Annotated in this window: 48 protein-coding genes, 16 tRNA genes, 1 rRNA gene and 1 pseudogene; 60 read left to right on the top strand and 6 right to left on the bottom strand. The window is 50.0% G+C overall.

The annotated features are described in order from the left end of the window. The 33 genes from AB4Z33_RS19445 to AB4Z33_RS19285 form a co-directional block, all read left to right on the top strand. Positions 1 to 83: ribosomal RNA gene (locus AB4Z33_RS19445) — 23S ribosomal RNA — on the top strand; the annotation flags it as partial. 152 nt (positions 84 to 235) lie between these two features. Next, positions 236 to 311, top strand: a tRNA-Asn gene (locus tag AB4Z33_RS19440). Positions 312 to 315: 4 nt separating this feature from the next. After that, positions 316 to 406 (top strand) — tRNA-Ser (locus AB4Z33_RS19435). A gap of 5 nt (positions 407 to 411) precedes the next feature. Next, positions 412 to 486, top strand: a tRNA-Glu gene (locus tag AB4Z33_RS19430). Positions 487 to 569: 83 nt separating this feature from the next. Then, positions 570 to 645, top strand: a tRNA-Val gene (locus AB4Z33_RS19425). Positions 646 to 662: 17 nt separating this feature from the next. Continuing rightward, positions 663 to 739 (top strand) — tRNA-Met (locus AB4Z33_RS19420). 35 nt (positions 740 to 774) lie between these two features. After that, positions 775 to 851, top strand: a tRNA-Asp gene (locus tag AB4Z33_RS19415). 12 nt (positions 852 to 863) lie between these two features. Further along, positions 864 to 939: transfer RNA gene (locus AB4Z33_RS19410), tRNA-Phe, on the top strand. Positions 940 to 973: 34 nt separating this feature from the next. Next, positions 974 to 1,049 (top strand) — tRNA-Thr (locus AB4Z33_RS19405). A gap of 3 nt (positions 1,050 to 1,052) precedes the next feature. Further along, positions 1,053 to 1,136: transfer RNA gene (locus AB4Z33_RS19400), tRNA-Tyr, on the top strand. 10 nt (positions 1,137 to 1,146) lie between these two features. Continuing rightward, a tRNA-Trp gene (locus AB4Z33_RS19395) sits at positions 1,147 to 1,220 on the top strand. 18 nt (positions 1,221 to 1,238) lie between these two features. Further along, positions 1,239 to 1,314, top strand: a tRNA-His gene (locus tag AB4Z33_RS19390). A 30-nt stretch (positions 1,315 to 1,344) separates the two neighbouring features. Continuing rightward, positions 1,345 to 1,419: transfer RNA gene (locus AB4Z33_RS19385), tRNA-Gln, on the top strand. Between the two features lie 7 nt (positions 1,420 to 1,426). Further along, positions 1,427 to 1,501: transfer RNA gene (locus AB4Z33_RS19380), tRNA-Gly, on the top strand. Between the two features lie 10 nt (positions 1,502 to 1,511). Beyond that, positions 1,512 to 1,585 (top strand) — tRNA-Cys (locus tag AB4Z33_RS19375). Between the two features lie 18 nt (positions 1,586 to 1,603). Then, positions 1,604 to 1,680 (top strand) — tRNA-Arg (locus AB4Z33_RS19370). A 17-nt stretch (positions 1,681 to 1,697) separates the two neighbouring features. Beyond that, positions 1,698 to 1,779: transfer RNA gene (locus AB4Z33_RS19365), tRNA-Leu, on the top strand. A gap of 145 nt (positions 1,780 to 1,924) precedes the next feature. After that, a complete protein-coding gene (locus tag AB4Z33_RS19360; protein ID WP_442051490.1) occupies positions 1,925 to 2,866 on the top strand; it encodes an ABC transporter ATP-binding protein in 942 nt (313 codons plus the stop codon). Beyond that, entirely contained in the window at positions 2,859 to 3,620 is a 762-nt protein-coding gene (locus tag AB4Z33_RS19355) for an ABC transporter permease (protein ID WP_442051489.1), read from the top strand. Before AB4Z33_RS19360 ends, AB4Z33_RS19355 begins: the two co-directional genes overlap by 8 nt. 53 nt (positions 3,621 to 3,673) lie before the next feature. Further along, positions 3,674 to 4,048, top strand: a complete 375-nt coding sequence (locus tag AB4Z33_RS19350) for a GntR family transcriptional regulator (protein WP_442051488.1) — start codon at positions 3,674 to 3,676, stop codon at positions 4,046 to 4,048. A gap of 12 nt (positions 4,049 to 4,060) precedes the next feature. Beyond that, positions 4,061 to 4,762, top strand: coding sequence for an ABC transporter ATP-binding protein (locus AB4Z33_RS19345; RefSeq protein WP_442051487.1), 702 nt, complete (start codon positions 4,061 to 4,063; stop codon positions 4,760 to 4,762). Further along, complete coding sequence (locus AB4Z33_RS19340; RefSeq protein ID WP_442051486.1) at positions 4,755 to 5,519, top strand: hypothetical protein; 765 nt, start codon at positions 4,755 to 4,757, stop codon at positions 5,517 to 5,519. Before AB4Z33_RS19345 ends, AB4Z33_RS19340 begins: the two co-directional genes overlap by 8 nt. 137 nt (positions 5,520 to 5,656) lie before the next feature. Next, positions 5,657 to 7,423 carry a sensor histidine kinase gene (locus AB4Z33_RS19335; RefSeq protein ID WP_442051485.1) on the top strand — a complete coding sequence of 589 codons (1,767 nt, stop codon included), beginning with the start codon at positions 5,657 to 5,659 and terminating at the stop codon, positions 7,421 to 7,423. After that, positions 7,416 to 9,020 (top strand): response regulator, encoded by a 1,605-nt coding sequence (locus tag AB4Z33_RS19330; RefSeq protein WP_442051484.1) that lies wholly within the window; start codon positions 7,416 to 7,418, stop codon positions 9,018 to 9,020. The genes AB4Z33_RS19335 and AB4Z33_RS19330 overlap by 8 nt, the downstream gene beginning before the upstream one ends. Before the next feature lie 102 nt (positions 9,021 to 9,122). Continuing rightward, entirely contained in the window at positions 9,123 to 10,037 is a 915-nt protein-coding gene (locus AB4Z33_RS19325) for an ABC transporter permease (protein ID WP_442051483.1), read from the top strand. Between the two features lie 51 nt (positions 10,038 to 10,088). Continuing rightward, positions 10,089 to 11,030 (top strand): carbohydrate ABC transporter permease, encoded by a 942-nt coding sequence (locus AB4Z33_RS19320; RefSeq protein WP_442051482.1) that lies wholly within the window; start codon positions 10,089 to 10,091, stop codon positions 11,028 to 11,030. A gap of 77 nt (positions 11,031 to 11,107) precedes the next feature. Next, a complete protein-coding gene (locus AB4Z33_RS19315; RefSeq protein ID WP_442051481.1) occupies positions 11,108 to 12,670 on the top strand; it encodes an ABC transporter substrate-binding protein in 1,563 nt (520 codons plus the stop codon). A gap of 240 nt (positions 12,671 to 12,910) precedes the next feature. Next, positions 12,911 to 13,204, top strand: coding sequence for a LiaF transmembrane domain-containing protein (locus AB4Z33_RS19310; RefSeq protein WP_442051480.1), 294 nt, complete (start codon positions 12,911 to 12,913; stop codon positions 13,202 to 13,204). 36 nt (positions 13,205 to 13,240) lie between these two features. Then, complete coding sequence (locus AB4Z33_RS19305) at positions 13,241 to 13,927, top strand: PspA/IM30 family protein (RefSeq protein ID WP_337102726.1); 687 nt, start codon at positions 13,241 to 13,243, stop codon at positions 13,925 to 13,927. Further along, positions 13,924 to 14,427 carry a PspC domain-containing protein gene (locus AB4Z33_RS19300; RefSeq protein ID WP_442051479.1) on the top strand — a complete coding sequence of 168 codons (504 nt, stop codon included), beginning with the start codon at positions 13,924 to 13,926 and terminating at the stop codon, positions 14,425 to 14,427. Before AB4Z33_RS19305 ends, AB4Z33_RS19300 begins: the two co-directional genes overlap by 4 nt. A gap of 4 nt (positions 14,428 to 14,431) precedes the next feature. After that, entirely contained in the window at positions 14,432 to 15,145 is a 714-nt protein-coding gene (locus tag AB4Z33_RS19295) for a PspA/IM30 family protein (RefSeq protein WP_442051478.1), read from the top strand. A 102-nt stretch (positions 15,146 to 15,247) separates the two neighbouring features. Then, on the top strand, positions 15,248 to 16,231 hold the full coding sequence (locus AB4Z33_RS19290) for a sensor histidine kinase (protein ID WP_442051477.1): 984 nt from the start codon (positions 15,248 to 15,250) through the stop codon (positions 16,229 to 16,231). Between the two features lie 93 nt (positions 16,232 to 16,324). Next, complete coding sequence (locus AB4Z33_RS19285) at positions 16,325 to 16,993, top strand: response regulator transcription factor (RefSeq protein WP_442051476.1); 669 nt, start codon at positions 16,325 to 16,327, stop codon at positions 16,991 to 16,993. A gap of 15 nt (positions 16,994 to 17,008) precedes the next feature. Here AB4Z33_RS19285 and mobB read toward each other — a convergent pair whose 3' ends face one another. The 3 genes from mobB to AB4Z33_RS19270 form a co-directional block, all read right to left on the bottom strand. Continuing rightward, complete coding sequence (mobB, locus tag AB4Z33_RS19280) at positions 17,009 to 17,521, bottom strand: molybdopterin-guanine dinucleotide biosynthesis protein B (protein ID WP_442051475.1); 513 nt, start codon at positions 17,519 to 17,521, stop codon at positions 17,009 to 17,011. 104 nt (positions 17,522 to 17,625) lie between these two features. Beyond that, positions 17,626 to 18,234, bottom strand: coding sequence for a hypothetical protein (locus tag AB4Z33_RS19275; RefSeq protein WP_442051474.1), 609 nt, complete (start codon positions 18,232 to 18,234; stop codon positions 17,626 to 17,628). A 217-nt stretch (positions 18,235 to 18,451) separates the two neighbouring features. Further along, positions 18,452 to 18,820, bottom strand: coding sequence for a hypothetical protein (locus AB4Z33_RS19270; RefSeq protein WP_442051473.1), 369 nt, complete (start codon positions 18,818 to 18,820; stop codon positions 18,452 to 18,454). A gap of 164 nt (positions 18,821 to 18,984) precedes the next feature. Here AB4Z33_RS19270 and AB4Z33_RS19265 point away from each other — a divergent pair, with 164 nt between their 5' ends. The 13 genes from AB4Z33_RS19265 (at position 18,985) to AB4Z33_RS19205 (ending at position 35,074) form a co-directional block, all read left to right on the top strand. Further along, entirely contained in the window at positions 18,985 to 19,839 is an 855-nt protein-coding gene (locus tag AB4Z33_RS19265; RefSeq protein WP_442051472.1) for a YwmB family TATA-box binding protein, read from the top strand. 142 nt (positions 19,840 to 19,981) lie between these two features. Beyond that, positions 19,982 to 21,538, top strand: a complete 1,557-nt coding sequence (gene zwf, locus AB4Z33_RS19260) for a glucose-6-phosphate dehydrogenase (RefSeq protein ID WP_442051471.1) — start codon at positions 19,982 to 19,984, stop codon at positions 21,536 to 21,538. A 47-nt stretch (positions 21,539 to 21,585) separates the two neighbouring features. After that, a complete protein-coding gene (locus tag AB4Z33_RS19255; protein ID WP_442051470.1) occupies positions 21,586 to 23,172 on the top strand; it encodes a peptide chain release factor 3 in 1,587 nt (528 codons plus the stop codon). Positions 23,173 to 23,393: 221 nt separating this feature from the next. Continuing rightward, positions 23,394 to 24,302 (top strand): ABC transporter permease, encoded by a 909-nt coding sequence (locus AB4Z33_RS19250; RefSeq protein WP_337102737.1) that lies wholly within the window; start codon positions 23,394 to 23,396, stop codon positions 24,300 to 24,302. A gap of 21 nt (positions 24,303 to 24,323) precedes the next feature. After that, positions 24,324 to 25,217: a carbohydrate ABC transporter permease gene (locus tag AB4Z33_RS19245; RefSeq protein ID WP_442051469.1), complete on the top strand. Its 894-nt coding sequence runs from the start codon at positions 24,324 to 24,326 to the stop codon at positions 25,215 to 25,217. Between the two features lie 35 nt (positions 25,218 to 25,252). Beyond that, positions 25,253 to 26,770 (top strand): extracellular solute-binding protein, encoded by a 1,518-nt coding sequence (locus AB4Z33_RS19240; RefSeq protein ID WP_442051468.1) that lies wholly within the window; start codon positions 25,253 to 25,255, stop codon positions 26,768 to 26,770. 34 nt (positions 26,771 to 26,804) lie between these two features. Continuing rightward, positions 26,805 to 29,081: a helix-turn-helix domain-containing protein gene (locus AB4Z33_RS19235; protein WP_442051467.1), complete on the top strand. Its 2,277-nt coding sequence runs from the start codon at positions 26,805 to 26,807 to the stop codon at positions 29,079 to 29,081. After that, positions 29,074 to 29,913, top strand: coding sequence for a PIG-L deacetylase family protein (locus tag AB4Z33_RS19230; RefSeq protein WP_442051466.1), 840 nt, complete (start codon positions 29,074 to 29,076; stop codon positions 29,911 to 29,913). The genes AB4Z33_RS19235 and AB4Z33_RS19230 overlap by 8 nt, the downstream gene beginning before the upstream one ends. Beyond that, entirely contained in the window at positions 29,910 to 30,737 is an 828-nt protein-coding gene (locus tag AB4Z33_RS19225; protein ID WP_442051465.1) for a PIG-L deacetylase family protein, read from the top strand. Before AB4Z33_RS19230 ends, AB4Z33_RS19225 begins: the two co-directional genes overlap by 4 nt. A gap of 174 nt (positions 30,738 to 30,911) precedes the next feature. Further along, the gene (locus AB4Z33_RS19220; protein ID WP_442051491.1) at positions 30,912 to 31,931 is read left to right on the top strand and encodes a LacI family DNA-binding transcriptional regulator; all 1,020 of its coding nucleotides are present in this window, start codon (positions 30,912 to 30,914) and stop codon (positions 31,929 to 31,931) included. 21 nt (positions 31,932 to 31,952) lie between these two features. Next, positions 31,953 to 33,119 (top strand): Gfo/Idh/MocA family protein, encoded by a 1,167-nt coding sequence (locus AB4Z33_RS19215; protein ID WP_442051464.1) that lies wholly within the window; start codon positions 31,953 to 31,955, stop codon positions 33,117 to 33,119. Between the two features lie 70 nt (positions 33,120 to 33,189). Continuing rightward, positions 33,190 to 33,912 (top strand): ThuA domain-containing protein, encoded by a 723-nt coding sequence (locus tag AB4Z33_RS19210; RefSeq protein ID WP_442051463.1) that lies wholly within the window; start codon positions 33,190 to 33,192, stop codon positions 33,910 to 33,912. Between the two features lie 61 nt (positions 33,913 to 33,973). Then, entirely contained in the window at positions 33,974 to 35,074 is a 1,101-nt protein-coding gene (locus AB4Z33_RS19205) for a Gfo/Idh/MocA family protein (RefSeq protein WP_442051462.1), read from the top strand. A gap of 61 nt (positions 35,075 to 35,135) precedes the next feature. Here the strand turns inward: AB4Z33_RS19205 and AB4Z33_RS19200 are convergent. Both AB4Z33_RS19200 and AB4Z33_RS19195 read right to left on the bottom strand, forming a co-directional pair. After that, a pseudogene (locus AB4Z33_RS19200) lies at positions 35,136 to 36,881 on the bottom strand (ABC transporter permease/substrate binding protein). Between the two features lie 2 nt (positions 36,882 to 36,883). Beyond that, positions 36,884 to 38,083, bottom strand: coding sequence for a quaternary amine ABC transporter ATP-binding protein (locus AB4Z33_RS19195; RefSeq protein ID WP_442051461.1), 1,200 nt, complete (start codon positions 38,081 to 38,083; stop codon positions 36,884 to 36,886). A 240-nt stretch (positions 38,084 to 38,323) separates the two neighbouring features. Between AB4Z33_RS19195 and AB4Z33_RS19190 the strand changes: the two genes are divergently transcribed. The 9 genes from AB4Z33_RS19190 (at position 38,324) to AB4Z33_RS19150 (ending at position 47,449) form a co-directional block, all read left to right on the top strand. Next, positions 38,324 to 38,890, top strand: a complete 567-nt coding sequence (locus tag AB4Z33_RS19190) for a GbsR/MarR family transcriptional regulator (protein WP_442051460.1) — start codon at positions 38,324 to 38,326, stop codon at positions 38,888 to 38,890. 269 nt (positions 38,891 to 39,159) lie between these two features. Beyond that, positions 39,160 to 39,822 (top strand): GntR family transcriptional regulator, encoded by a 663-nt coding sequence (locus AB4Z33_RS19185; protein WP_442051459.1) that lies wholly within the window; start codon positions 39,160 to 39,162, stop codon positions 39,820 to 39,822. Positions 39,823 to 39,911: 89 nt separating this feature from the next. Continuing rightward, the gene (locus AB4Z33_RS19180) at positions 39,912 to 41,258 is read left to right on the top strand and encodes an extracellular solute-binding protein (protein WP_442051458.1); all 1,347 of its coding nucleotides are present in this window, start codon (positions 39,912 to 39,914) and stop codon (positions 41,256 to 41,258) included. Between the two features lie 70 nt (positions 41,259 to 41,328). Further along, positions 41,329 to 42,228 (top strand): carbohydrate ABC transporter permease, encoded by a 900-nt coding sequence (locus AB4Z33_RS19175; protein ID WP_442051457.1) that lies wholly within the window; start codon positions 41,329 to 41,331, stop codon positions 42,226 to 42,228. After that, the gene (locus AB4Z33_RS19170) at positions 42,229 to 43,086 is read left to right on the top strand and encodes a carbohydrate ABC transporter permease (RefSeq protein ID WP_442051456.1); all 858 of its coding nucleotides are present in this window, start codon (positions 42,229 to 42,231) and stop codon (positions 43,084 to 43,086) included. Positions 43,087 to 43,131: 45 nt separating this feature from the next. Next, positions 43,132 to 44,175, top strand: a complete 1,044-nt coding sequence (locus AB4Z33_RS19165; protein WP_442051455.1) for a DUF6282 family protein — start codon at positions 43,132 to 43,134, stop codon at positions 44,173 to 44,175. Positions 44,176 to 44,247: 72 nt separating this feature from the next. Further along, entirely contained in the window at positions 44,248 to 45,660 is a 1,413-nt protein-coding gene (gene allB, locus AB4Z33_RS19160) for an allantoinase AllB (RefSeq protein WP_442051454.1), read from the top strand. A gap of 24 nt (positions 45,661 to 45,684) precedes the next feature. Then, positions 45,685 to 46,086, top strand: coding sequence for a PucR family transcriptional regulator (locus tag AB4Z33_RS19155; RefSeq protein WP_442051453.1), 402 nt, complete (start codon positions 45,685 to 45,687; stop codon positions 46,084 to 46,086). 145 nt (positions 46,087 to 46,231) lie between these two features. Then, positions 46,232 to 47,449, top strand: a complete 1,218-nt coding sequence (locus AB4Z33_RS19150) for an alpha-D-ribose 1-methylphosphonate 5-triphosphate diphosphatase (protein ID WP_442051452.1) — start codon at positions 46,232 to 46,234, stop codon at positions 47,447 to 47,449. A gap of 17 nt (positions 47,450 to 47,466) precedes the next feature. Here the strand turns inward: AB4Z33_RS19150 and sspI are convergent, their stop codons facing one another. Continuing rightward, on the bottom strand, positions 47,467 to 47,703 hold the full coding sequence (gene sspI, locus AB4Z33_RS19145) for a small acid-soluble spore protein SspI (RefSeq protein ID WP_442051451.1): 237 nt from the start codon (positions 47,701 to 47,703) through the stop codon (positions 47,467 to 47,469). 149 nt (positions 47,704 to 47,852) lie between these two features. Here sspI and AB4Z33_RS19140 point away from each other — a divergent pair, with 149 nt between their 5' ends. The 5 genes from AB4Z33_RS19140 (at position 47,853) to AB4Z33_RS19120 (ending at position 51,377) form a co-directional block, all read left to right on the top strand. After that, positions 47,853 to 48,518: a potassium channel family protein gene (locus tag AB4Z33_RS19140; protein ID WP_442051450.1), complete on the top strand. Its 666-nt coding sequence runs from the start codon at positions 47,853 to 47,855 to the stop codon at positions 48,516 to 48,518. A 13-nt stretch (positions 48,519 to 48,531) separates the two neighbouring features. Continuing rightward, positions 48,532 to 49,359, top strand: coding sequence for a TrmH family RNA methyltransferase (locus AB4Z33_RS19135; protein ID WP_442051449.1), 828 nt, complete (start codon positions 48,532 to 48,534; stop codon positions 49,357 to 49,359). 139 nt (positions 49,360 to 49,498) lie between these two features. Continuing rightward, positions 49,499 to 50,188 carry a helix-turn-helix transcriptional regulator gene (locus tag AB4Z33_RS19130; RefSeq protein ID WP_442051448.1) on the top strand — a complete coding sequence of 230 codons (690 nt, stop codon included), beginning with the start codon at positions 49,499 to 49,501 and terminating at the stop codon, positions 50,186 to 50,188. An 18-nt stretch (positions 50,189 to 50,206) separates the two neighbouring features. After that, positions 50,207 to 50,461 carry a hypothetical protein gene (locus AB4Z33_RS19125; RefSeq protein WP_442051447.1) on the top strand — a complete coding sequence of 85 codons (255 nt, stop codon included), beginning with the start codon at positions 50,207 to 50,209 and terminating at the stop codon, positions 50,459 to 50,461. Between the two features lie 82 nt (positions 50,462 to 50,543). Then, complete coding sequence (locus tag AB4Z33_RS19120; RefSeq protein WP_442051446.1) at positions 50,544 to 51,377, top strand: hypothetical protein; 834 nt, start codon at positions 50,544 to 50,546, stop codon at positions 51,375 to 51,377. Positions 51,378 to 51,415 lie beyond the last annotated feature (38 nt).

Here is a 51,415-nt window from a genome sequence, read left to right as displayed (position 1 = left end):
AGACGACGAGGTTGATAGGTTCGGGGTGGAAGCACAGCAATGTGTGTAGCTGACGAATACTAATCGGTCGAGGGCTTATCCTAAAGAGCTTATATGGTCCATACAACCTGTAGGCAACAGCTAAAGTTCAGCAACAACATCTTTCGTATCCAGTTTTCAAGGCGCAATGCTTTGATTTCGAGTGATTGTGTCTTTCTGAAGCAATTCAGATGCGTAATCAGCGAAAACAGTATATTCCCTGATAGCTCAGTTGGTAGAGCACTCGACTGTTAATCGAGTTGTCACAGGTTCGAGTCCTGTTCGGGGAGCCATTGTAGAGAGGTGTCCGAGTGGTCGAAGGAGCACGATTGGAAATCGTGTAGGCTCTAACCGGGTCTCGAGGGTTCGAATCCCTTCCTCTCTGCCATATACGGCCCGTTGGTCAAGGGGTTAAGACACCTCCCTTTCACGGAGGTAACAGGGGTTCGAATCCCCTACGGGTCACCAACTTCTTTACAAAAAGATTGAAAAAAGTGCTTGACTTAAGACTTGAGCCTATGGTAAGATATAAAAGTCGCTCAAGACGATATGGAGGATTAGCTCAGCTGGGAGAGCATCTGCCTTACAAGCAGAGGGTCGGCGGTTCGATCCCGTCATCCTCCACCATTATAACTTTTTAACGACGCGGGGTGGAGCAGCCCGGTAGCTCGTCGGGCTCATAACCCGAAGGCCGCAGGTTCAAATCCTGCCCCCGCAACCAATGTTTACCTTCGGAATGATCCGAGAATATGATGTGGAGCTGTGGTGTAGAGGCCTAACATGCCTGCCTGTCACGCAGGAGACCGCGGGTTCGAATCCCGTCAGCTCCGCCATTACAAACATCAGGCTCGGTAGCTCAGTCGGTAGAGCAGAGGACTGAAAATCCTCGTGTCGGCGGTTCGATTCCGTCCCGAGCCACCATGATGTACTAGCAATACCTGAAGCAATTGGATATGCCGTTGTAGCTCAATTGGTAGAGCAACTGACTTGTAATCAGTAGGTTGGGGGTTCAAGTCCTCTCGACGGCACCACATGGAGGATTAGCGAAGTGGCCAAACGCGGGAGACTGTAAATCTCTTCCTCACGGTTCGGTGGTTCGAATCCATCATCCTCCACCAAGTTTACCTTAGGGGCATAGTTTAAAGGTAGAACAAAGGTCTCCAAAACCTTTGGTGTGGGTTCAATTCCTGCTGCCCCTGCCAATTGAATATCTTAACATGGCGGTCGTGGCGAAGTGGTTAACGCATCGGTTTGTGGATCCGACACTCGGGGGTTCAATTCCCCTCGATCGCCCCATTAATTTTAAAATTAGGTTTTATACTTTGTTGGGGATTAGCCAAGCGGTAAGGCAACGGACTTTGACTCCGTCATTCTCAGGTTCGATCCCTGAATCCCCAGCCATTGTTTCGCGGAAGTGGCTCAGCGGTAGAGCATCGCCTTGCCAAGGCGAGGGTCGCGGGTTCGATTCCCGTCTTCCGCTCCAATCTTTATTTGGCGCCATAGCCAAGTGGTAAGGCAGAGCTCTGCAAAAGCTCTACCCCCAGTTCGAGTCTGGGTGGCGCCTCCACAATATCTCGACAAATGTGCGGCCTTAGCTCAGCTGGATAGAGCGTTTGACTACGAATCAAAAGGTCAGGAGTTCGAATCTCTTAGGCCGCGCCATCTTTACAAATGAATATGCCGGCGTGGCGGAATGGCAGACGCGCGCGACTCAAAATCGTGAGGGAAACCGTGGAGGTTCGAGTCCTCTCGCCGGCACCATCACACACAATCATGAAGCTCTTAAGATCTAACGATCTTAAGAGCTTTTTTTGTGTTTTCTAATCTAATAAAACTATAGCTTTACATTTCAACCCTACACGGTGTACTATTTAACTAATACACAAATACGCAGGAGGTTGGGAGAATGTCTAGTCAAGGTAATGAGCCTGTTCTTCGACTCACGAACGTATCGAAGCGGATAGGCGGCAAAGCGCTCGTAGATAATCTGAGCTTCGATGTTCATAAGGGAGAGATTGTTGGCCTGCTTGGACCGAACGGAGCAGGTAAGACGACAACGATTCGAATGATCGTTGGACTGATCGAGATGAGTGAAGGTGATGTGGCTATCCAAGGGCATAGCGTTCGCAACCACTTTTTGAAGGCGGTGCAAGAGGTTGGGGCAATCATTGAGAATCCGGAGTTCTATCCGTACATGACCGGCCTCGATAATCTTAAGCAGTATCAACGGATGAATGAAAATATTACGGTTGCTCGTATTAAAGCGGTGACGGAGCTAGTGGGTCTTGAGAATGCGCTGAACAAGAAAGTTAAAGCCTATTCCTTAGGGATGCGCCAGCGATTGGGCATCGCTCAGGCGCTGTTGCATGAGCCATCGCTGCTTATACTGGATGAGCCGACGAACGGACTTGACCCGGCAGGCATTCGCGAAATGAGAGAGTATTTGAAGCGAATTGCGAAGGAGGAGAATATATCGATTCTCGTCTCCAGTCATTTGCTTTCCGAGATGGAACTTATGTGCAGCCGCGTTGTCGTTATTCAGGAAGGCAAGCTGGTGACGCATCGTACGATTGGTGTCGATTCAAGCGAGTCGAGTCAGGTGACAGTAGCTTTCCGAGTAGATAATGTATACAAAGCCAAGAAAGAAGTATTAGAACTGCAAGGCGTTACGATAACAGAAGAGCGGCCTGCGCAAGAAGAGTTAGTTGTTACGCTCGATAACGAACGCATTCCGGACGTACTGAGCTCTTTTGCCAATAAGCAGATCAAGGTGTATCGTATTACGGAAACGAAGCTATCGCTGGAAGACGAGTTCATCAAATGGACGGGAGGCAATCGAATTGCGTAGATTCAGCAAGCTTGTCGTAAATGAATGGTTGAAAATGTCCAAGAAGCGAAGCTTCTACATTGCCTATGCAGTATTGCTGCTTGCGACGATAGGCTTCACTTACATCATCATGGAAGTGTCGAACGGTCAGGAGCTTCCATCCGCACTGGACTTTACGGCGTCGGTAATCGGCAGAAGCGGCCTAGGACAGATCACTTCCTTCCTCGCTATTATTTATTCTGCTGGGGTGCTGGCGAAGGAATATCAGCTCGGGACGATTAAGCTGCTCCTCATTAGAGGGCATAGCCGAACAGCTGTGTTAGCGTCGAAATATGTAGCGGTGCTGTTGTTCGTTCTGTCTCTGATCCTGTTTTCGCTGGCAACAGCTCTAATCGCAGGATTCGTTACATTGGATTACAGCGGCGGGGAAAGCAATTGGAGCGACATATGGCTAACCACCTTGTATCAAACGATATACACCGTCATCTACGTAACGTTGACGTTCATGTTCGGTGTATTAACGAAGTCAACCGGAGCAACGATCGGTATAGGTATGCTTGCCGTGCTGATGGAAAGCATATTCAACGCCCTTCTGGCCAAATACGAATTCTACAAATACTTTTTCTTCCTGAACACTGACCTATCGGTTTATCGAATTGGTGAAACGCCGGCTGATGGGATGACGCTAACTTTTTCTAGTATTGTGGCTCTTGTATATGTAATCTTATTTCTAGGAGTAAGCTTTGTTACATTCAAGAAACGGGATATCGCTTAAGGAAATAGACGAGCCTAACGACGTTCGGGCGGCGGGAAGGAGCATCATTCATTGTGAGCATAGAGTTTGATAACAATCTGCCGATCTACTTGCAAATCATGAATCATATGAAGAAGCAAATCGTAGTCGGAAAGCTGAAGGCGGGGGACAAAATCCCATCCGTCAGAGAGCTTGCCGTCGAACTGCAAATTAACCCTAACACTGTACAACGTACGTTTCAGGAGCTGGAGCGAGAGCAGATCGTAGAGACGAAGCGCGGGCTAGGAAGATACGTGACAAGCGAGGTAGATAAAATTATGGAGATCAAAAAAGAAATGGCAGGAGACCTCATAGATCGGTTCATCCAGGGGATGCAAGAGCTTGGATTCCGGAATGACGATATTATTACGATCGTAGCCGAGGCTGTTAATGATGAAGATCACGGATAGGAGAGGTTGTTTGTGAATGACTTGCTGCAACTGAACGGCGTATCGAAGCATTATGGAACGAGGAAAGCATTGAACGGGGTATCTTTAAAGATCGGTCCTGGTAAAATCGTCGGTTTGCTCGGCAGCAACGGAAGCGGCAAGAGTACGCTGATGAAGATCGTCGCTGGCCTTATTCCTAGCTACAAAGGACATGTAGTGATCAATGGTCAACAAGTCGGAAGAGAGACACGCTCGTTCACTTCCTTCATGCCAGATCAGCCGCTTGCGGAAGGTTGGATGCGAGTGAGGGATGCGATAACCTTCTATCAGGATTTCTACGCTGACTTTGATACGGGAAAAGCGAATGAGATGTTACAGTTCATGAGGCTGGAGCGAGATGTTCGCGTGAGCAGCTTATCCAAAGGGATGCAGGAGCGGCTTCAGCTTACGCTTGCTTTATCCCGTAATGCTAAATTGTATTTGCTCGATGAACCAATTGGGGGCGTTGACCCTGTTGCCAGAGGCAAAATACTTGATGCGATTGTGGAGTATTATGATGAAAACAGCAGCTTGGTGATCGCCACACACTTGGTGCACGATATTGAGCGGATATTCGATGAAGTCGTTTTTATTAGGGATGGCGAGATTGTTCTGCATGAAGATGTGGAGACGATAAGAGCTAACAAAGGGCAAAGTGTAGATGAAAGGTTCAAGGAGGTGTACGGCGATGCTTAGGCTTCTGAAGTACGACTGGAAGCGCAATGCCGCTTTCCTTCTTGGTGTTCTGGCTATTGTCATCCTATTGCAAACGGCGTTGACCATAACGGCGCTTACACGCGATTGGGACGAATTCGTCGTCTATATATTAGGGACCATGCTCTATTCGCTGGCTACACTCCTGACCGTGGGGCAATGCTGCAAGAGCTACGATCAAAGCTTGCGTGTTTATAATCGTCGACTTCTGCCGACTCATCCCCTTCAGAGCGTAGGAGCTATAATCATTTTGAGCTTGGTATGTGTTGTGGTCATTGGGGTTATTGCACTTATTCACAACTATGTCTATTTCTCAATGATGGGGCGGCATCTAGCTGATATTGTGGAGCTTGATTCCTTGACGTTTGGCAGTGTGATGGGCATCACGGTGAGCTTCTTATGGTCTGTCGTTATGATTATCCTAACGATACTTGTGGCCATAACGATAGGACACAGTATAAATACGAAGCAAAGAATATGGATTKGCATCGTTTCTTTCTTCGGTTTGGCAATACTGCTGTCTTGGGTTGAAAATGTGTTGTTAGAGCTTGACTCGACCAATGCGATGTTTGGAATCGTATCCGTGCAAATGACGAGCACATCGGGAGAAGGAACGATTCAACTGCCAGCATCGCTGCATACCGCAATCGCAGCAGGGCCTATGCTTGTAGAGGCGTTATTCGCGGCGGGGTTCCTTTATCTGATACATTACCTTGCAAGCAAGAAGATTGGCATCTAAATAAAGCAGTAACAATGAGGGCGACTCGGGATACCACCGGCTCGTCCTTTTTATTGCGTTATCCAGATTATTCTATATAGAAAGCGCTTAACATGTTAAAATAGGTAACGAAATGATATCGGTCGAGGAGCTTGCGTGTGAAATACAATCATTCGTTGCGTACTAGCATTATTTTAGGATTTGTGGCGGTCATGCTGCCGATCGTGGTATTCATGCTGATTAATCATTTTTATGCGCGAGATATTGTACGGGATAAGGTTACAGAGACATACAGCAATACGTTAGATATATTCGTAAGGCAGACAGATACGAATTTGGAAGAGATTCAGAACTATTTGCTCAAAATGTCCGTTCTTGACGTGGATGTTGGTCTGCTTATGTCATTCCCGATTGAGTCTGATCTCTACACACTTACCAAAATTCGGATTGATACGAAGATTAAGCGCGACGTAGGCGTATACAGCATGATTAATTCTGTCTTCCTTTATCATGACAAGGATACGATATTCGGCACGGATAGCGACTATAATACGACACGGGCTATTATTGAAACGCATATGAAGGAGATCGTGAAGCGGCCTCTGGAGTACGAGCAGGGGCTGCGAAAGTGGGAGGTGCGGCACGACGACCGGATGCCGGGCAAATATTTTCTGATCAACAGCATTGAAGTAACGCCCGGCTTATATGCGGGAGCCATCATACGCATTAAAGACATCGACCAGTTGCTTGCGATTCAGTGGAGCGACGGGGATATCGGACATAGCGGAATCTTCTTGACGAACGGCAATGAGATGAAGGAATCACTGACGGAGAGCGAGCCTCCGATCCATTGGCAGATGCCTATAACGGATGAGCCGTATCAGTCCGTGACGAACGCGGAGACGGATCAGACCTATCTCGTCATGAGCCGGTCAAGCGGAATGGCGACGATGGCTTATCAGGTCGTCGTTCCAGAGGAGACGCTGCTGCGTGATTTGATGTTTTTCCAGAAGGTAGCACTGTTTGCCCCTTTAGGTTTTATCGTGCTGCTGCTCTTATATATGCTCTTCATGCGCAAGATGCTGTTCAAGCCGTTGCATGAGATCATTGTGGGGATGAAGAAGATTTCATTAGGGATGCTTGATGTAAGGCTCAAGACTGGCAAAACAGTCGAATTTGCATTCATGGGCAATACGTTTAATAAGATGGCAGAGCAGATCAAGACTCTGAAGATTGACGTGTACGAGGAACAGCTCCGCGTGAAGCAGGGCGAGCTGAGGCAGCTGCAGGCGCAGATCAATCCGCATTTCTATATGAACAGCTTGAATATTATTTATAATCTAGCGGCGTTGAACGATACGGACGGGGTGAAGAAGATGTCGCTGCACCTTGCAGACTACTTCCGTTTCATCATGAGAGCCAATCGGGATATGATTACACTGGCCGAAGAGCTGTCCCACATCGAGAACTACATGACGATCCAATCGTTGCGGTTCCCGGATAAGCTTGAATGCACTTTCGAAGTGCCGGAATCGATCCGCGGCTTCCAGGTGGCGGCGCTGACCGTACAGCCATTCGTAGAAAACGCGATTATTCACGGCTTCAAAAACAGGCGCAGGCTGTTCCAAGTGAAAATCAAAGCGGATCATGTCGGCAGCGACGAGAAGACGGCAACAAGCTTCCGCATGACAATCGAAGACAACGGGGCAGGTTTCTCGGATGAAGTGCTGCCGCTTCTGCAGCGGAACATTCCGATATCGCAGGACGGCTCGTCGAGTCTCGGCATTATGAACGTTATCCATCGATTGAACTTAATATACGGTGACAAAGCGTCCGTCCAGTTCAACAACGGTGGCGAGCTAGGCGGGGCATCTATTGTGATTATATTGCCAATACCGACGGAGGGGACATCTGCACATGTATAATTTGCTTATCGTCGACGATGAAGATATAGCGATTAGAGGTATTGTTCAAGGCATTGACTGGAGCGATCTGCCGATTGCCAAGATCGAAACCGCCTATGATGCCGAAGAGGCCAAGGAGTTGCTTAACGAGCAGCGAATCGATATTTTATTGTCTGACATTGATATGCCTAATGAAAATGGTATCGAACTGCTGCGATGGGTGAATGAGCATTGTCCCGATACGGTGACACTGTTCCTGACCGGACATGCGGATTTCAAGTATGCTCAACAGGCGGTTCAGCTTGACTGTTTCGATTATTTGCTTAAGCCGATCGATCACAATCAACTGAAGAAATGTGTGGCGGCAGCGATCGAGAAGGTTCGCGAGCAGCAGCAGATCCATGAAGTTCATTCCATGTATCAATCCTATTATGAACAATGGAATAAACAGCGGCCGGTGCTCGTCGAACGGTTCTGGCAGGATCTGTTCCATTACCGTCTATCCGCGGCAGCGAACCAGCTTGAGCCGGTTATGGACACGTACGGCATTCCGCTTAAGGCGGCTAGCAGTGTTCGAACGGTGCTCGTCAGCATCGAGCAGTGGCGCGAGGAATGGTCGGCAAGGGATGAAGAGATTATGACCTATGGCGTGAAGAACGCGGCCGGAGAGCTTGTGCTTGCAGAACAGCCTGGACATGTCGTTCAGGAAGCGAATGGTATCTTATACGTCATATTCTATGAGCCGGACAAGGAAACAGGCAAAGATATTGCACTGCGCTGCAATCACTTCATTCAGCAGTGCCAATCGCTGCTGCACTGCAAGCTGTCATGCTACATCGGAGAGTCGGCCACCGTGCAAGAGGTACGGACGAAAGTCCAACGGCTGTTGGAGCTTGAGAAAAACAATGTCAGCGATGTAGGGACCGTTATACTGGAGAAGGAATATTCGAAGCCGACCGGAGGAGGTACGCCGCTGCAATTTCACTTCTCGGATTGGGCGCTGCTGCTGGAAATGGGCAAGCGGACCGAGTTGTCGCTGCGGATCGATGAATGCTTCGATCAAATGCAGGAGCGCAGTGCGGATTATACCTTCATCGCTTCCTTCTACTTCGGCTTTATGAATATGGTGTTCGGATGGCTGCACAAAAAATCGTTGCTGGCTAGCGACGTGTTTCCAAGCGGCGAATGGGAAGAGGGAGAGCAGGCGCTTAAGTCGCTGAATAGGCTGCGTGCCTGGACCCAGCAAATCTGCGTACTTACCGCTGATTATTCGCAGCAGTCAGGCAAGGATGTGTCGCAAGTTGTGGAGAAGGTGCAGCGCCATATGGAGAGTCATCTCCACGAGGAATTCAGCCGCGAGCAAGCGGCGGAGTCGGTATTTCTTAATCCCGCCTATTTGTCGAGGTTGTTCAGGCGAGAGACTGGACGCTCGCTAACGGATTACCTAGTCGAGCTTCGGATAAACAAAGCGCGCACGGAGCTTGAGAAAACGAACATACGCATTAGCGACATTGCCGCGACGGTCGGTTATTCGAACTTCTCGCATTTCTCCAAGCTGTTCAAGAAAGAAACCGGATTAACGCCGCAAGAGTATCGCAAAAAAGCGCAAAACCTGTAAGAAGTCACAACAGCGTTAACAAGGTCACGACACCGATAGATCATCGGTGTCTTTTTTTATTACTATTAAGTTACAAGAAAGAGAGGCAAGGGGAGGAAACGTATGGCACTCGTCAAAAACATGAAGAAATATTGGGCGTTCTACTTAATGATGTTGCCCGGTGTCGTATTTCTAATTGTGAACAACTACATTCCGATGCTCGGTGCGGCTATCGCATTCAAGCATGTCAATTACGAAGTGGGGCTTTTGAAGAGTCCCTGGGTCGGCTTTGAGAACTTTCATTATTTGTTCAAAACGAGCGACGCTTGGATAATAACGAGGAACACAATCTTGTACAACGTTGTCTTTATCATTTTGAATCTGATCATACCGGTCGCATTCGCTATATTCCTTAATGAGATGCGCAACAAATTTTTCGCTAAGGTTCACCAAACGATATTGTTCCTACMGTACTTCTTGTCCATGATCGTCATTAGCTACTTGGTTTACGGCTTCCTGCATGATTCGCATGGCTTCATCAACACGACGATTCTGAAGGGGTTGGGGCTTGAGCCGGTGCAATGGTATTTCCAAAAGGAAATATGGCCGTATCTGCTGCCACTCGTTAATACATGGAAGAACGTTGGCTACTATGCGGTAATCTACTTGGCGGCGGTCATCGGCTTCGATGACGAATACTACGAGGCTGCAACGATCGATGGAGCCAGCAAATGGCAGCAGATCAGAAGCATTACAATACCTCTGCTCGCACCGATGATGGTTGTTATGACGATGCTGCAAATCGGCCGTATCTTCTACGCCGACTTTGGACTGTTCTATCAGGTACCGCGTGAGTCTGGTCCGCTATTCTCGGTAACGAACGTTATCGACACCTATGTCTATCGAACGTTTCTGGCTCTGGGGGATGTTGGACTATCGTCAGCAGCCGGCTTGTACCAATCCGTTGTCGGATTCGTACTCGTCTTCGTATCCAACTGGATCGTTCGCCGCATCGATGCGGACAAAGCACTGTTCTAGACTTTACGCTTACGAAAAATGTTTGCCGCGCAAACATTGAGGAGGAGACATATGGAAGCCACCGCATTAGCAGACAAATCAGCGAAAGCTCCTAATCCGTTCAATCAAATCGGAGCTATCCCTAATGCCATCATAAATATTTTCTTTACCCTGTATTCAATCTGTTGTATAGTGCCTATCGTGCTGATTGTGATGGTATCATTATCCAACGAGCAGGATGTGCTCACGTTAGGCTACACCTTTTTCCCGAAAAACATCGAGTTCACCGCCTATGAGTATTTGTTGAAGGACTGGCAGCAAATTGTGAGGTCCTACGGGGTTACGATCTTCGTAACGGTGGCAGGAACAGTCGGCGCACTCATTATTATGGCGCTTTACGCGTATCCAATCTCGCGGACGGATTTTCCGCAGCGCAAGTTTTTCACATTCTTCATCTTCTTGACGATGCTTTTCAACGGCGGTCTTGTGCCGTGGTACCTCGTCTATGTCAATATGCTTGGACTTCGCAACAACATTTGGGCGCTTGTATTGCCGCTCTTAGTGTCCGCTTTCTTCGTTATCATTATCCGGACATTTTTCCAGACGACGATTCCCACGGCAGTGCTCGAATCGGCGAAGATCGACGGAGCGGGAGAAATGAGAATCTTTTTCCAAATCGTATTGCCGTTGTCGCTGCCCGTCCTGGCAACTGTAGCTCTGTTCAGTACGCTTAACTACTGGAATGATTGGTTTCTAAGCTTGGTGTTCATAAGTGACGACAAGACGCTGAGCATTCAATATCTCATGTACAAGATGCTGATGAACATTCAGTTTCTAGCCAACAACAGTACGGCTGCTGCACAGATTGCGGCTGCTGGCGGTAACGTGCAGTATCCGAACGAAACGGTGCGTATGGCCATGGCGATCGTCGGTATCGGCCCTATCGTATTCGCTTATCCGTTCTTCCAAAAGTATTTTGTTAAAGGCTTGACGGTTGGCGCTGTGAAAGGTTAATCGGGGTCTAAGTTCGGCTACAGCCGGCATAAAGCCGGATTAGCATATATCCATCATTTTGGGGAGGTCAAGGCTCTATGTTGAAAGTGAGAAAAAATGTGCTGAGCGTATTGATTCTTATGCTTGCTGCGACACTTGTGTTTACCGCTTGTTCGGGCAACAATGCAAAAGAAGGAAGCAACACGAGCACGAATAAACCTGCTGAAGCTACGAACGCGCCGGAAGCGACAGAACCGGCTAAAGAACCTGCAACTGATTTGAAACCGTATACGATTAAGCTGGTGTATACTGGCCTTCCACAGAAGGACGAAGCAAAGATCGAAGAAGCTGCAAGCAAATATTTGACTGAGAAAATCAACGCTAAGCTGGACATCATTGCTATCGACTGGGGTCCATGGGAAGATAAGCTGAACATGATGATCGCATCCCGCGAGAAAGTTGACGTCATCTTCACTGCGCAATGGCAGAAATATGCTATCAACGTAGAGAAAGGCGCCTTCAAAGATTTGGCTGACCTTCTCCAAACGCCAGCAGGTCAAGCAGTTGTGAGCGGTCTTGATCCGGCATATATCGAAGGTTCGAAGATCAATGGCAAAAACTACGCCATTCCGACGAACAAAGAGCTAGCGGCGCAAGGCGGTATCGTTTACCGCAAAGACGTAGCTGAAGAGCTGGGAATCGACATGTCGCAAGTAAAAACAATCGCTGATCTAGACGCTGTATTCGCTACGGTGAAAGAAAAGAAACCGGGCATGACGCCAATCTACTTCAAAGAAGGCGAAACATTCAACTCCCATTATATCGGCAACTACGACGCTCTCGGCGACACGTCAATCCCAGGCTTGATCTTGAAGGATGCCGACGATACAAAAGTGGTTCCGAACTATGACCTGCCGCGTTACGTTGATACATTGAAGCTGACACGCGACTTCTTCAAGAAGGGCTACATCAACTCCGACGCTGCAACGAACCAAACAAGCACGAACGATGCAATCAAATCCGGCAACTATTTTGCGGTACCTAACTCCTTGAAACCAGGCAAAGCTGCAGAGATGGAAAACCAACTCGGCATGACTGGCAAGTTAGCTCAAGTTGCGCTTAACGAGAAAACGACGGCAACTTCGGAAACGGCTGGCGCGATGCTTGCTATCTCGACGACTTCTGAAGATCCAGAACGCGCAATGATGTTCATCAGCCTCCTGCACACGGACAAAGTCTTGAATAACCTGATTAACTTCGGTATTGAAGGCGATCACTATGACAAAGTAAGCGACGAAATTATTAAACCTGCTGCTAATGCGGCTTCCTACGCTCCTGGCGCTGCATGGATGCTCGGCAACCAATTCCTGAACTATGTGTGGGAATCGGAAGCTCCAGACAAATGGGCACAATTCGCAGAGTTCAATAAAGGCTCTAAAGTATCCAAAGGTCTTGGCTTCGTATTCAACAGCGAACCGGTCAAAGCAGAAGTTGCTGCAATCGTCAACGTGGATGCGGAATACTTGACTGCGCTTGAAACAGGCTCTGTAGACGTCGACAAAGTACTTCCTGAGTACAGCTCGAAGTTGAAGGCTGCAGGCATTGACAAGATCATTACAGAGAAACAAACGCAATTCGATGCATTCCTAGCAGGCAAATAATAGAGTAGACAATAGCCGACCAGCGTACAGCGCTGCGTCGGCTATTGTTGTTATTACGGCTTGTTTCACCTTAGGACGGGCAGCTTACTCGACTAAGGTCTAGTTCAGAAACCGCCGAAAGTCCGTTTTAACCAATTGAAAAAAAACCTAAACTAAGTACATAGGCAAGAGCAATACAAATGCRGCAAAAGAAACAAAGAAACAAACCAAAAAAAATCGTAGAAAGAGGTGAACTAAGCTATGAACGGAAAAAGCGCATTAGGCGTCCTGCTCGTGGCGGTCGGCGGGATTGCAATACTTAAGTTTATCGGCATCAACTTCGGAGCGATACTCGGTCTCCTGCTTCCATTCATTCTAATCGGCTTCGGTATTCTAGGCTGGGTGAACGGGAAGAAAATTATCGGCGGTGTACTTGCTGCAATCGGCGGACTTATGCTTCTAGGCAAACTGGGCGGCATCCTGATGCTCCTCCTGGCGATCGGCGCGATCGCATGGGGCGTATCGATGGTTAAGAAAAGCAGACACGGCTATTAATAGATAGCGATGATCATAGATAGGAGGGTGCAATAGATGAGCATTATGAAGCGCGTACGCGACATCACAGTCGCTACCTTGAATGAAAGATTAGAGAAATCGGAAGACCCGGTTCGATTGATTGATCAGTTCCTATGGTCGACGCGGGAAGACATTATTCAAGCAGAGAAGCTTTACCAGCAATACGCTGGCCATAGCAACCACCTAAAGGCACAGTGGCTGCAAGCCGAGCAACAGAAGGAGCGGCGCGAACAGCAAGCTCTGACTGCACTGAAAGCTGGCGAGGAACAGCTTGCACGAATTGCGTTGCATGAGAAAGCGAGCTGCGAAGAGCGCTCGAATCAGTATCGTGAGCTGTTCGAGCAAAGCAGACAAAATACAATCGATCTTGAAGAGCAGCTTCGCCAGATGCGAAGCGAGTATCAGACGGTATATGACAAGCGTGAATATTACGCTGCGCGGATGGAGTCGCTAAGACTTCAGCAACGGATGAACAGCCGGTACGCCGGCGCTTACGGCGAGCAAGGCGTACAGCCGGGCGCCGTGTTCAGAAGGCTGGAAGATCGCATTAGCGATATGGAGCAGGAAGCAAAGAGCTTGCGCGATGTTCGCAGAATGGGACAGGAGTTCCTATCCGAAGCGGGCAGCACGGTTCAGTCCGTTATAGAAAGGGAGCTTCAGCAATTAAAACGGAAGCTTGAGAAGGAAGGTTGGACGTCTTGAAAAAACTGTACCGATCGAGACAGGAGAAAATGCTCTTCGGCCTATGCGGCGGATTAGCAAGAATGCTTAATGTCGATGCGACACTATTGCGGATTCTGCTAGTTGTTGTGACGATCTTGTCAGGCGGCGCACCGATTCTGATCTACTTGATCGCAGTGCTCGTCGTACCGAAAGAGCCGCCGATCTACTCGGATTACGGCCCGCATGGTTTCAATAACGGTTATGGCGGCGGCGTAGGCCAAGGCAACTATAATCAAGGCGGATTCAATAATAACTTCGGCGGAAACGGCAACGCTCCATTCGGCACGCCCCCAAGCTACGGCGGTCCATACAAAAACCAGCCGCAACAGCCGGGAGCATGGAACGGCCCGCAACCTAATGTTGCACCTGCGCCTAACTCGCAGTTCGATAGCATGATGGATGATTTGGAGAAAAAAGCGCTCCGTCGCGAAATTGATGAACTGAAAGCCAAACTAGCTAAATACGAGAAGGGAGAATAACAAAATGGGAATTTTCAAACGCATGAAAGATATGACGAAGGCAACAGTAAACGAGGCGCTTGATAAAATAGAAGATCCGGTTATTATGCTTAACCAATACCTGCGTGATATGGAATCCGAGATTCATCAAGCAGAAGTAACGGTTGCGAAGCAAATGGCGAATGAGCGCCGCATGAAGCAGCGTCTCGAAGAAACGATCCGCAACGTAGGCGACCGCGAATCGAAAGCAGAGGCCGCGCTTCGCGCAGGTCAAGAGGAGCTTGCCCGCAAGCTGCTTGAAGAGAAGCTGTACTTCGACCAAAAGGTTRGCGAATACACAGAACTTCATGCACAAGCGAAAACGCAAGCGGACGGCTTGATGCAACAGCTTCATACGATGAAGGATGAGTTCTACCAGCTTCGCAACAAGCGCAATGAGCTTGCGTCCCGTGCTCAAGTAGCGAAAGCTCAGAAGCAAATGGCTCAGCTTGCTTCCAACCATACGATTGACAGCGGTACAGCATCACGCGGCTTCTACCGGATGGAAGAGAAGATTTTGCAACTGGAAGCGGAAGCTGACGTGCTTCGTACTCCATATGGCGCTAGCGGCCAGACGCTTACTGTAACTGCAGCTGATCTCGAGAAGAAGCATAAGGTTGACGAGCAGCTTGAAGCATTGAAAGCTAAGCTCGGCGCAACTAGCGCACCAAGCCTGACGAAGGAAGAAACAGAAGAATAGGATTCATCTTCGAGTAAGAAGAAGCGGACCGTATCATAACGGTCTGCTCTTCTTGCTTGTATGCGTGAAAGGATATACTGTTACATAGAGGATGTGAGCTGAATGGAGCGAGAGAAGCCAAGCAACAGTAACGATACCCATCATACAGCCCGCAAGCGGAAAATAACGGAGACTATACTGTGGCTTCTCATCATAGTCAGCTTAGTTGTTATTATGCTGCAAGGGATTGGTTATGTAGAGCTGTTCACCCTTCATGGCAAGTGGGCAATTATCGGTCTTATTATAATCGGAGTGGCGCTGGCGGCGGCAGCGATTAACGGTTATTTGCAAAATTCGAAGCTGAAGGAAGCGCTCAAGAGGCTTACTGAGCAGCAGATGAAGCGCCGGTTTAATGTGACGCTCGATAATGAAGAGCAAGCGACACGCGAGATGAGCGAGCAGGCTCAGCCCGATCCGGCGTGGACGGCGAAGGTCAAGTTCTCCGCCGTTATCGAGGAGCGGCAGCGGCTGGCCCGCGAGCTTCACGATGCGGTAAGCCAGCAGCTGTTCGCCATCTCGATGACGGCGACAGCTGTGAGCCGTACGATCGAGCGCGATTGGAGTCGCGCCAAGCGTCAGGTACAGCTGATCGAGGAGATGGCAGCGGTAGCCCAGTCCGAGATGAGAGCTTTGCTGCTTCATCTGCGGCCCGTCCATCTGGACGGCAAAAACCTAGGACAAGCGCTATCCGCGCTTGTAGATGAATTGCTGCAGAAAGTGCCAATCGCGATTACGCTCGAGGTCGATGAGTCGATTGTGCTGAATCCGCAAGCGGAGGATCACTTATTCCGCATTGCGCAGGAGGCGCTATCGAATACGCTTCGCCATTCGAAGGCGGAACGTATGGATATTAGACTGCTGCGCAGTGACGGCGGCGTGCAGATGAGCATCAGCGACAGCGGCATAGGCTTCGATCTGGAAGCAAAGAAGCAGACGTCCTATGGGCTGCTCACGATGGAGGAGCGGGTGAATGAGCTTGGCGGTTCGCTTAAGATGACTTCGAGAACCGGCGAAGGGACGCATATCCTCATTTGGGTGCCAGCTTAACCGCTGGAGTACGATTTTGACAATAAAAAAAGTTACGGTTGCAAGCAGGGGCAAGTCATGTATATATTTTAGAGAGATAAAGGTGGTGTGAGTATGGAGGCAGTTGAGCAATTGAGCCAGCCGATCAAGGTGCTTCTTGTGGATGATCACGAGATGGTGCGTATCGGCCTTGCGGCTGTGCTTGATACAGAGGATGGAATTGAGGTTGTTGGTGAAGCGAGCAACGGGATGGATGGGATTCGGCTAGCCCAGGCTTATAAGCCTGACGTTGTGTTGATGGATCTTGTTATGGACGGCATGGACGGCGTGGAGACGACAGCGAAGCTGCTGGAGCTGTATCCAGAGTGCAAGGTTATCGTGCTTACGAGTTACTTGGATGACAGCAAGCTGTATCCGGTCATTGAAGCAGGCGCATTCAGCTACTTATTGAAGACATCGCGTGCGAACGAGATCGCCGATGCGATTCGCGCTGCGGCACGGGGCCAGTCGGTATTGGAGTCGCAAGTTGCGGCGAAGATGATGAATCGATTCCGCCAGCCGAAGCAGCAGGAGCAAGCGCCGCTGTACGAGGAGCTGACGGAGCGGGAGATGGATGTCCTTAAGCGCGTGGCGCAAGGGTTGTCCAATCAGGAGATTGCCGATGAGCTGTTCATCGGGGTGAAGACCGTTAAGTTCCATATTACGAACATCTTTAATAAGCTGGAAGTGGACGATCGAACGCAAGCAGCTATATATGCGCATAAGCAAGGGATTGCTGATTAAATTATAGGTAACAGGTTATTTATATTTTTGTAGTATGAATTGAAATAAAAGTTCAATCTGATCGATGTCGAAGAGAGGTACGTGAAGGCGATTGCCGTCAATTAATGCGGATGCTTCCGGCCATGCCGCAATGCCGATAATCGAAGAAAGCTCTAGAAGCGGAAGATCATCCGGCGTTCGCAGGAGCACGAGCTTCGGATAAGAGGCAAGCTTGAACCCTTCAATCAAGATGACATCGGCTTCGGGCATTTGCGCGATGAGCTGCTCTAACGGCTCTGAATGTGATTTGAGTATGGCTGTTCCCTCAAGGGAAGATATGGCGGTAATATCCGCACCGGCTTGCTGATGCTTCCATGTATCTGTACCCGGCGTATCCATTTGAAAATGATGGGCATCATGCTTGATGGTGCCGACAACATAACCTGCTTGCTTGAACAATTCCGTTAACCGGCAAACCATCGTGGTTTTGCCGGTATTTTTGTATCCGACGATTTGGATGATAAGTTGTGCCCGATGAGTGTTGATCATTACAGCCTCCTGCGCGGGGTTCGGTGATATGCTTACAGTGTCAGTGTATCATACAACTGGCAGGAATGGCGGGGCTGTAGGGGATTGCTGCTTGCTGAATTAAACTAATAATAGCGGTTCATTAGCGCGCCAACCACTGGCAAGGGCCAATACGATTGCGCAGAGCTGTAATAGGCTGCATATGGCAATGAAGGGTGAGGCGATATGCGAATCAGCTCCKATACAGGTTGTTCGGAGGAGGAAGCCAGCGCTGAACTAAGATTCCTTAAGGAGCGGGTATCGATCAGCTTCTGAGGGCTGAACTCATCGAACTGACGCAGTGCCTGCTCGATAGGAAACCAAGCCTCGGGTCTTAAATATTCGGCATTGCTGGCATAGCTTGTACGAAGCGCATTCATATGTGCCGCAAGCTGTTCGAGCTCTTTATCACGCGGAGAGGGGTTAGCAGAAGGATGCCGCCGCTCGCGTTCCAAATTTGCGATCAAACGATCGACTACGGCTAGCGCTTGCTTCGCGAGTTGCTGCCATTCCGCGGCGCTGCCCGCCGCTCTTCGAAGCTCGCGGCTCCAATCCTCATTCGATGATTGCGGCGGAAGCTGGGGCTCGCCCTCCCGATATGGGTATGCGCCGTATCGGCTCGTTGGCGCAATCCTCGTATACGCAGATGACCTCTCAATACCTCTAATGGAGCGCATGCTCTCGTTGATTCTCATGATCGTTTCACTCCCTCTCTTGTCAATTTGTTGTCAGTATACAGGATCGAATATGCAAATACTGGCGGAATTTGTAAGGAGGTAAATGTTGCGTCTATGTCAAATAAGTTGGGCAAGCTTATATAAACAATAAACGTTTAAAGAAGGATCTGAATCATTCCGAAGTTGATTTCGCAGTGTTCCAAGAAAGCCGCCCATGATGGACGGCTGCCGCAGCTTAGATGAGCAAGAACAAGAAGGCGATGAGGGCTAAATCAATCGCGAATGCCGCACCCCATGGATTATATCTTGGAGGTTCATAATAATAGGGATCATAAGGATAGGCCTGTGTTTGGACAGTTTGCTGTGTGACGGCTTCTTGCTTCGATCCTTTCTTGCCCTTCTTCTTCGCGGTCTGCGCTGGCGTCTTCGATACAATGGCTTCGTTGCCGTCAGGTTCGCCTGTCTCCCCGTTTAACGTGAGCTTGCCGCCTTTGCAGGAGCTAAGTATGCCTACATGGCGAATTCCGTCTTGCATAATAACGCATACGGGCATCCCGCAGAATTGATGCACGACATCTTCGCGAATCGGATATATCGGTTCCATTAGCCGATGATACCTCCCATTACTTTTGTAGAAACATAAGAATTAATAAGCATTATATTCACCTACGGGCGAAAGCGCATGGTTGTTTACCTAGATTAGGCCGAAAAGTGAAAGCAACGATTCCGTTTGTGGAAGCTATCAAGCGATAATGGAGGTTAGTGAACATGCTAGCAGCGTATGAAAGCTATCAGCCAGCCAGCAACAGTAATAGGAATCCCAGCCTGACGAAGGTGAAACATGCGAATAAGCGAAAGGGAGGCAAGCGAGTTGCAATCTTGGTACTGCTTATTTGCTCGTTGTGGGCGATCTGGCAAGCGCAGCATCAGACGAGAGTGGCTCCTGCCCGGCAGATGCTGCTGGACGATCTAGGCTCGCTATGGGACATGAGCGATGCTGACATGATTGGCGGATCGGGAGGAGCAACGTGGACGATAAGGTGGAACCTAACGGCTCGGGACGGTACGATGGCTTCGCTTGAGCGTGCGCTGTTCACGGACGCGGCAGGCAATCCGTCGGGCAGAACGGCAGACCAGAACGGGAGGTCTGTTATGGGCGTGCTGCCGAATTACGGAGGTAAAGTGACACTATCCTTAATTGCTTCAACCGTTGAAAAAGAGCAGATCATGCTGCTCTATGAATCGGAGCAGGCGAGCGAATCTGGGGGCGTGCAATTAACGAAACACGAGTTAATACGGGCAGCGGATGCCGTATCTTCAGAGGTAGAAGTATTCACGGACGAATATGAAAACAGTATGAATGTGAAAGGGTTCACGGGAAACAGCGACGCGCTTGACCGAATTTCTCGTCTTGCCGCAGCTAAGCAGGTTGATTCCTATGTCGATGGTGGAACGGTTAGTGATACTTTTTTCACAGCCAAATTGAAAAATGAGGTTATTGTCGATAACGGGCATCGGGCCAACCTCCAGATCGCGGTTCATCGCAGCACGGAAGAGCAAAAACTGGAGTTAGTCGTTGGCGTACCTGTTATTACCGGCGACTACAGTATAGGCAACGAATGAAACGGCACGGGAGCGCGGATTGATCAGAACAATTTACGCTTCTTATTAGTAATTTTTATGAGCTGTCGAATAGCGGATTGATGTTACATATGATAAACTACTTTAGATGCTGTATAAAAATTCATAGGAAAGAATGGGACCAATGACATACAATAATGCTGTTGAATCTGTCTCCTCAGAAGGGGCCGTATACTATCTGTTCGGAGCAACCGGTGACCTGGCACGGCGCAAGCTGTTCCCGGCGCTATTCAGTTTATATAAAGAAGGCAAGCTGTCCGAGAACTTTGCAGTGGTAGGTCTTGCGCGCCGCCCTCGGACGAATGAGCAATTCCGTGAAGACCTATATGAATCGATCGTTGAATTCTGCCGTTACAAAGCAGACGATGCGGAGCTGTGGAGCAAGTTCGCCGAGCATTTCGTATACATGTCGCTGGACATTAACAATGTGGAAGGCTTCCGCGAGCTAAGCCGTTTGTCGGAAGGACTGGATGCGAAATTCAACATTCCAGGCAACCGTTTATTCTACTTGGCGCTGGCGCCGTCGTTGTTCGGTCCGGTTTCGTTCAATCTTCGCGATGGAGGTCTGCTGGAATCGAAGGGCTGGCATCGCGTTGTGATCGAGAAGCCTTTCGGCTACGATCAGCCTTCGGCGCAGAAGCTGAACGAGCAAATCAGCCAAGTGTTCAAGGAAGAAGAGATTTATCGCATCGATCACTATCTCGGCAAAGAGATGGTGCAAAATATTCAAGTGATCCGCTTCGCGAACGCATTTTTCGAGCCGTTGTGGAACAATAACCATATTGCCAACGTTCAAATTACGTTGTCCGAAACGGTTGGCGTCGAAGAGCGCGGCGGTTACTACGATAAATCCGGCGCATTGCGCGATATGGGTCAGAACCATATGCTCCAAATGCTGACGATGATCGCGATGGAGCCGCCTAGCCGCTTGCATGGCGAAGATATTCGCGACGAGAAAGTGAAAGTGCTTCGCTCGTTGCGCGAATATGCATCCAGCGACGATGTGCGCGCGAACGTGGTTCGCGGCCAATACAGCGCGGGCTCGATGAAAGGCAAGGAGTTGCCAGGTTACCGCGAGGAAGATTCGGTTGGCGAGGAATCGACGACGGAAACGTATTTCGCGGCGAAAGTATTCGTCGACAACTTCCGCTGGGCCGGCGTTCCGTTCTATATTAGAACGGGCAAACGTCTCCCGGTGAAAACAACGGAAGTCGTTATCGAGTTCAAGTCGATGCCGCAGAACGTTCTGTTCGCGCAGCGTCATGATCTAGCGCCGAACCTGCTCGTTATTCGCGTTAACCCGCTTGAGGGCATATATATTAAAGTAAATGCGAAGACGCCGGGCGAGAACAATTCCGTTCAGCCTGTTGCTATGGAGTTCTGCCAAAGCTGCCAGATCGGCATCAATACGCCAGAGGCGTACGAGCGCTTGATTCACGATGCGGTTCGAGGTGATTCCACTTACTTCACGCGTTGGGATGAAGTATCCCAAGCTTGGACGTTCGTCGATAAGATCGCGCAAGCATGGCGCGAGGAGAAGGGCGACTTGAAACACTACCCGGCAGGCTCGTGGGGACCGGAAGCGGCAGATCAGTTGCTAGCAGAGGAAGGTTTCCGCTGGTGGCCGGTTAACGGCCAAGAGGAAGATAATGTGATTTGGGTGTCGAACAGCGGCAAGTAAACCGTTTTACTGCTGCCGTAGCGACACATAATGAAGGGAAGGCAAGCATGAGTAAAACGTTAAGCGATGAAATACAACAAGAAGTGGACAAACGGCGTACATTCGCAATCATTTCCCACCCTGACGCCGGTAAAACAACTTTGACCGAAAAGCTCCTCTTATTCGGGGGAGCCATACGGGAAGCGGGCAGCGTTAAGGCGCGGAAAGCAAGCCGCCATGCAACGTCCGACTGGATGGAAATCGAGAAGCAGCGCGGTATCTCCGTTACGTCCAGCGTGATGCAGTTCGATTACCTTGGACATCGAATTAACATTCTCGATACTCCCGGTCACCAAGATTTTAGTGAAGACACGTACCGGACGCTTACGGCAGCCGACAGTGCGGTCATGTTGATCGACGTCGCCAAAGGCGTCGAGGCGCAGACGATCAAGCTGTTCCAAGTATGCCGCAAGCGCGGTATTCCGATCTTCACCTTCATTAACAAGCTGGACCGCGAAGGGCAAAGTCCGTTCGAGCTCATGGAGGAGCTGGAGCGGGTGCTTGGTATTCGATCTGTGCCAATGAACTGGCCAATCGGTATGGGGCGTGAGCTATGCGGTGTCTACGACCGTACAAAAACGCAGGTCGAGCTGTTCCAAGGCAATGATCATTCAACAATCGAGGTCAAGAAGGTCGGCGATTACAATGATCCGGTCATTCGCGAGATGGCTGGCGACTACCTGACCGATCAGCTTATTCAAGACTTAGAGCTTCTTGACGTCGCTGGCGATCCGTTCGATTACGAGAAAGTGCAGCGCGGCGAGCTGACGCCTGTCTTCTTCGGAAGTGCCGTTAACAACTTCGGCGTGCAGACGTTCCTGGAGAACTTCCTGCAGCTGGCTCCGAAGCCGACGTCGCGCAATAGTACGACGGGCATCGTCGAGCCTACGAATGAGAAGTTCAGCGGTTATGTGTTCAAGATTCAAGCGAATATGAACCCTGCTCACCGCGACCGGATCGCGTTTCTGCGTATTTGCTCGGGGCGTTTCGAGCGCGGCATGAGCGTTCGCCATGTGCGCAACGGCAAAGACATCAAGCTGTCGCAGCCGCAGCAATTCCTCGCGCAGGACCGCGATATTGTCAACACCGCTTATCCGGGCGACATTATCGGCTTGTTCGATCCGGGCATCTTCCGCATCGGCGACTCGCTGTCGCAAGGCTCGGAGATTGAGTTCGATGAGCTGCCGACGTTCTCGCCGGAGATTTTCTCCAAGGTAACGGTGAAGAACGCGCTGAAGCATAAGCAATATCAGAAGGGTATCGATCAGCTGACGGAGGAAGGCACGATTCAAGTGTTCCATTCGACGGGCGGCTTCGACGAGACCATTCTGGGCGTAGTCGGACATTTGCAATTCGAGGTATTCGAGCATCGGATGCGCGCGGAGTATGGCGTAGACATTCAATTGCATCGGATGCCGTTCCAGTTCGCGCGTTGGATTATCGACGACAACATCGATCCGTCCAAGTTCCGCATTAACACGACGCTCGTGAAGGACAAGAAAGGCAACTACGTTGTCCTCTTCGAGAACGAATACGCGATGCGCACGGCGATGGACAAAAACCCGACTTCGAAGTTTTTGGAAACAGCTCCTTAAACGATCTATAAATACATGACAAGCATCCCATGAAGGGATGCTTTTTTTTATATTCAAATTGCGGTAGGTGGAATATCATGTTAGTTTTATGTTAGAAAAAATGACGTATTTAGGACGAGTTGTACCAAAATCCATGAAATCTGAACCGAATCATTGAATCGGAGACTATATTGTGACCTCAACATGACGTTATCATAACGTTGTGAAGGGGGTGAAACCAAATGGCGTTTCGAGAGATTATACGTAATCGCGTCTTGTATTCGCTCGCGGTTCCGGGTTTGCTGGTGCTCGTTATTTTCTTTTATTTACCGATGTTCGGACACGTAATCGCGTTCAAAAACTACAATTACTTTGACGGGATTTGGGGCAGCCCATGGACGGGACTCGATAATTTCAAGTTCTTTTTCGGGGGAAGCGATTGGCTGCGCGTGACGTTCAACACTCTTTTCCTAAATGCGCTGTTCATTACGTTCGGGCTTGTTATTTCTGTCATGCTCGCTATTTTTCTTAACGAGATCCGGCAGGCCGTATTCAAGCGAATCACGCAGTCGATGGCGTTTCTTCCGTTCTTCGTATCGTGGATGGTCGTAAGCATGATGCTGTTCTCCCTGCTCAATACTTCGGATGGATTAATCAACCGATCCTTGAAGGAGCTTGGCTTGGATGCGGTGTCCTGGTACAACATGCCGCACTATTGGCCGGCGATCTTAACGGTAATAAGCGTATGGAAGACGGCAGGTTATCAGGCTGTTATTTATTTGGCGGCTATAACAGGCATTTCGCCGGACTACTACGAAAGCGCGCAAATGGACGGGGCCACGAGACTGCAGCGCATAAGGTATATTACGCTGCCGCTGCTTCGACCGACGATCATCGTGCTTACGCTGCTTGCGATCGGCCGTATCTTCTACGGGGATTTCGGCATGATCTTCGGACTCGTCGGCGACAACGGCGTTCTGTACGAGACGACGGACGTCATCGACACGTATGCGTACCGCGCTCTGCGCCAGTTAGGCAACTTCGGCATGTCATCGTCGATCGGACTGTATCAGTCCGTGCTCGGGCTGGTGACGATATGCGTATTCAATTGGATCGTGCGGAAGATAGACAAGGATTCGAGCATTTTCTAGAAGGGAGGAGGGCTATACGTCATGTTAAGCTCCATTAAACACACAGGTGCCTCCGACAAACTAATCATAGCTATCGTATATTTGACGGTTACGTCGTTTGCGTTGTTTTCATTTATTCCGTTTTGGCTCGTTATCGTTAACTCATTCGCCTCCGAAAGCGTGCTTGGGCTGCACGGCTTCAGCCTGCTCCCGAGCAAATGGTCTCTCGACGCTTACCGTTATTTACTTACAGGCAATCAAATTTATTATAGTTACGGTGTTACGCTCTTCGTTACGGTGGTAGGGACCGTGCTTGCCGTGCTCATCACGGCGATGTTCGCCTACGTGCTAGCCCATCCCAAAGTAAAGTACAAAAACCATCTCGCTTTTTTTACGTATTTTACGATTTTGTTCGGTACGGGTCTTGTCGGCTTCTATATCGTTATTTCGGTATGGCTGGGACTTAAGGACAGCATATGGTCCATGATTTTGCCGTCGCTCATCAATCCGTTCTATACGTTCATATTGGTTTCATTCTTCCGCACGCTGCCGTTTGAAATCTATGAATCGGCCGTTATAGACGGAGCGGGCGATTACCGGATCTTCTTCCGAATCATGTGGCCGATATCGATACCGGCGATCGCAACGATCAGCTTGTTCTATGCGATCTTCTACTGGAATGATTGGTGGCTGGCGCTGCTGTTCGTCGATAATTATAAGCTTCAGCCGCTGCAGCTCATGATTCGGCAGCTCATTTCCAACTTAAACATTTTGTCCTACATTCAGGGCAGTCCCGGCGCATACGGAGGCGGCTTGCCGAATCAAGGCGTGCGGCTGGCGACGGTCTGCTTGACGATCGGTCCGATCGTGTTCCTGTATCCTTATATTCAGAAGTACTTCGTAAAGGGTTTGACGATAGGTTCGGTGAAAGGTTAATACATTGTCGGGAGATCCCCGTGGAGGTTATCGATATGAAAAAATGGCTTAAACTTAGCGCGATGCTGCTAATTACCGCATTGCTCGCAGCGGCATGCTCGGGCAATACCGGGGAGAAGTCCGATAACGGAGAAAACGGACAGAAGGTTTCCTCGGAGCCCGTGACGCTTAAGATCGTCATGCCCGGCGACCGGCCTGCCGACATGGATAAGGTAATCGCGGAAATCGAGAATAGAATAAAAGGCACGCTCAACGTGAAGCTCGATGTGATCTTCTCCTCCTGGTCGGATATTCATCAAAAAACGCAAATTATGCTCACGAGCGGCGAACAGGTCGACTTGATGTTCGAAGCGCCATGGATGCATCTCGACAGCATGGCTTCGGCGGGTTACTATGAACCGCTCGAGGACTTGCTTAACGAATACGGTAAAAACATATTAGCGGCACGCCCGCAGCAAATGTGGGATGCCAACAAAATCAACGGCCAAATACTCGCGATTCCGCTAGGCAATTCCTTTTATAAGCCTACGACCTATTACATTCGGAAAGATTTGAGGGAAAAGCTCGGTCTGCAGCCGATGCAATCGTACGATGACATTGTCGCTTTCGCCAGAAAAGTAAAGGAGCAGTTCCCGGACATCATTCCGATGACCCCGCAGACGCAAATCCCGATGTCTGAAGTGCATTTCCGCTTAGCGCAAGGGACGGACGTTATGATGACGCCTATGCTGACTGATTTTATTTTGTACCGGGCACCGAATTCGCCTGTTATCCGAAATATGCTGGACGACCCGAGCCCGGTCATTTGGAGCGCGATCGAGAATGCCCGCAAGCTGTACCAGGACAAAATTATTAATCCCGACGTCATGGCGATCAAGGATCCGGACAATTGGGTGACGACTCATCCTACGGCGGTTTATTTAGCGACGGACTTCGGCTTGAAGGCGGACCTGGCGAAGAAGCTGCTGGCTAACTTGCCTGGCTCGGAGCTTGAATCGTATACGCTGTTCGACCCGACGGTGGGAAAAAATTCGTCAACGTTCAAGCAGTGGAATTTCATGACCGTTCCGAAATCGAGCAAGCACAAAAAAGAAGCGATCCAATTTCTCGACTGGGCGAACGCCTCTCAGGAAAATTATGATCTTCTCGCCTATGGAATCGAGGGTGTAAACTGGGAAGACGCAGGGGATCAGCAATACAAGATGCTGACGCCGGATAAATATCCATGGTTCCCTTACGATTGGATATGGAATCCGAAATTCGACCGTCTTGATGCCAACCAAGAGCCGGCGGCTATCGATCTTAACCGTTTCATTATGAATGCGGACAACTTCACGGTTGATGTTCTGACGGGCTTTAACTTCGATACGAGCGCCGTCCAGAACGAGCTGTCCCAATTTTACGCGCTGGAGAACCAGTATTTGCTTCCGATCTACAATGGAGCGGTCGATCTCGACACGTACTGGAAGGAATTCGCGGAAAAAGCCGGACCGGCGCTCAAAAAAATTCAAGAAGAAGGACAAAAGCAAATTGACGCTTTCTTGAAAAAATAACGTCCAGACGAACAGAGGGAGAAGGGACAAAGCGATGCGTAAATATATCCAAGCGGAGGCTTATCTGCACGTCTTTCTTATTTTGGTTATTTTGTTTAGCGCGGCCGTCATCCCCTTCTCCTTCTACCTGTCGAACCAATATTCCGATTACGCTTCGCAGGAGCTCGAACGCAATGACCGCTATAAGCTGGAGCAGACGAAAGAAAATCTGTTATTCACCTTCGATCGGCTCAAGCGGGTTACGCTGAGTCTGTACGAAGAACCGGAAATTCGGACGTGGATCCAATTGCGGGAAGAGAATCCGTTCGCGCTCAACGCCATGGTGCAACTGCTGAAGAAAAGGCTAGTCAACGAGCCATATATCGAATCTGTCATTTTGTATAATACGAATCTAGGGCGAGCATTCGACTATCAGACCGGCATGCTGCCGGCTAACGAGACCATGCAGGAAGCGATGGAAAGGCTCGTTCAAGGCGATTCGCCGAACTATTTCCGCATAACGAAGCTGTTGTTCGAAGGCCGGGAAGGACTCGCCATCTCGCTGCCGTTCGGGCTGGAGAAAAATACGCCTAGGAGCTTCTTGGTCATAAGGCTGAATGACGATGCTATACAGAAATCCATGCTTCAGCTGAATAAGGATAGCGGCGTATTCATTCACGTTGCGGACGGCAACGGCGATTCCATCATCGGTCAGTCGGACGAGGCGCTGCACGATCAACTGCGCGAGCAGAGGAAACTGCAACATAAAGAGACGTTCAGAACGAGCGTCCAAGGCAGCAAGTGGATCGTATCCTACGACCTGGCGGGAATCGAAGACTGGACGATTTATTACTCGGCGAGGATGGACGATTGGTTCCGCAATGTGGAATCGTTCAAACATAAAATTTTGTATTCGTTCTTAGGGCTGCTGCTATTGTTAATTGCGATTTTGTTCTGGAACGCGCGAAAATACCATCGTCCCGTCAGCTTGCTGGCAAGGCAAGTATCCAGCATGTTCGAAATGGCCGCCGAGGGCGGCTGGCGAAGAAGGCTGCTGCCGAAAGCTGAAGTTCATCAGATTCAACAAGGGTTCGGCATACTCTCGGAGAAGATCGAGCAGTTGAATCAATCCGTTCAAGACGGGCGGCTAAGGCTGAAGGAAGATGACCTGCGCGAGTGGGTGAACGAGGGCAGGCTGGAGGACGCTGCGCGCAAACGGCTGCAGGAAGTAAGTACGATCTTGGACTATCCGTACATCGTTCTGGCCGTATGCAGAATTGATTCGTATATGGCGTTATCGGAGAAACATGATTTCTCCTCCCGCAAAACGCTTAAGAGCATGATCGTTAATATTGCAAGCGAAAGCGTTGCTGCGCATAAGGCATGGAAGGTTGAAAGCGTCGATTTCGGCGGCAATCATCTCGTCTTTCTCGTTGGCGTTCACGCCGAGGACGAAATGAAAGACCTTCGATTCTATTTCGTAGAAATTAACGAAAGTGTGCAGAAATGGCTCAAGCTTAATCTAACCGTTGGTTTAAGCGATTTGCATCAGCCGGATTGCAACTTGAAGCTTGTTTACGACAAAGCGTTCCAGCTTGCAACGCTTAGCTTCATCGATGGGAACAGCCGAATATACCAGGAAACGGATTACGAGCATGAGGCGACAAGCATGATACCGTTAACGGATGAAGCGATACCGCCGGGGCTTATCGACTCCATACGTCTCGGTCAGACCGATAAGGCGATGCGGCTGTTGGACGAAGCGGGAAGCAGGCTGCGCCAAATGTCTTACGACGAATGCAAGCTGCAGCTGACGTTCCTCATCTATCATTTGTACAAAGCTTTCGGGAAAGTAATGAATTCATCCGGCATGAACGGCATCCGAGCGGAACTGGAACGATTCAACACGCTGGATGAAGCGATGGAGAAGCTGAAGGGCGAGACGGAGGCCATTATAGTCAGCTTATACGAGCGGCGGACGGGTGAGAGGCGCGACGAGCGCGTGGAGGAAATGCTCCATTACTTGAAGGTGAACATTCACAATCCGATGTTGACGATCGATGAAATGGCTAACCATGTCTCGTTATCGGTCAATTACGCCCGCACCCTCTTCAAAGAACGAACGGGAATTACGGTAGCAGGCTACATTCTGAATGAACGCATACAGCTCGTCAAATATTTGCTCGTGCAGACGGACAAGACGATCGCCGAGATTGCTGCCGAGTCCGGCTTCCAGTCGAGAAGTACGTTTTTTACGGTATTCAAAAAGGAAGTAGGCGTTACTCCGAGCGATTATAGGTCGAATTTGAGGGGAGCTGTAATGAATGGCTGAATCATTGAAAGTAATCGTCATATTCGCGCATCCTGACGAAGGAGAGAAGTATGCCGGGGGCACGTCGGCGCTTCTCGCAAGGCGCGGACATGCGGTGAAGTTTCTGTCGTTGACGAACGGGGACGGAGGACATTTCGAAATGTCGGGCGAGGAGCTCGTGCAACGCCGGGCAGAAGAGGCGAAGAAGGCGCAAGCGGCCTTAGGGATTGCTGAATACGAGATTCTAGATAACCATGACGGATCATTGCTGCCGACGCTTGAGCTGCGCAACGCCATTATTAAGCAGATTCGGGAGTGGGAGGCGGATGTCGTTATAACATTCCATCCGGAAGGGGGCGCCCATGCGGACAATCGCTATGCAGGCAAGGCGGTAAGTGATGCAGCTGCTTTCGTCTCATTGGTTAAGAACGTCGTGCCGGATACAAGAAGCTTAGATAAGCCGCCGCTTTATTTGATTATGCCGGACTATTCCATGAAGAAGAGATATCGCGCGGATGTCGTTGTCGGAATCGACGGCGTGCTCGAGAGCAAGCTGCTTGGCTGCGGTGCGCATGAATCTCAGTTTTTCGAATATCAGCCATGGACGAAAGGAAGATTGGATGATGTGCCCGCGGCCTGGGAAGGTAGACGGCAGTGGCTGCTGAGAGACATAGCGGATTTTCTTCACGTTTCGGGAGAGATGACGCCTTCGCTTGTGGAATTGTACGGGGAGCAGAGGGCAAGCGGATTTCAGTATGCGGAACCATTCGAGCTGGCCTCATACAATTCGGGCGAAACAGGAGAGCGAGTCCGCTTATTTATTGATAAGTTGGCGGAGGAGGCTAGCGTGTGAAGGACGTTATTCGAGTTATTATCATTGCCGCGCATCCGGATGAACCCGAAATTTACGCAGGCGGCACGACGGCTTTGTTGGCCGAGAGGGGCCATCAGGTGAAGTATCTCTCTTTGACCAATGGGGATGCGGGACACTACGAGATGTCAGGCGAAGCGCTTGCTGGGCGCAGAGCATCCGAAGCGATAGAGGCCGCAAGGTATTTAGGCGTGGCGGAGTATGAGATTCTGGGCAACCATGACGGATCGCTTCTTCCGACTTTGGAGCTGAGGGAAGCCGTCATTCGGCGCATTCGTTCCTGGAAGGCGGACATCGTCATTGCCTTTCATCCGGAAGGAGGGACTCATACCGACAATCGATATGCGGGACGGGTCGTAGCCGACGCTTCCGCATTCGTAGCCAAAGTGCCGAATATCGTTCCCGATACGCCTTGCTTGGATGAACCGCCGCTGTTCCTGCTAATGCCGGATTACTCCATGCGCGCATCGTACAAAGCGGATATCGTCGTCGATATCGGCTCAGCGCTTGAGAAGAAGCTGTTGGCTTGTCATGCGCATGCCACGCAATTCTATGAGTTCGCGCCGTTCGAGCAGGGGATGGCGAAGCCGGTGCCGCAGGATTGGGAAGGGAAGAGGCAGTTTATATTGGAAGGCTGGTCGACGTTCTTCCGGGTATCGGATGAAATGCAACCGGCGCTTAAGAGGGATTACGGCGTGGACGATGCGGAAAAGGTTAGTTTCGCAGAGCCGTTCGAATTCGCGGACTATAACGCGGGAGAGCTTTCGGAGCGGCAGTTGGAGCTCGTTTCAAGGCTGCGCGGCTAACAGGCATAAGAGACCGCTGGGGTGATTAACCCGGCGGTTATTTTTTATGTCTATTAAGACGACGGATAAAATTAAGCCAATAAGTTTATTGACGATAAACCGTTTTCATGCCATAATGTACGCGTGTACATTAATAAAATTTTACAGCAAAAATGAGTTTACGGGAGGCTAGCGATCATTAGCAGGAAAGAAGTAGCGAAGCTGGCCGGCGTCTCGGAGGCGACCGTATCTCGTGTCCTTAACAATGTTGGACCTATGAAAGAGGAGACCCGCGAACGGGTGCTGCGAGCCGCGGCGGAGATCGGTTATGTGCCGAATGCGCTGGCCCAGCAGTTCGCAAGAAGGAAGAGCGGCAACATTGGCGTCATTCTGCCATTCGTGCCGAAGGTGCATCTGTTCTCCACTTACTATTTCTCGGAAATATTAAGCGGAATCGGCGAGACGGCTAAGCGCTGCGGTTACGATCTGCTGCTTATTTTCAGAGAATACGGCGGGGAGAGAGACTATGCCAAGCTGTTCCGTACGCAGAAGATTGACGCATGCATCGTGCTTGGCTCGGAGAACGTGCCAGAGGAGCGGGCTGCGCTCGCGGAATTGAAGCGTGAGGGATATCCGTTCTGCTTGGTTAATCAGCGATATGACGAGGAATCATATGCAACAGTCGATTCTGATCATATTGCGGGAAGCATAGCTGCGGTGAATCACCTGATAGAGCGCGGACGAAGCAAAATCGCATTTCTGAACGGGCCGGAGCAATACTCGAATAGTACGGATAGGCAGCAAGGCTACGCGCTTGCGCTCCAAGAAGCAGGTATGCCGGTAATCGCGAATCATATATTCGTAGGCAACTATAGTCGCAAGARCGGTTATGAGCTGGCTGAGCGCATCGGCAAGGCGATAGGAGAAGGTGCAATTGATGCTGTATTCGCAGCCAATGACCGGATGGCGATCGGCTTAATGCAAGGGCTGCGCGAGCAAGGGTATGAGACAGGCCGTCATTATTCGCTTGTCGGCTATGACGATTCGGACAGTTCTAGAATTATAAGTCCGATGCTGACGACGGTAGCGGTCCCTTTTTATGAGATGGGAAGAAGGGCTGCCGCAAGATTGTTGGATGCGGAATATAAGGCAGACGGCGCGGATGGCGAGCTTGAGCTGCTGCCCGTACGCCTGATTGCAAGGGAAACAACTTAATTCATGAGAGGCGGTATGAAAATGGAAAAAATTCGTGTAGGTATGGTTGGCTACAAGTTCATGGGCAAGGCGCACAGCAATGCGTATCGCGCGCTTCCGATGTTCTTTCCGAAGTCGGTGGTGAAGCCGGTTATGGCGGCGATTTGCGGACGCGATCCGGAAGGCGTCGAGCAAGCCCGCGAGCAGTTCGGCTGGGAAAGCGTAGAGACGGATTGGAGACAACTCGTTAAGCGCGACGATATCGACCTCATCGATATTAATGCGCCAAGCGACGCGCACAAAGAGATCGCGCTTGCGGCTGCCGCGGAAGGCAAGCACTTGTTCTGCGAGAAGCCGCTTGCGCTGACGCTCGAGGACTCCCGCGAGATGCTCGAAGCGGCAGAGAAAGCCGGCGTTAAACATATGGTTGGCTTCAACTACCGGTTCTCGCCTGCGGTACAGCTTGCGAAGAAACTGATTGAAGAAGGCCGCATCGGCAAGATCTTCCACTTCCGTGCGATGTTCCTGCAGGACTGGATCATCGATCCGAACTTCCCGCTCGTATGGCGTCTGCAGAAGGACATTGCCGGTTCGGGATCGCACGGCGACCTTGGCGCGCATTTGATCGACATGGCTCGTTTCCTCGTCGGCGAATTCAACGAAGTCATCGGCATGAGCGAGACGTTCATCAAGGAACGTCCATTGGCATCGGCTATGACGGGACTTAGCGCCAAAGGCAGCGCGGAAGGTCCTCGCGGCGAAGTGACGGTTGACGATGCTACGTTGTTCATGACGCGCTTCGAGAACGGTGCGCTCGGAAGCTTCGAAGCAACGCGCTTCGCTGCCGGACATCGTTGTACGAACGGCTTCGAGATCAACGGCAGCAAAGGCAGCATCAAGTTCGATTTCGAGCGCATGAACGAGCTTCAAGTGTACTTCACGGACGATGCAGAGGACGTACAAGGCTTCCGCCGCGTACTGGCAACCGATCCTGCGCATGCCTACATGGATGCTTGGTGGCCGGCAGGACATACGATCGGCTTCGAGCATACGTTCACGCATGAGGTGCTTGAATTCATGCAGGCGCTTGCCGAAGATCGTCAGCCTGTACCGAACTTCAATGACGGCGTGAAATGCCAAGAGGTACTTGAGGCGGTTGATCTGTCGATTGCGCAGCGTCGCTGGGTATCGATTAGCGAATTGAAATAGGGTTGTATCGAAAGCGAAAGAAGAAGACAAGAAAGCAGCTAAAGAGGGCTAGAGAGAGCGAGGAGTTAGCATGAAGAAGGCATTGATCGTATGGGGCGGATGGGACGGCCATCAGCCGAAGGAAGTCGCTGGTATTTTCCAAGAGGTGCTTGAGAAGGAAGGCTTCGAGGTTGAAGTATCCGATAAGCTTGAAGCGTTCGAGGATGGAGAGAAGTTGAAGGCGCTTGATCTTATCGTGCCGGTATGGACGATGGGGCGCATCGATCAGAAGCTCGTGGACAACGTATCGGCTGCCGTTCAGAGCGGCGTCGGTCTTGCAGGCTGCCACGGCGGCATGTGCGACTCGTTCCGCGAAAATGTAGACTGGCAGTTCATGACGGGCGGACAATGGGTCGCTCATCCAGGTAATGATGGTGTGGAATACGTTGTGAACATGCGCAATTCGACGAGCGCTTTAACGGAAGACATGGAAGACTTCACGGTGAAGTCCGAGCAATATTATTTGCATGTCGATCCGGCTGTAGAAGTGCTTGCTACGACTCGTTTCCCTATTACGCCTGGGCCGCACTCGCTTAACAAAGCGGTTGACATGCCTGTCGTATGGACGAAGCGTTGGGGCGTAGGACGCGTGTATTACAATGCGCTTGGTCACCAAGCGAATATCGTCGAGATGGATTCCGTTAAGGAATTGATGCGCCGCGGCTTCCTATGGTGCGCGGAAGGCAAGGCAAAGGCTGTTGCTGCTGGCGTAGAAGGCGGAGCGTACACAGGTATGCAGGACAATCAGCTGTAGGACTACGGTAAGAAGCAATTCATTATTCATAATCATGATATGGGACGAGGGACGAAGGAACATGGAGAAGATTAAAGTAGGCATAATCGGTACGGGCAACATTAGCGGCATTTATTTGCAAAACGGAAGCAAATTCGATTCTATGCAAGTAGTAGCATGCGCCGATCTAGACGTGGAGCGCGCAAAAGCTAAGGCTGAAGAGCACGGCATCAAAGGTTATTCCGTCGACGAGCTTCTTGCCGATCCAGATATTCAAATGGTCATTAACTTGACGATTCCGCAAGCCCACGCTTCCGTTAACTTAAGAGCACTCGAAGCAGGTAAACATGTGTATGTAGAGAAACCTTTCGCGGTTACGCGCGAGGAAGGTCTTGCGGTGCTCGAGCTTGCCCGCAAGAAAGGTCTATATGCAGGAAGCGCGCCTGATACATTCCTTGGCGGCGGCATCCAAACGAGCATTAAGCTGATCGAAGATGGCTGGATCGGCACGCCGATCGGCGCTACGGCATTCATGGTAGGCGGAGGCCACGAATCTTGGCATCCGGCTCCTGAGTTCTACTACCAGCACGGCGGCGGTCCGATGTTCGATATGGGGCCTTACTATCTGACTGCGCTAGTCGCGATGCTTGGACCAATTAATCGCGTAACAGGCTCGGCGCGTATTTCCTTCCCTGAACGTACGATTACGAGCCAGCCGAAATACGGGCAGAAGGTGCAAGTTGAAGTGCCGACGCATATCGCAGGCGTAATGGACTTCGCTTCCGGCGCTATCGGCACGCTGCTTACGAGCTTCGACGTGAAAGGCGGTTCGCGTCTTCCATGTATCGAAGTATACGGCAGCGTGGGCACGATGCAAGTTCCGGATCCGAACGGCTTCGGCGGCCCGATCTATATTAATCGCCCTGGACAGAAAGAGTGGAAGGAAATCCCTCTTGCCCATGGCTACTCCGAGAACGCCCGCGGCGTCGGCGCAGCCGATATGGCGAAAGCGATTCTTACCGGCCGCAAACCGCGCGTTAGCGGCGAGCTGGCTTTCCACGTGCTTGAAGCGATGCATGGTTTCCATGACGCATCCGAACAAGGCGTGCATTACAAGATGAAGAGCAGCTGCGAGCGTCCCGCTCCGTTGCCGCTTGGACTTCAACCGTTCTGCTTGGACTAGTCGTTCATGACAAACAAGGGCCGCTCCCAATCGGGAGCGGCCCTCTTGCATTGAATATTTGTTATTTGATCCAAGCGTTCACTTTGTCCGGATTCTGTTCCACCCATTGCTTGGCGGCATCCTCCGGCGACTTGCCTTCTTGGATTTGGATCATGACATCGGCCATTTCATCCGGTGTCCAATTAAAAGCGTCAAGGAATGCGTAAGCCTCAGGCAGATCATCCTTCAGTCCTTTGCGGGCAACGGTATGAATCTGCTCGTCGCCGCCGTAGACGTTTTTCGGATCTTCCAAATACTTCAGATCCATTTTGGCGAACTTCCAATGCGGCGTCCAGCCGGTAACGACGATCGGCTTCTGATCGGCGTACGCTTTCTCAAGCTGTTGTGTCATTGCCGCCGAAGAGCTCTCAAGCAGCGTCCACTTATCGCGCAAGCCGTATTCGTCGAACGCTTTCTCCGTCGAGATCATTAGTCCTGCGCCCGGCTCGATGCCGATAATCGTATAGTCGAGACTTGCGCCTACCTCGTCCGTCAAATCCTCTATGCTGTTAATGTCCATATACTGCGGAACGACGAGTCCGATCTTCGTTCCATCTAGATTTACGCCTAGATCATCGTACTTGCCTTCATACTTCGCGGCATACGATTCATGCGTTGTCGGCAGCCAAGCCGCCGCCATGGCGTCCGCGCTTCCGTCGGAGATGCCGGCCCACATTGGGCCAGCGTCGACCTGCATCAGCTCAACTTTATAATCGAGCTTTTGCTCCAATACTTCCTTGAGCACATAAGTGCTGGCGATTTCGGAGTCCCATGCGACATAGGCGAGCGTTATTTTTTTGCCCGACTTGCCACCGTTATTAGACGTTGAACATCCTGCTACTAGTGCAATGGCGAGTACGACTGCTGCGATTACGAATAATCTGTTTCGTTTCAAAAGACCACTCCTTCGTTTAATAATAGTTACCGATTATCCGGTTGTTTTCGTGCGGCGGATGACCTGCTGCGTCAGACGGTCAAGAATGATGGCCAAGATGACAATGGCTAGGCCGGCTTCGAATCCGACACCGGTATTGCCTTGCGTTACGGCGCGGTACACGTAAGCCCCGACGCCTTGAGCGCCAATCATGGAAGCGATAACGACCATCGATAGCGACAGCATGATCGTCTGGTTGATGCCGGCCATAATCGTTGGCATCGCGATGGGAAGCTGAAGCTTGAACAGCTTCTGAGACGGCGTCGAGCCGAAAGCGTCGGCCGCCTCGACGAGCTCCGCCGGAACTTGGCGTATGCCGAGGTTAGTTAAACGAATCGTTGGCGGAATCGCGAATATGATCGACGAGATGACGCCTGGAACGACGCCAAGCGAGAAGAACGTGACGGCAGGCAATAAATAAACGAATGCCGGCATTGTCTGCATGAAGTCAAGCAGCGGTGTCACGATTTTCTGTACGCTATTGTTGCGTGCGCATAGGATGCCGATCGGTACGCCGATAATGACGGATATGATGGCGGCCGTTAATACGAGCGCCAGCGTCTGCATCGTCTGGCTCCATAAACCGAGGTTGTCGATCACGAGCAGACCGATAGCAGTAAAGATTGCCATCCTCCATCTGCCGATAAACCATGCCAATAAGGTGAAAATAACGATTAACAGGAGCGGATGGACGCTATTCARCAATGTATCCAGTCCGCCGACGGTTCCGCCGACAACGGTGCGAATGACGCCGAACACCGGGTCCAAATTCGTTTCCAGCCATGCTTCGAGCGATTCGATCCATTCGGCTAACGGGATCTTTGGAATGTTCATACTCATGCGGAGTCACCTGCCTCGAACACGGTATTCCCTGCTAACGCGGCTAACACAGCGCCCTTCAATACGACGCCTAAAAGACGGTTGCTGTCGTCGACGACGGCTACGGGGAGCTTGGAACTGCTCATGCCTTCGAACAGTTCGTTAATAAGAGCGTCAGGTGCTGCGGTTGGAGCCTCCTGAAGCAGTACTTCTTGAAGCGTTAGTCCTTCCTTGAGCGCCCTGGAAGCATCCTCGGCTGTAATAACGCCGAGCAGCTTCATCATCTTGTCGACGGCATACAGACTGGAAACGCCGCGATCTCTCATGAACTGAAGCGCAACGCGCGGACCTCTTTCAATCGTTATCGTCTCGGCCTTCTCCATTACGCGGRAAGCGGTCAGCACCTTGGATAAGTCGACATCCTCGACGAACCGTTCCACGTATTTATTAGCCGGCTGCATCAGAATTTCGTCCGGCGTGCCGATCTGAACGATGCTGCCGTCCTTCATTAACGCGATTTGATCGCCGATACGCAGCGCCTCATTCAAATCATGCGTGATGAATACGATCGTTTTTTTCATTTTCGACTGGAGCTCGAGCAGCTCGTCCTGCATATCCTTGCGTATCAGCGGATCGAGCGCGCTGAACGCTTCATCCATAAGAAGGACGTCGGGATCGTTCGCGAGCCCTCTAGCCAGCCCGACGCGCTGCTGCATGCCGCCGCTAAGCTGCTCGGGATAGCTGTTCGCCCAACCGGAAAGACCGACTAGCTCCAAGGACTGCATCGCCATCTCGCGCCGTTTCTTCTTATCGATGCCTTGCACCTCTAAGCCGTATTCGATATTCTGAATAACGGTGCGATGCGGGAACAGCGCGAACTTCTGGAATACCATTCCGACGTTCTTACGGCGGAATTGACGCAATTGCTCAGCATTCATCTTTAGTACATCTGTTCCATTGAATAAGATTTGGCCCGATGTCGGCTCAATCAACCGATTGATCAGACGGACGAGCGTCGACTTGCCGCTCCCGGACAAGCCCATAATAACGAATATTTGACCGGCCTCGATGGCGAATTCGGCCTGGTTAACACCGACAGTAAGTTTCGTTTCCGCGTGGATTTTTTCTTTGGACCATCCTTTATCCAGCAGCGGAATCGCTTTTTTCGGATCGGGTCCGAAAATTTTGGTCAGCCTCTTGGCTTCTATAATGGCCATTTCATATCCCCCTTGTGCAATATTTGTCTCCTACAAGTGTAGGTGGTTATTCCTGTAAAGGTCAAAACGCGTGAGCCTTCGTAATGTACGTACAGTTTTAACTTTACAAACTTTTCGTACGGAATGCTCCGTATAACTCCCTTTTTCGATCCAAACGCTATCTTTACATATAGACAAGCATTTGATTACAATACTTCTTGTAGGATTGAACGGGGATACGATCCCTCCTGGAGGAACATAATGAATGAACTTGCAGCGTTAACGGACGAACAGATAGACAAGCTACAGCGTACGCGCAGACGTGTTATCGAATCGATCGGCAAAAATATGGACTTATACGGCGTTACCTTATCCATTGGGCACTTATACGGTAATATGTATTTCAATCAAGAGCCGGTCACCCTCGACGAAATGAGCCATACGATGGGCATGAGCAAGACGTCAATGAGTACAGGCATGCGAACCTTGCTTGATCTGAAGATGATCAATAAGGTATGGGGCAAGGGCTCGCGCAAAGACTTGTATGAGGCTGTTCCCGATTGGCATCAGAACTTCGCCGATTTCTTCTCGATTAAATGGAGAAAGGCTCTGGAGCAAAACAAGCATGTGCTGTCTCGTTCATTAAAGGAGATTGCGGAGCTTAAGCGTCAGCATGAGGATGAGCAGAATTTCTTGCAGGTACTCGACAACGATGCGGCCAAGATCGAAGAAGCGCTCAAATATTATCGGTGGCTGGACCGTCTAATCGATTCATTCGAGACAGGAGACATTTATCAATTCATACCGAAGGAAGACGATTCCGAATAAAATAGTTCGATTGCGCGAACTGCGGCTCTTGTAGCCGCAGTTTTTTTGTTCGTTCAACCCATTTCATGTTATATGTATGTCAGATAAAAATGAGGAAAGCGCTATCAATATTTAACCATGTTAATTTGTAATCGCTTTAATTATGCACAATGCCGAAATTAACGCTTATCCATTGACGCATCGGAAGAAACACAACTACAATGTCACTATATTTAACATATTCTTCGGCCGAAGGGATGAACGATGCTTCAACCAAAAGGGGGAGGGCCATGTCTAAAAAGAAGGAAATGGAAATTTATAAAGACATCAAGCTGGCGATTACGCAGCATAAGCTGCTGCCCAACATGCAGTTAGTGGAGGATTCGCTTGCCGAAGCTTTTCAAGTGAGCAGAACGCCGATTCGAAACGTGCTGCGCCGGTTGGCGATGGAGAAGCTCGTTACCGTTATTCCGTATCGGGGGGCATTCGTTTCCTGCCCGAGCGTCGAAGAGGCAAGAGCCGTATTCGAAATGAGGCGCATCATCGAGTCCGCCATGGTTAGCAAGCTATGCGGCATCGTCGTACCGGCACAAATTGCCCAATTGGAGGCGCTGCTGAAGGAAGAACACCAGGCAAGCCATGCCGGAGACATCGTAGGCGCGCTCGATGTAACCGTCGACTTTCACTTAAAGCTCGCCGAGCTAGCGGACAATACGTATTATTATCACTTTTTGGAGGAATTGATTTCGTTAACGGCCGTCATCATTGCCCTATACGGAACGAACCAGAACTTTTGCCATGATCATGAGGATTTGATCGGGGCCATCGTTCGCAAGGATGGGGAACAGGCTGCACGAATTATGACGGAGCATCTGCTCCAGATCGAGCGCTCGCTCAATTTCACAGTGTCGACGACGAATGTACTGAACCTGTCCGATATTTTTCAGTACTAATTTTTTTAGCCAATATTGTATCCAATTTCGGATGCCAAATAGAGAACAGTTCGTAACTGTCGCCAAAACATATAGGGAGTGGAGAATAGATGAGAAAGTATTCAATTGTTCTTAGCTGTTTCGTTGTTGTTGCACTGTTGTTAGGGGCTTGCTCCAATACAGGGACATCCGGGGAGAGTACGGACGAGCCGTCCGGCGACGGTAAAATATCGATTACACTCATGCACCGTTACATGGATTCCAACATCGGCAAAAGCCCGGAGGACACCGCCGTGCTGGATGGTCTGAAGCGGTTCAAGCAGGATTATCCCAATATCGAAATTATCGAAGAGCAGCAGCAGAACGAGGACTACTCGATCAAAGCGCAATCGCTGGCTGCCGCCGACGATATGCCGGACGTGTTCATCGTACCGGGCTCGTGGATGACGAATTTCGTTAACAACGAGATCGTACTGCCGCTGAACGAGGAACTGGACAAGCGACCGGAATGGCGCGACGGCTATCGTGCAGGAACGCTTGAAGCCGGTACGCGCGACGGTAAGGTTTACGGCATTCCGATTGCCGCGGGCCCAACGCATCTCATCTACTACAATGCGAAGATGTTCGCTGAAGCTGGCTATAACGAGTTCCCTAAGACTTGGGACGAGCTGATGGATGCAGGCAAGAAGCTGGCGGACAAAGGCATCAACCTATTCTCGTATGGAGATAAGGCTAAGGGCTATGCGCTCTCGAGCTGGATCAGCGCTTTGACCGACCGTTCGACGGGACCGGAATGGACGGAATCGATATTGGCGGGAAGCGGGGCTTCGTTTAACGATCCTGCGTTCATTAAGGCGATTTCGATCATGTCCGATCTATCCAAATCCGGATACTTGAATAAAGATATGAACTCCATTGACGGGGATACGATGGTAACTTATTACTTCGAGGAGCGGTCGGCAGCATTCGTCAGCGGGATTTGGTCGGCGATGAACATTGTGAACAATGCTCCGGAAGCTGTGACGAACGAGACGAAGGTCGCCGTATTTCCGCCGATTGACGGAGGCAAGGGCAACCCGCTCAGTTCATCGGGCGGAGCAGGCGTGTATTATAGCGTAAATGCCGATATTCAGCCTGGTCCGAAGCTTGAAGCCATTATTACGCTGCTCGATTACATGACAGGGTCGGAGAGCGCGAAGCTGATGGCGGAGGTCGGAGGCTTCCCAGCCTACGATCCTGGTGAGTTCGACTCAGCTAAACTGCATCCGGTCGCTCTCGGCGCTTACGAGGCGAGCGCGGCAGCCGATGCAACGAAAATATTCGACTTGTGGTTCGATGCTTCCGTTGTCGAGGTTATCAATACGGAAATTCAAAGCGTCATGTCCGGCTCCAAGACACCGGAGCAGATGGCGAAAGAGACACAAAAGGCGTACGAGACGCTGTTGTCCAAACCATAACAGTGAATCCGGAGAGGGCAATCCCAGAGCGGATTGCCCCCCTGATTAACCATAACGATGAGGTGATAAAATGGGCAAAGCATTGCGTCCTCCCGGGTGGCTGCTGCTGTTGTATTTGCTGCCGGGGCTGGTGATCTACTCTTTTGTTGTACTCCTTCCGATTCTATCTGCCTTTAGATACGGCTTCTATTCTTGGACAGGCGGGCCGAAGCTGAGCTTCATCGGTCTCGATAATTATTTGGAAATTTTGCGCGACGAAGTGTTCTGGCATTCTTTTCTGAACAACGTGCTCATGACGATTTACGGGTTGATTGGGCAAGTCGGGATCGCCTTCGTGTTCGCGATGTTCCTGATGTCCAAGCTCGTTAAGCTTAAAGGGCTGCACCGGACGATGAGCTTCTTTCCTTCGACGCTTGCGCCGATCATCATCGCGTTTCTGTGGACGCTTATTTACAACTATAACAACGGCCTGCTGAATGAAATGTTGAGAGTGCTTGGACTGGGGCGATTCGTGCAATCGTGGCTGGATCTATCGGGACCGATCGTGCTGCTCGTCTCGATTCCGCTTTCATGGCAAAATATCGGATTCTTCACGCTGCTCATGCTTGCGGGACTTTCCTCTATTAATAAGGAGGTGCTTGAAGTCGCCGAGATCGACGGAGCAACGGGCTTCCGCAAGGCCTGGTATGTGGTGATTCCGCTGGCGAGACCGACGCTTATGGTTGCTTCATTGCTTTGTATCGCCAACAATATGCGCGGATTCGAGCATATTTACGCGATGACCGGAGGCGGACCGGGTAATTCTTCGTCCGTAATGGCGTTGTACGCCTATGAAACGTCATTTTTGAGATTCCGATATGGTTACGGTTCCGCGCTTGCCATAACGATCATGGCGCTGACGATGCTCATTATTTTGCTTAGCACCTTTCTGCTGCAAAGGAAACGCGGCAACAACGGAGGTGAAGCGTAGATGAATGAGACGATGGAAAGGAATTACGCCAAATATTCGCGGGGGCTCAAGAAGGCGCTGCTCAATACGGCGATGATGCTGTTTACGTTCAGCTGCATATTTCCGCTCGTATGGATCGGTTATTCATCTTTAAAAACGCAGCCGGAGTTTTCGAACAGTATTTTGAAGCTGCCGGAGAAGCTGCAGTTCGGCAATTATGTGGAAGCGATCAAGCTGACGAACATGCTGCAGCTATCTTGGAATAGCGCAAGGGTAACGCTGCTGTCGGTCATTCTGATCGTACTGATTGCATTCGTAACAGGCTACATGGTAGCCAGATTGCAATTCAAAGGCAAGAAGCTGATGGTCTTCTATTATTTGTTCGGTATGCTGGTGCCCATACATGCCCTGCTCGTTCCCGTCTATCTGCTGTTCAAGCAGTCGGGACTCGCCGATCAATGGTTTACGCTTATCATTCCGTATGTTGCCTTTAACTTATCGTTGCCGATCTTGCTCGTAACGAGCTATATCGTAGCCATTCCTAAGGAAATCGAAGAAGCAGCCGCTATCGACGGACTGAGCTTCAGCGGGGCGATGTGGAAAATTATTTTGCCTATGGCTGTGCCGGTGTTGACTACAGTTGCCATATTGCAGTTTTTTGCCTGTTGGAACGAGTTTTCGTTCGCCCTTGTACTGTTGAAGGATGAGGCGATGCGGACCGTTCCGCTCGGGATGTCTTTTTTTAAATCCCAGCACAGCACGAATTATCCTCAGCTAATGGCGGGCATGGTGCTTTCCATGCTGCCGGTTACGGTCATTTATTTCGCATTCAGTTCCCGAATCATCGCTGGCGTAATGGCCGGCGCGGTCAAAGGCTGATCACCGCACGTATGAGACGACTACAATTATAGGAGGAATTATAACATGCTGAACTATGAACAACCGATTCTACGTACACCGGACCGCTCCAAATGGAAGGAATCGTTTTACAGCCGCTCGATGGAGCTGCCGGATGAGTTGCTCATCGGGGCGATCGACAGCCATGTGCACGCAGGGCCCGTATTGAATTCCAATCCAGGACATTTCGATCCCATTCAGGTTGCGCAGGAAGCAGCAGCCGCAGGCATGAAGAGCATCGTGTATTATGATGTATTCGGCGGCGCATCGGGCATGGCATGGGTGGTCAACCGTCACGTTCCAGGCATCCATACGTACGGCGGCTACCTAATGAATTCGGGTCACGGCGGCATGAATCCAAGAGCCGTCAAGACGGCGCTCCATATCGAGGAGGGGTGCCGCTTCATCAGCTTCGGATCGCATTGCACCCGCCATTCGGCGGAACGCGAATCTACGCTGATTGATGGCAAGCTTGTGCCATTCAAGGACGCTTTTCCAAAGTTTGCCGAGAAGGAATTGTCGGTTGCGACGTCTATTCCCGTAGAGGGGCCGATATCCGAGGAGCTTGACGAAATACTTACATTGGTGGCGCAGAAGCCGGGGGTTTACTTGAATACGGGGCATGTGTCTGTGCCGGAGGCGCTTCGTTTGCTCGATCTTGCCGAAGAATACGGCATCAAGAAGGTGCTGATCGCGCATCCGGTCAGGGGAAGCATGACGATCGAGCAACAGAAAGAGGCTGCCGCAAGGGGGGCGTTCTTGGAAGCTTGTCTGGTCGACTGGTTATACCCGGACGTTCCGCGAACGCACTATTATGTCGAGAAGGAATATATGGACATGGGCGCAGAATTGGGACGTTTCTCCAACGCGGTGAAATGGATGAAGACGATCAAGGAGGTAGGCATCGACCGTTTCGTGCTCGGCACGGATTACGGCATCCGCGCCGCTCCGTCACCGGTGCAAGGCATGCGAACGATGGTAGCTTCGATGCTGGATTACCAGTTCGCGCCGGAAGACATCTATAAGATGATCGCCGAGAACCCGGCTAAGCTGATCGGTATCGACGACTAGCTTGCCCAGAGGAAGCGGATATGAGTTCGAGGGTAAAGCAGCTAGGGATGACGAATGGAGTGAACGATACGGATGATGGATAACAGGGTAACCGCATTGCCGTATGATCTTGTCGTTATTAACGGTCTTGTCGTATTTGAGGATCGTGTCGAGAAGGCAGAGATTGGCGTCCGAGACGGACGCATAGCGGAAATTGGAGCATCATTGGAACGCAGCGGCGCCCGCGTGATCGATGCTGACGGCTTGGCTGTTCTGCCGGGAATGATAGACGCGCATGTCCATTTCAATGAACCGGGGTTCGGGCACTGGGAAGGGTATGCCACGGGTTCAAACGCGCTGGCGGCAGGCGGCTGTACGACATTCATCGATATGCCGTTGAATGGCGTGCCGCCGACCGTGACTGTGGCCGCGTTGGAGCAGAAGCGGAGGCGCGCGTGTGGCGTATCGCTAGTTGATTACGGCTTCTGGGGCGGTTTGATGCCAGGTTACTTGGAGCAGCTGCCGCTTCTTGCGAGAGCGGGAGTCGTTGGGTTTAAAGCGTTTATGTCATCCCCTGGCGACGAGCATGAGGAGGCGTTCCGGCGAAGCGACGACGGAACGCTGCTGGAGGGAATGAAGAGGATTGCGGAGCTTGGCAAAGTGCTTGTGCTTCATGCCGAGGATGAAGACATCGTAATGAGACTTTCCAAGCAGGCTTTATCGGAGGGGCGCAGCGGCGCGTTCGACTATTCGGCTTCGCGTCCGATCGAAGCCGAGCTGGAGGCGGTCTCGAAAGCGCTGGATTATGCGAAGCAAGCAGGCTGCAGTCTGCATTTCGCCCATATTAGCAGCGAAGCAGCCGTGAAGGTTATTTGGCATGCCAGGCGGACCGGGCAGGATGTGACGCTGGAGACTTGTCCGCATTATTTGACGCTGACGGAGGATGACTTCGCGCATTTGGGGGCGGTCGCCAAGTGCGCGCCCCCGTTGAGGAGCGCAGCCGAACAAGCGAAGCTGTGGCAATGTCTGGATCTGGGCTTAATTGATCTCATTGCTTCCGATCATTCGCCTTGTCCTGCCGGGCTCAAGGAGCATACGGATATGTTTGCGGCTTGGGGAGGCATTTCGGGAGCCCAGAGCTCGCTGGAGCTGCTAGTTGACGAAGGGCATTTGAAGCGAGGCATACCGTTAACGCAAATTAGCCAATTACTGTCAAGCGCTCCCGCTCGGCGCTTCGGCCTTCATCACAGGAAGGGCGCGATCCAAGTCGGCCATGACGCGGACCTCGTACTGGTGGATTTAAACGGCGGATACCGTTTAACGGCTGATCGGTTATTTCAAAGGCACATGCAAACGCCTTATATGGATAGGGAGCTCGGCTKCAAAGTGAGAATGACGCTGCTTAGAGGAAAGGCCGTTTATGAAGAAGGACTCGGTACGAACCAATCGCGCGCAGGCTTGGAATGTTTCTTGCCCAGGAAGAAGGAGAAGAGCAACGCACTCTAGAAACGCTCACGGAGGTTGATGCAGATGGAACCGATTGTGAACAGAAAAGCTGACGGGGACGATTTGGTTAACGAATGGAAGGCGTTATTCGGAACTTTACCCCAGGCATCCATGGAGGACTATGTCGGGAAGTACTTGAGCAAGCTATTGCCGGACGAACCGCAACTTTTGGAGAAGAGGCGGGATTTGAAGGATCGTACCGAGAGGATGCAACGGGCTGAGCTGCTGCTTACGCTCGAGACGATTATCGCTTGCGACGGCAATATGAATGAAATGGCCAGAGCGCTGTTCATCCATCGGAATACCGCTGCTTACCGAATCGAGAAGCTGGAGAAGGTGCTTGGCCTGCCGCTTCGGCAAACGGATAATTTGCTGCGTTTGAAACTCGCGTTTTTGTTTCGGGAAATGCTGAATAGTCGACGATAGCAAGGTCAATGAAAAAGTCTGCGCGAGCGCAGGCTTTTTCTGTTTATTGTCGGACGTTAATGGAGCTTAGGCGTGATATGATTAATGATGCGAGCTTATGTTAATCTTATAAAATATGTATAGGTGAAAGAGGAATGAGCGTCATATGAATAATTTATCGATTACGAAGCCTGACTCGCGGACACGGCCGATATTGATCAAAAACGGCAAGGTTGTGATGGAGGACGAGATTGCAGACGTTGCATTAGGGATAGCAGACGGTCGGATAGAAACCGTGCTTGCCAATGATGGCGAGATGAGTCGCTGGATGAGCAGCCATTCGGATGCTGCGGTTATCGATGCACAACATAAGTATGTACTTCCAGGTCTAATTGATATTCACTGCGATGCAATCGAGAAGGAAATACAGCCTCGCCCCAATACGCTGTTTCCGCTTCAAATGGCGCTGCTCGAATTCGAGCGCAAGCTGCCGCTCCATGGCGTTACGACGATGTATCATTCGTTATCGCTTGGGGTGGGTATCAGTCTTCGCGGAGATCATCTGCTTACGGAGATGATTGAACTCATTAATCGTTACCGAGCGAATAGATCGGTCGTGCGCAATCGCATTCATCTTCGTTACGAGGTATCGCATTTGACTGGGATGCCCGTCGTTGAAAACTATTTGCGCGACAGGAAGATTGACTATTTGTCGTTCATGGATCATTCGCCCGGACAAGGACAGTACCGCAAGCCTGGATCGTTTGAGCATTATGTCATGAAAAATCAAGGCGTTGATCGAAATGAAGTTGCATTAATAGTAGATGATTTGGCGAAGCGCAGAGAGCAGGTGGATTGGATACGCTTGCACGAGCTGGGGAAGTTAGCGATGGAGAATGGAATAGCGATTGCATCTCATGATAATGATACGGAGGATAGCGTGGATCAATCTGCGAAGCTTGGCGCTACCGTATGTGAATTTCCGATTAATTTGGAAACGGCGAGTTATGCCGCGAGTAAGGGGCAACGCGTATGTGTCGGGGCTCCTAATATTGTGAGGGGCGCATCGCATGACAACAACTTGAGAGCCGTGGATGCGATCTCCTCTGACTCAGCTCATATCATTTGCTCGGATTATCATCCTTCATCGATGCTGGCGGCAATATTCAAGCTGGCGGATGAGGGGATTGCCGCTTTGCCTAAGGCGGTGAAGATGGGTTCGCTTCATCCGGCCGAAGCTTTGGGCACGAATGATGAGCTGGGTTCCATCAAGCCAGGCAAAGCGGCGGACATCATTATTGTTGACCGTTACGAGAAGCTGCCATGGGTAACTTGTGCGATAGTCGGCGGCAATATCGTTTACCGCGCAGCAACTTATTATTAGGAGTCGCCGGTAATGAGCTAGCTAGGACTAGGATTTTCTCCTTGATGCAATTGCTGGTGCAATGCTTCAACCATGCGTTGCTGCTCAGGCTGGCTGCATTGCTGCCATATCATCTCGAATAGAACGCCGAGTCCTGGGAGAGTTCTCTCGTCTGCTCCGATTGATTCCTCGATGACCTCAGTCAGATCTTRTACGGAATTGGCTTGTACTCGATTAATAATGGCTTGACGCAAATCAACGGTAACATTATTCATGTTGTCGCATCCTCCTGCATCGTTCTGAGTTACGTCGTTACTATTCCCTGCGGGGCCTTGTTTCATCCTTGTCGCGGTCGTATGTTATACTAGAGTGACGATACAGAATTCCACTTCGAACCATGCTTAGTTTAGGAGGAATTACGGTTATGTCCAAGAAACAGTTCGCGATTGTCGGCATGGGGCGCTTCGGCTCCAGCGTAGCAAAAGCTTTGACGGAAATGGGTTATGAGGTTCTGGCCATTGACTCGAGCGAGGATCGCATTCAGGATGTTGTAGGCACGGTGACACACGCAGTATCGGCCGACTCCACAGATGAAGAAGCGCTGAGGGCGCTAGGCGTACGAAACTTCGACGTTGTAGTCGTGGCGATTGGACAAGATATACAAGCAAGCATTTTGACAACCATCATCTTAAAGGATCTAGGCGTGAAGACGTTAATTGTCAAAGCGCAGAACGAGCTCCATGGCAAGGTGGTTTCGAAAATAGGCGCTGACAAAGTGATATACCCGGAGCGGGATATGGGACTTCGCTTGGCGCATCATTTGGCGTCGCCGAATATTCTCGACTATATCGAGCTATCGGATGATTATAGTATTGTAGAGATGAAAGCGTCCAATGCGATGGTGGGCAAGAGCCTTAAGCAGCTGGACATTCGCGCAAAATACAAATGTAATGTTATGGCGATCAAGACGGGTCCGGAGATGAACATCGCTCCGTATGCCGACGATCTTATTCGTATGAATGATGTGCTTGTTATTGTCGGTAAAAACTCGGATGTTCGAAATTTAGAAAATGCATATTCGGAAGGCTAGGCTAACGACACTTATGAATCCTAATTATGATCTACTTATTACTTCGATCCAAAATGAACGCGTGAAGCAATGGGCTTCGTTGCTTGATAAGAAGCATCGCGACCGCAGCGGTCAATTTATTATTGAAGGCGTTCATCTCGTAATAGAGGCGCTGAAGAGCGGCATCGATGTTTCCGTCATCATTTATGATAATGAACGAGGCATCCCTGTTGAGCTAAGGCAAGAGTCTAAGCTAGGCACGACTGGCTATGAGGCTGCTAAGGCAGCGGAATGGGTTCAAGCTTCACGGCCCGTGATGGCCAAGTGCACAGGGACGGATACGCCGCCTCCTGTCTTCGCGGTAGTGTCCAAGCCGGAGCATGACCAAAGCGCGCTTTACCGTGAAAATAGTCTCGTCATCGTGCTCGATGGTGTGCGCGATCCAGGCAATGTCGGCACGATCATTCGCAGCGCGGACGCGGTGGCGGCAGATGCCGTCATTCTTGGCAAAGGCTGCGTCGATCTATACAATCCGAAGACGGTTCGCTCAACGATGGGGTCGATGTTCCATCTGCCGATCATCGAAGGCGATCTAACAGAACTGATGTCGGCAGCCCGGGAGCGGGGCATCAAGCTTGTGGGTACAAGTCTGCAGGCTACTCATACCTGCTACTCCTACGATTGGAAGCAGCCGACTTGGCTGCTCATGGGCAGCGAGTCCGACGGCTTATCTCAGGACGTGCGCCTGCAGTTGGACGAGTCGGTCATCATCCCGATGCCAGGCGGGTCCGAATCTTTGAACGTTGCAACCGCTACGGCGGTGCTGCTGTTCGAGGGGTTAAGGCAGAGGAAGTTTAATTAATTTTTCAAATAAAGAAAGACGGAAGGGAACTGCATACAGCAGATCCCTTCCGTCTTTTTTTATCCAGTTGGACAGAATATGTCTAACCAACTATGGTAAGATATCCCTTGCAGGCAATTATCGTCAAAGTGGTGATCGAATGAGCAAAGAGTCAAAGTCTAATAGAATTCTACTGCTGCATGACCGACTTAACCGAGGAGAAGTATTGAACAAGCGTATGCTTTCAGATGAATTCGGGATAGATAACAAATCGGTACAACGCTACTTGGAGGATATTAGAGCTTATTTAGCTGAATATTATCCAGGTCATGAGGTTATCTATGATTACCTTAAAAAGGGTTATATAAAAAATATAGCGGATGATAAGAGCTTGTCTGGTGCGGAAGTGTTGGCTATCACGAAGATCATCATTGAGAGTCGAGCATTTACCAAAGATGAGATGAACGGACTCATTCAGTCCATACTTGATCTGGTTACAGGCATGGAGAGAAAAGCCATCAAAGAGTTTATAGGCAATGAATTAATTCATTTTCAATCGATAACGCATAACAAACCGTTGTTAAAAATGATCTGGGACATCTGCTTCACCATTAGAAAACAGAATATGATTGAAATTCGTTATGAAAAGATGAATGGGACGGAGTCCAGAAGAAAGATAAAGCCAGTATCCGTTATCTTCTCTGAATTTTATTATTATTTGATTGCCTTTATTGATGGCAGTGAATATGAGTCGCCAGCTTTTTTTAGATTGGATCGAATTGTATCTTTTGAAATATTAGCCGATAGATTCGTTATTCCAGAGAAAAACAGAGTAGAAGTGGGAGAGTAAAGGAAACGTGCTCAGTTTATGTATGCCGGTGAATTGATCACGCTTCGATTTAACTATTTCGGTTCTTCTCTATCAGCAGTGCTGGATCGATTACCGACAGCAGAAGTAGTCAAACAAATGGATGAGGGCTGGCTAATCGAAGCAGAAGTGTATGGGAAAGGCTGTATCATGTGGCTTCTTAGTCAAGGGAGCAATGTCGAAGTCATAAGCCCGTTAAGCATAAGGGAGCAGATGAAGACTACAATTAGGTCGATGATTGATCGGTATGAGTGATAAATCACCAAGAAATACCAATATATTAATGTTAGTCAGGAGTTGAAGAGGAAGTAGCTAAAGGAGAGGAAGTAGATAATATATGTTGAAGAGAAATATTAAGTTTGCAATTGTACTAAGTAATGGAATGCAAATAAGAACATTAGAAGAATTAATAGAGAATTTTGAAGTAGATACGATCGTTGGTTATTATTTGGATGGAAGGTTAAAAACGTGGCTTATGCAAAGATTTTACACAAGTCAACTTCAATTATTACAAAATATCAATGAACATAATGATTCTTTGCATTTGGAAATCGCTAAGGTTTTTGGTGTGAATATAGAAGATGTATCGTTTAATTCTCGTCAATATTTTGAAAAGAGATCAAAATTAGAAGTGATAAATAAGTATACTACAGATCAGGTGATACTAGAAAATTATGAATATGTTGCAGTCTCCCAAAGTGAGTTGGATACGCTTCTTGAGAAAATGACGAATTCTAATAATAGTATCGTTTATTTATTAGATGATGCTAGTACTATCTTCAATATTAGTCATAATATTTCTAATATTATCTATATTGGCGTAAATAACCCTACAGTGATTTTAAAAGAAAGTTATTCTTTTGATGCTAAAGGAAACAATATTGTATTTCAGAATGTTAAATTAATACCAGATAAAGAGTCAACGATTATGGCATTGATAGCATCGTTCGGTGAGATTGAAGAAATTACTATTAGTGATGAAGTTAAGGAACTTTTGTACCTGTCTACGACTGTCAGGCTTACCGCAGACCAAGTTGAAACAGTATTTAAGGAACTAAATAGAAAATGGTTGTATAGCAGTGGCGAACCCGAATACGTAACAATGTTACAAGATCGTGGGTACTATGTTCATCATCGAGACATGCTAAAAGGAAAATCATATATATCTTAGCTGATGTTCTATCAAAAATAATTAATAATTACTTATGG

Source organism: Paenibacillus sp. 2TAB19 (assembly GCF_052115185.1).
In the GTDB taxonomy this organism is placed as follows: Bacteria; Bacillota; Bacilli; order Paenibacillales; family Paenibacillaceae; genus Pristimantibacillus.
Note: the sequence above shows the minus strand (reverse complement) of the source record. Positions and strands in the feature narration are given on the sequence as shown.

What these genes read in the sequence shown, in the direction of transcription:
- AB4Z33_RS19120 (WP_442051446.1), top strand. Translation starts at nt 50,544, where the DNA reads ATGTTGAAGAGAAATATTAAGTTTGCAATTGTACTAAGTAATGGAATG.
- AB4Z33_RS19190 (WP_442051460.1), top strand. Translation starts at nt 38,324, where the DNA reads ATGAATGAACTTGCAGCGTTAACGGACGAACAGATAGACAAGCTACAG.
- AB4Z33_RS19360 (WP_442051490.1), top strand. Translation starts at nt 1,925, where the DNA reads ATGTCTAGTCAAGGTAATGAGCCTGTTCTTCGACTCACGAACGTATCG.
- AB4Z33_RS19235 (WP_442051467.1), top strand. Translation starts at nt 26,805, where the DNA reads ATGCGTAAATATATCCAAGCGGAGGCTTATCTGCACGTCTTTCTTATT.
- AB4Z33_RS19125 (WP_442051447.1), top strand. Translation starts at nt 50,207, where the DNA reads ATGTATGCCGGTGAATTGATCACGCTTCGATTTAACTATTTCGGTTCT.
- AB4Z33_RS19165 (WP_442051455.1), top strand. Translation starts at nt 43,132, where the DNA reads ATGCTGAACTATGAACAACCGATTCTACGTACACCGGACCGCTCCAAA.
- AB4Z33_RS19315 (WP_442051481.1), top strand. Translation starts at nt 11,108, where the DNA reads ATGTTGAAAGTGAGAAAAAATGTGCTGAGCGTATTGATTCTTATGCTT.
- AB4Z33_RS19285 (WP_442051476.1), top strand. Translation starts at nt 16,325, where the DNA reads ATGGAGGCAGTTGAGCAATTGAGCCAGCCGATCAAGGTGCTTCTTGTG.
- AB4Z33_RS19305 (WP_337102726.1), top strand. Translation starts at nt 13,241, where the DNA reads ATGAGCATTATGAAGCGCGTACGCGACATCACAGTCGCTACCTTGAAT.
- AB4Z33_RS19290 (WP_442051477.1), top strand. Translation starts at nt 15,248, where the DNA reads ATGGAGCGAGAGAAGCCAAGCAACAGTAACGATACCCATCATACAGCC.
- AB4Z33_RS19320 (WP_442051482.1), top strand. Translation starts at nt 10,089, where the DNA reads ATGGAAGCCACCGCATTAGCAGACAAATCAGCGAAAGCTCCTAATCCG.
- AB4Z33_RS19155 (WP_442051453.1), top strand. Translation starts at nt 45,685, where the DNA reads ATGGAACCGATTGTGAACAGAAAAGCTGACGGGGACGATTTGGTTAAC.
- AB4Z33_RS19180 (WP_442051458.1), top strand. Translation starts at nt 39,912, where the DNA reads ATGAGAAAGTATTCAATTGTTCTTAGCTGTTTCGTTGTTGTTGCACTG.
- AB4Z33_RS19265 (WP_442051472.1), top strand. Translation starts at nt 18,985, where the DNA reads ATGCTAGCAGCGTATGAAAGCTATCAGCCAGCCAGCAACAGTAATAGG.
- AB4Z33_RS19175 (WP_442051457.1), top strand. Translation starts at nt 41,329, where the DNA reads ATGGGCAAAGCATTGCGTCCTCCCGGGTGGCTGCTGCTGTTGTATTTG.
- AB4Z33_RS19310 (WP_442051480.1), top strand. Translation starts at nt 12,911, where the DNA reads ATGAACGGAAAAAGCGCATTAGGCGTCCTGCTCGTGGCGGTCGGCGGG.
- mobB (WP_442051475.1), bottom strand. Translation starts at nt 17,521, where the DNA reads ATGATCAACACTCATCGGGCACAACTTATCATCCAAATCGTCGGATAC.
- AB4Z33_RS19270 (WP_442051473.1), bottom strand. Translation starts at nt 18,820, where the DNA reads ATGGAACCGATATATCCGATTCGCGAAGATGTCGTGCATCAATTCTGC.
- AB4Z33_RS19215 (WP_442051464.1), top strand. Translation starts at nt 31,953, where the DNA reads ATGGAAAAAATTCGTGTAGGTATGGTTGGCTACAAGTTCATGGGCAAG.
- AB4Z33_RS19205 (WP_442051462.1), top strand. Translation starts at nt 33,974, where the DNA reads ATGGAGAAGATTAAAGTAGGCATAATCGGTACGGGCAACATTAGCGGC.
- AB4Z33_RS19135 (WP_442051449.1), top strand. Translation starts at nt 48,532, where the DNA reads ATGAATCCTAATTATGATCTACTTATTACTTCGATCCAAAATGAACGC.
- AB4Z33_RS19250 (WP_337102737.1), top strand. Translation starts at nt 23,394, where the DNA reads ATGGCGTTTCGAGAGATTATACGTAATCGCGTCTTGTATTCGCTCGCG.
- AB4Z33_RS19130 (WP_442051448.1), top strand. Translation starts at nt 49,499, where the DNA reads ATGAGCAAAGAGTCAAAGTCTAATAGAATTCTACTGCTGCATGACCGA.
- AB4Z33_RS19245 (WP_442051469.1), top strand. Translation starts at nt 24,324, where the DNA reads ATGTTAAGCTCCATTAAACACACAGGTGCCTCCGACAAACTAATCATA.
- AB4Z33_RS19140 (WP_442051450.1), top strand. Translation starts at nt 47,853, where the DNA reads ATGTCCAAGAAACAGTTCGCGATTGTCGGCATGGGGCGCTTCGGCTCC.
- AB4Z33_RS19255 (WP_442051470.1), top strand. Translation starts at nt 21,586, where the DNA reads ATGAGTAAAACGTTAAGCGATGAAATACAACAAGAAGTGGACAAACGG.
- AB4Z33_RS19210 (WP_442051463.1), top strand. Translation starts at nt 33,190, where the DNA reads ATGAAGAAGGCATTGATCGTATGGGGCGGATGGGACGGCCATCAGCCG.
- AB4Z33_RS19150 (WP_442051452.1), top strand. Translation starts at nt 46,232, where the DNA reads ATGAATAATTTATCGATTACGAAGCCTGACTCGCGGACACGGCCGATA.
- AB4Z33_RS19330 (WP_442051484.1), top strand. Translation starts at nt 7,416, where the DNA reads ATGTATAATTTGCTTATCGTCGACGATGAAGATATAGCGATTAGAGGT.
- AB4Z33_RS19230 (WP_442051466.1), top strand. Translation starts at nt 29,074, where the DNA reads ATGGCTGAATCATTGAAAGTAATCGTCATATTCGCGCATCCTGACGAA.
- zwf (WP_442051471.1), top strand. Translation starts at nt 19,982, where the DNA reads ATGACATACAATAATGCTGTTGAATCTGTCTCCTCAGAAGGGGCCGTA.
- AB4Z33_RS19185 (WP_442051459.1), top strand. Translation starts at nt 39,160, where the DNA reads ATGTCTAAAAAGAAGGAAATGGAAATTTATAAAGACATCAAGCTGGCG.
- AB4Z33_RS19170 (WP_442051456.1), top strand. Translation starts at nt 42,229, where the DNA reads ATGAATGAGACGATGGAAAGGAATTACGCCAAATATTCGCGGGGGCTC.
- AB4Z33_RS19240 (WP_442051468.1), top strand. Translation starts at nt 25,253, where the DNA reads ATGAAAAAATGGCTTAAACTTAGCGCGATGCTGCTAATTACCGCATTG.